Raw genomic sequence first — 57,186 nt, 5'->3', positions numbered from 1 at the left:
GTGAAGTGATGCCGTCAGTTTGGCGGCCTGGTCGCCGGCTCAATAGGGCCAAGAATGGACAAGCGGGTTGGGACAAGATCAGACTCCAGCGCTGATTCACTGTGAGCCGGATAACGATGTCGTCACTGCCCAAATACCAGGAGATTTACCGGCGCTTTCGCCAGGCCATTGATCAGGGCCAACTGCGTCCTGGCGAACGGGTGCCGTCGGTGCGCAGCTTGGCCCAGGAGTTGAAGGTGGCCCGGGGCACCGTGGAGACGGCCTACCAGTTACTGGTCAGCGAGGGGTTCTTCCTGGCGCGCGGGCAAGCGGGAACGGTGGTGGCCGAGGCGCTGCCGCAGCGGTCGATCAAGTCGCTGGCGGTCGAATCGCAGCCCTTGGCGCCGACCTCTGCGCCGCGCCTGTTGCAACTGGGCTTGCCGGCGCTCGATAGCTTTCCGCGCAAGTTATGGGCGCGCCTGGTCACCCGGCAGGTCCGGCGTGTCGACGTCAACAGCCTGGCCATGGGTGACGTGCGGGGTGCCCGGTCGCTGCGTGTGGCGATTGCTCAATACCTGGCGCTGTACCGTGGTGTGGAGTGCTCGCCGGAGCAGGTGTTCGTGTGTGCGGGTTACTCGGCGTGCCTCGCGCTGGTGTGTGATGCGTTGCAGATGGCAGGCAAGCACTGCTGGTTCGAAGACCCGGGCTATTTGCATGCGCGGCAGTTGTTGCTCCACCTGGAGGTGAAGTTGGTGCCGGTGCCGGTCGACCGTGACGGGCTCGATGTCGAGGAGGGCGTACGACGTGCCCCAAAGGCGCGGCTGGCGATTGTCACGCCGGCTCACCAAAGCCCGCTGGGTGTCGCCCTCAGTGCCACCCGGCGCCGTAGCCTGCTCGACTGGGCGCAGACCCATGGCGGCTGGTTGGTGGAGGACGACTACGACAGTGAGTTTCGTTACAAGGGGCAGCCCTTGGCGGCGCTCAAAAGCCAGGACACGGCGGACCGGGTGATTTACTCGGGCAGCTTCAGCAAGATGCTGTTCCCGGGTTTGCGGCTGGGCTATCTGGTGGTGCCGCAGGCGTTGCTCCCGGCCTTTGAGGCCAGCGCCCGCATCCTGCAAAACCGCAGTGCCGAGTTGCTGCAAGCCACCACCGCCGACTTTCTCGACCAGGGCCATTTCACCCGCCACCTGAAAAAAATGCGCCAGCTCTATACCCAGCGGCGCGGCTTTCTGGTGGATGCGCTGAACAGTCATTGCGGGGCATTTTTGCAGGTCGATGAACAGTCTGGCGGGATCAATTTGTTGGCGCGGTTGCGGGTGGAGGTCTCTGATCAGGCAGTTGCGTCTCAGGCTGCCGACGCGGGGCTGGGGATTCAGGCACTGTCTGTCTGGAGTATCGAGACGGGGCGCCAGCAAGGCCTGTTGATGGGTTTCACCAACCTGGCGACGCGCCAGCATGCCGTGGAGGCGGCGTTGCTGTTGCGGGAGGTCATCAGAGGGGCTTTATGAAGGCTGGTTGAACATCTTCATTCGCCACATCCGTTCCGAGCTTCTACCCTGAAGGCATAGCCCCAGGACGCCAAGCGCTCATGTACAAAGACCTGAAGTTCCCGGTTCTGATCGTACACCGCGACATCAAGGCCGACACCGTTGCCGGCGACCGCGTCCGGGGCATTGCCCGGGAGCTGGAACAGGAGGGCTTCAGTATCTTTTCGGCGGTGGACTACGCCGAGGGCCGCCTGGTGGCTTCGACCCATCACGGCCTGGCCTGCATGCTGATCGCCGCCGAGGGCGCCGGGGAAAATACCCACCTGATGCAAAACATGGTGGAGCTGATCCGCCTGGCGCGGGTGCGGGCGCCGAACCTGCCGATCTTTGCCCTGGGTGAGCAAGTCACCCTGGAAAACGCCCCGGCCGACGCCATGAGCGAACTCAACCAATTGCGGGGCATTCTTTACCTGTTTGAAGACACCGTGCCTTTTCTCGCGCGGCAAGTCGCACGGGCCGCGCGGGCTTACCTGGATGGCCTGTTGCCGCCATTCTTCAAGGCCCTGGTGCAGCACACGGCGGATTCCAATTACTCCTGGCACACCCCCGGCCATGGCGGTGGCGTGGCCTATCGCAAAAGCCCGGTGGGGCAGGCGTTTCATCAGTTTTTCGGGGAAAATACCCTGCGATCGGACTTGTCGGTGTCGGTGCCGGAGCTGGGTTCGCTGCTGGACCACACCGGCCCGCTGGCCGAAGCCGAGGCCCGGGCGGCGCGCAACTTCGGCGCGGATCACACCTACTTCGTGATCAATGGCACGTCCACCGCCAACAAGATCGTCTGGCATTCCATGGTTGGCCGGGATGACCTGGTGCTGGTGGACCGCAACTGCCACAAGTCGGTATTGCATTCGATCATCATGACCGGCGCCATTCCGTTGTACCTGTGCCCGGAGCGTAATGAACTGGGGATCATCGGACCGATTCCCCTGAGCGAGTTCAGCCCCGAATCGATCCGCGCGAAAATCGACGCCAGCCCGTTGACCCGAGGGCGACCGGCCAAGGTCAAGCTGGCGGTGGTCACCAATTCCACCTACGACGGCCTGTGCTACAACGCCGAGCTGATCAAGCAGCAACTGGGCAACAGTGTCGAGGTGCTGCACTTTGACGAAGCCTGGTATGCCTACGCGGCGTTTCATGAGTTCTTCGCCGGGCGCTACGGCATGGGCACGTCGCGCACGGCCGACAGCCCGCTGGTGTTCACCACACACTCCACCCACAAGCTGCTGGCGGCGTTCAGCCAGGCGTCGATGATCCATGTGCAGGATGGCGGTGTGCGCAAGCTCGACCGGGATCGCTTCAACGAAGCGTTCATGATGCATATTTCCACCTCGCCGCAGTACAGCATCATCGCCTCCCTGGATGTCGCCTCGGCAATGATGGAAGGGCCGGCGGGGCGCTCGTTGCTGCAAGAGATGTTTGACGAAGCCCTGAGCTTTCGTCGCGCCCTGGCCAACCTGCGCCAGCACATCGCCGCTGAAGACTGGTGGTTCTCCATCTGGCAGCCGCCGCTGGTGGCGGGCATTGACCGGGTGGTGACGGCGGACTGGCTGTTGCAACCCCAGGCCGACTGGCATGGCTTTGGCGATATCGCCGAAGACTACGTGTTGCTGGACCCGATCAAAGTCACTCTGGTGATGCCCGGCCTGAACGCCGGCGGGGCCTTGAGCGAGTGCGGAATCCCCGCTGCGGTGGTCAGTAAATTCCTCTGGGAACGTGGGCTGGTGGTGGAAAAGACCGGGCTGTATTCGTTCCTTGTGCTGTTTTCCATGGGCATCACCAAAGGCAAGTGGAGTACCCTGCTCACCGAATTACTGGAATTCAAGCGCAGTTATGACGCCAACGTGAGCCTTGCTGTCTGTTTGCCATCGGTGTTTCAGCAGGGCCCGGTGCGGTATCAGGGATTGGGTTTGAAGGACCTGTGCGACCAGTTGCACAGCTGCTACCGCAGCAATGCCACGGCCAAGCACTTGAAGCGGATGTACACGGTCTTGCCGGAAATCGCCATGAAACCGGCCGATGCCTACGACCTGTTGGTCAAGGGCGAAGTCGAGGCAGTGTCCATCGACGCTTTGCCAGGACGCATCGCAGCGGTCATGCTGGTGCCTTATCCGCCGGGTATTCCGTTGATCATGCCGGGTGAGCGGTTCACCGAATCGACTCGCTCGATCATTGATTACCTGGCGTTTGCCAGGACGTTTGACAGTAGTTTCCCCGGCTTTGTCGCCGATGTTCATGGACTGCAACACGAAGATGACGGCAATGGTCGCTGTTACACCGTCGATTGCATCAAGGGTTAAGAATGTTTATGCAAGCTGTAATGAACCCGAAGTACCCGGGTCTCAGTGTCCGCGTGGCTGATGAGGGATTTGACGCCTACGTGTGGGGTAATGACTTCAGCTTTGAGGTCAATGCCTATGGTGTGCCGGAAATGGGCAAGCGCGTCGATCAATGGGCGGTGGAGCGTATCGTGCCGTACCGCAAATGCTACGGCATCGACCCCGAGGAGTTCGCCAGCTTTCGTGACGCGGCCGACAGTGCGGTGTTCATGGCGTACCTCGATGACCGGCCCGTTGGGCACATCGTGGTCAGCACCAACTGGAACGGGTTTGCCCATGTGGATGAGCTGGCGGTGGTGTTGCCGGCGCGGCGCCATGGGGTGGCCAAGGCATTGCTGGACGTGGCGCAATTCTGGAGCCGCAAGAAGAACTTGCCGGGGATGATGCTGGAAACCCAGAACAACAACCTCGGTGCCTGCCGGCTGTATGAGCGCTGCGGGTATGTGATGGGCGGGATCGACCACCTGCGCTATCGCGGGATTGATCCCCAGACCCGTGAAGTGGCGATTTTCTGGTATCGGTTGTTCAAGACAGAACTGGAAGCGGTCTGAGCTTCACCAATCAACTGTAGGAGCTGTCGAGCCCTGGCGAGGCTGCGATAGCGGTGTGTCATGCGCCCTCTTTATCGACCATGCCGCCGCCATCGCAGCCTCGCTAAGGCTCGACAGCTCCCACATTTGATTTGAGTAATTCCGAGTGGTTGCGATCAAACACACAACTCCCAGACTTCCCCCGAACCCCTGTGGGAGCTGTCGAGCCCTGGCGAGGCCGCGATAGCGGTGTGTCAGGCGACCTCTTTATCGACTGTGCTGCCGTCTTCGCAGCCTCGCTGAGGCTCGACAGCTCCCACATTCGATTTGAGCAACTCGAGTGCTTGCGATCAAACACAAAACTCCCAGACTTCCCCCGAACCCCTGTGGGAGCCGTCGAGCCCAAGCGAGGCCGCGATAGCGGTGTGTCAGGCGATCTCTTTATCGACTGTGCTGCCGTCTTCGCAGCCTCGCTAAGGCTCGACAGCTCCCACATTCGGTTTGCGCAACCCGAGTGCTTGCTACCGAACACACAACTCCCAGACTTCCCCCAAACCCTGTGGGAGCTGTCGAGCCCTGGCGAGGCTGCGATAGCGGTGTGTCAGGCAACCTCTTTATCAACCATGCCGCCGTCTTCGCAGCCTCGCTAAGGCTCGACAGCTCCCACATTCGGTTTGCGCAACTCGAGTGCTTGCGATCAAACACAAAACTTCCAGACTTCCCCCGAACCCCTGTGGGAGCCGTCGAGCCCCAGCGAGGCCGCGATAGCGGTGTGTCAGGCAACCTCTTTATCGACTGTGCTGCCGTCTTCGCAGCCTCGCTAAGGCTCGACAGCTCCCACATTCGGTTTGCGCAACTCGAGTGCTTGCGATCAAACACAAAACTCCCAGACTTCCCCCGAACCCCTGTGGGAGCCGTCGAGCCCCAGCGAGGCCGCGATAGCGGTGTGTCAGGCAACCTCTTTATCGACCATGCCGCCGTTTTCTCAGCCTCGCTAAGGCTCGACAGCTCCCACATTCAGGGCAGTGTGCTTGTCAGCAGGCTTTCAGCCTTCTCGGTGACAATCTCCAGCAACGCATTCAAGGCGGGCGACGCTTCGCTGTCCTTTAGGGTCAACGCATACAAGGTCACCACCATCGGCGGTGACAATGGGCACGCATCCAGCCCGGCTTCCCGTGCGCCAGTGGCGGTGAACGGGTCGACAATCGCCAGACCTTCCCCGGCCTCTACCATGCTGCGCATCATCTGGTAGGTCTGCACCCGCGTTTGCACCACCGGCAGCGGGCGCAGGGCTTGCAGTTTGCTGTCCAGCAGGCGGCTCAGCGGGTCCTGGTCTTCGAGGCCGATCATCGACTGCCCGGCCAGCTCCTGTAGCGCAATGTACTTCTGCCGAGGCTTCAGCCAGCCATGGGGCGCGAGCAATTGCAGCTTGCCGTGTGCCAGTGGCGTGCTGTGGATCTGCGGATGTTCCGGGTCGTGCAGGCTCAGGCCAAGGTCTGCTTCGTGCAGCAGCAGGCTCTTGACGATGTCCCGGGTGGAGTGGCTGGAGAGGTTGCACGGCGTGTCTTGAAAGCGCCGGCGCAGCACGGCGATCGCCTGGGGCAGCAGTTGATTGGCCAGCGGCGGGGTGCACAGTGCGCGCAAGGGCGGGGCATGGTGGTGCTTCAGGCTGCTGGCCAGGCGTTGCACCGGCTCAAGGGCCGCATAGAAGTGGGCGATTTCGCCCTGCAGCTCGAGGGTTTCCCGGGTGGCCTGCAAGCGTCCGCGCACACTGGCGAACAGCATGAAACCCAATTGCAGCTCGGCATCCTTGAGCGTCGCGTCCACATCGGCCACGGGCAGTTGCAACCATTCGGCGGCAGTGCCGAGGTGTCCGGTCTGTAAAATCGCTTGAATGACTTCGATATGACGTAAACGCATGGCCGGAGTCTATGTTCAGCGCGACGTGGATTCAATGGCTCAGGCCCGGGTGTGGAAAAAAGACCCGCCACGGCAGCGGCCCAACTAGACTTGCACGGTCAAGTCCCTTGGCGCCTGCAACCAACAGGTCATATAAAGGGCGTATCAACCAAAGGATCCACGGGGAGCCTTATCGATGCTCGGTAAAACACACACGCGCGGATTTTCGTTGTGGGATCTGCTGGTGGCCGTGCTGGTTGTCGGTGTGCTGGTGATTGCAGTTGGGCCGCGGATCTTTGGCGACGTGACTCAAACCGAAATCGCCACGGCCAAGGTACAGCTGAAAGTGCTGGGCAAGGCGGTCGAGCAATTTCATCAGGATGTAGGGCGTTATCCTACCGACGACGAGGGTCTGGCGGTGTTGACGGTTCAGCCAGCGGGGGAAGGGAAGTGGCGGGGGCCCTATCTAAAGGATGAGGACATGCTGACAGACCCCTGGGGCGTGGCCTATCAGTACCACTATCCTCCCAGCCAGGCCAAAACCAACTTTGATCTGTTCTCGTTCGGCAAGGACCGGACACTGGGAGGCGTCGGCGATAATGTTGATATCGCCTATGGGGAATAACGTCTTATGAAGCGTGGATCGTTGCGGATTCGCGGGTGATGATAGTGCCCGACTGAATCAGCCTGAACTCATCGCCATCCAGTTTTTCTACGCGGTCGCCAATGGCCAGCTTGTAGGTGGTGGTGGGCGCCGATCCAGCCAGGCCGTCGAGGGGCGGGTTGGATTCCTGGAACTCATGCACCGAATAAACGCGACCTTCCGCGTCTCTGGCATGGAACTGTCCGACAAGTACTGCTGCCATCTGTTTAGAACCTCTGGAGATAAACACTCGATTTGCGGTTCTGTAGACCGTAGGAGAGCGGGGTAGTTTACCTATTGAAAAAAAATACTATTCGTTGACTTTTTCAGACATTACTTACAAGTCCATTTGCGGTGTAAACGTCCTTGGGATTGCAAAAACGCGCTGGTGATAGCGTCGCGCAGGCTCTATAACTACAAGCTCCTTAGTCAGAAATCGGGAAACCCCAATGAGCAAGGTCTACACGATTGCCGTACTGGTCGGCAGCTTGAGAAAAGAGTCGATCAACCGCAAGGTCGCCCTGGCATTGGCTGAGTTGGCGCCCGCCAACCTCAAATTGAACATTGTCGAAATTGGCGATTTGCCGCTCTACAGCGAGGACCTTGAAGGCGCTTCACCGCCGGCAGCCTACAGTACTTTCCGTCAACACGTGCGTTCATCCGACGCGGTGCTGTTTGTGACCCCCGAATACAACCGCTCGGTGCCGGGTGTATTGAAGAACGCAATTGACGTCGGTTCGCGGCCTTATGGCCAAAGTGTCTGGGGTGGCAAGCCAGGTGCGGTGATCAGTGTGTCCCCGGGCGCCATCGGTGGTTTTGGGGCCAATCACCATTTGCGCCAATCCCTGGTGTTCCTTGACGTGCCGTGCATGCAACAGCCGGAAGCCTACCTGGGCGGGGCGGGCAGTGTGTTCGACGAGTCGGGCAAGCTGTCGGAAAAGACCAAGCCGTTCTTGCAGGCGTTTATTGATGCCTACGGGAAGTGGGTGGAAAAACAACACGGTTGATTAGCCGCGCGAAAAAAGACCCCGCTATTTAAGCGTAATGCTGTTCACTTAAGCGGAGCAGCCTTACGGTCTACTGGAAATCGGGTTTTTGAGATCTTCACCGTCCTTGGCCTCGAAGGCCTTGGACGGTGATCCAGAAACAATCCTCCGATACCTGCCCTTAACTCTGCCAATCGTCTCCCTGTCGCTGAAATCGGGTTGGCCGCAGCCATCACAATCAATTGCACCGCGATGTACTGACAAGCCGGTTTGAAACGGATGTCCGAGGGCGCTCGGCCAAACGCCACCGCTGCCTGACTGGCTTCCCGACGAATTACGTTGTAAGCCAGCAAAAGTCCCCACACCTCCTGATAAATCAGCTCGACTTTTTTGCTGCGCAAGGTCATAGCGTTCTGTTGCATCGAACTCTTGATGTCCCTGAAGCCCAGCTCGATCTCCCAGCGTTCCTGATAAAGCTTGGCAACGGCCTTGGTGTTGTAGGTCTCGGCCGGCAAGGACGTCATGACGGTCTTCACTTTGCCTTGTATTTCATAGCTGACTTCACGTACCTCCCAGTGCGATGGAAGGACCGGATTTCGCTTTCTGGCCTGCGGTGAGACTTTCATGCGCACCAAACGGTCATGCACGCTGTAACGGGCCACTTCCTCACAGACCAGTCCTTTTTTTGCCGGGATCAACCAATGACGGTGGGTGCCCGAACGGCTCAAACTCGACAGTAGCTCGGCGCCCCAGAACCCTTTGTCGAACAGCGTCACTGAGTGGTCGGGAATCTGCTGCAAAAACTCGTCGGCCAAGCGCATTTCACTGCGTCGGTAAGGGCTCAATTGAGCATCCAGGATCACATGCGAACGCACATTCATCAGCGCCACCAGGCGCAGCATGGGAAACGGTGTCTGGCGCTCACTCGGGGTGTTTCCCGATCCAAAGTGATCTCGCAGCTCGGGCGTATCCGGAGTGCGTAAAAGTGCACCGTCCACCGCGAATACCTGCAGGTCGTGCCAGGCATCATCGTCGTAGCGCTCCGCCCCCCATTGAGTACCGGTCTTGCGAAACAGCCACTCAACAGGATCGGCACCGAGCCGCTTTCGCGCCTCGGTCACACCGCTGCGGGCCAACAAGTGGTCAGAAGCCAGGCCTTGGGCGCAGATGTTCAAACGTCTGGCCACTTCGTGAACCGGCTCATCTCGAAATAGCGCCATCCCCAGTACCAACCAAAGCACTTGATCAGCGGGCAGGCGACGCCGGCGAATGGTGGCCTGACTGGAAAGATCCAGCGCAGACGCTACCCACTCAATGGGAATATTTTGGGTAAAGGTGCTCAGGTCGCAGAAGTTGAAAAGGTCGCCGAGGTCAAGCAGGTCCTGTTGAACAGACATAAAAAATCCGATGCCAGAGGTCTGGTATCGGATTTTCTAGGAAGCCCGGCGTGGGCTCAAATGCTTAAGTGAACAGCATTACGCTATTTAAGCGGGGTCTTTTTTATCTGCGGTCAGGCCGCATGGTCGGCCACTACGGCGCTATTAACGCAGCCAGTTGGTTTTCGCCAACTCGATCACCTCATCACCGCGCCCGCTCATCACCGCCTTGAGCATGTACAGGCTGAAGCCCTTGGCCTGTTCCAGCTTGATGCTGGGCGGCATCACCAGTTCCTGGGTGGCGGTGACCACATCCACCAGCACCGGGCCGTCGTGGGCCAGGGCGCGGCGCAGGGCTGGCTCGAGGTCTTCGGACTGCTCTACCCGAATGCCGAGGATGCCCATGGCGTTGGACATGGCGGCAAAGTCCGGATTCTTCAGCTCGGTGCCGGTGTCCAGATAGCCCGCAGCTTTCATCTCCATGGCGACGAAGCCCAGGGATGAGTTGTTGAACACCACCAGTTTCACCGGCAGGTTCAACTGCGCCAGGCTGATGAAGTCCCCCATCAGCATGGTAAAGCCACCGTCGCCAGACATCGAAATCACCTGCCGCCCGGGAAACGCCGCTTGTGCGCCGATGGCCTGGGGCATGGCGTTGGCCATCGAGCCGTGGTTGAACGAGCCGATCAACCGGCGCTTGCCGTTCATCTTCAGGTAGCGCGCTGCCCACACCGTAGGCGAACCCACGTCGGCGGTGAAGATCGCATCGTCATCCGCCAGCTCACTGAGCAGGCGCGCGACGTATTGCGGATGAATCGGCCGGCCAGCCTTTGACGGTTCCGCCAGGTCATCCAGGCCTTGGCGCGCTTTCTCATAATGCTTGAGTGAGGTTTCGAGGAAGCTGCGATCCGTCTTGCGGGTCAGGCGCGGCAACAGCGCTTGAATCGTTTCGCTGACGTCGGCAGCAATCCCCAAGTCCAGGGTGGCACGTCGGCCCAATGCCTGCGGGTTGCGGTCGACCTGAATGATCTTCGCGTCAGTCGGGTAGAACTGGCGGTACGGGAAGTCGGTGCCGAGCATGATCAGCGTGTCGCAGTTGAGCATGGCGTGGTAACCGGAGCTGAAGCCGATCAGGCCGGTCATGCCGACGTCGAACGGGTTGTCCCACTCCACATGCTCCTTGCCGCGCAGGGCGTGAACCACCGGTGCGCCGAGGGCGTCGGCCAGGGCTACCACTTCATCGTGGGCGCCGGCACAGCCGCTGCCGCACAGCAGGGTGACTTTGCCGCTGTGTTCGAGGATGTCGGTAAGGCGTTGCAGGTCCTGTTCTGCCGGCAGGGTGCGCGGCGCCAGCAGGGCCGGCCATGGTTTGAATTTGTCTTCCACTTCCAGCAACGACACATCGCCAGGAATCACCACCACCGCCACGCCGCGATTGAGAATCGCCGAGCGCATGGCGCGATGCAGCACGTGGGGCATTTGTTCGGGGTTGGTCACCAGCTCGATGAAGTGACTGCACTCCTTGAACAGTTCCTGGGGATGGGTTTCCTGAAAGTAGTTCAGGCCGATCTCGGAGGAGGGGATCTGTGCGGCGATGGCCAGCACCGGCACATGGTTGCGATGGCAGTCGAACAGGCCATTGATCAAGTGCAGGTTGCCGGGGCCGCAGCTGCCGGCGCATACGGTCAATTCGCCGGTGGCGGCAGCTTCGGCACCGGCGGCGAACGCGGCCACTTCTTCGTGGCGCACGTGCATCCACTCGATGCTGTCCATGGTGCGCAGGGAGTCGGTCAGGCCGTTGAGGCTGTCGCCGGTCAGGCCCCAGATGCGCTTGATGCCCGCCTGTTCAAGGGTGGTCGCCAGTTGCTGGGCCAGGGTGATTTTCGCCATGAAGAACTCCAATCGTCAGTGAGGGTAAAAAGCTGCTGATCAGTAAAGGACAGTTCCATAGCGCTGAATGCTCCCCGCTCAATGTGAAGAATTGGTCATCGCGGCTCGATATTGGCGGGTGCGACGAGCGATAAACAGTTGGTCTTTTATCAATGCCAGCAGCGGCGCCACCCCGGGGTTCGGCTGGCGGCCACGGCTCAGGCGGCGAAGCTGATAGCGCACCACTGCCATGTTCGCCAGGCTGGCCAGAGGTTTGCGCTTCCAGCGGATCGGCGGCAGTTGCGGGTTGAGATCGCGGCCAGCGCGCCACTGCTTGATCAGGTGCGGCTCCAGGGTCAGGGCGGTGGCGATTCCGGCCATGGCGATGCCGCTGTCCAGAACTTGCTGGACGATTGGCAAACGGCGGATACCGCCGGTGACCATCACCGGCATGCTGGCGACTTTCGCCAGGTCGCTGGCCATCTCGATGAAATAGGCTTCGCGGGCCAAGGTGCGTCCGTCGCGAGCCTCGCCTTGCATGGCCGGGGCTTCGTAGCTGCCGCCGGACAACTCCAGCAGGTCGATGGCCAGGGGGTTGAGCAGCTCGACCACGGCGCGGGCGTCGGCGGCGTCAAACCCGCCACGCTGGAAGTCGGCGGAGTTGAGTTTTACTGCCACGCAGAAGTCCGGGCTCACAGAGGCGCGCACGGCCTTGACCACCTCCAGCAGCAGCCGCGCACGGTTTTCCACGCTACCGCCCCAGCGGTCCGTGCGCTGGTTGCTCAAGGGCGAGAGAAACTGGCTGAGCAGGTAGCCGTGGGCGGCATGGATCTGCGCGCCGCTGAAACCGGCTTTTTCGGCAAGACGCGCGCTGGTGGCGAAGCGCGAGATGACGTCCTGTATATCGTCCTCGGTCATCGCCTTGGGTTGGGCGAACATCTTCGAAAAGCCGCCGAGATCGAGGGCCACCGCAGAAGGTGCCAGTGCTGGCTGGCCGAGGTTGGCCATGGTCTGTCGGCCCGGGTGGTTGAGCTGTACCCAGAACTGCGCGCCCTTGGCCCGGCCAATCGTGGCCCATTGGCGAAACTTGTCCAGGTGACGTTCGTCTTCCAGCACCACGCCGCCGGGGCCGGTCATGGCGTGGCGGTCGATCATCACGTTGCCGGTCAGGATCAGGCCGGGTTCGCCTTCGGCCCAGGCTTGATACAGGCGCATCAAGGCCTCGGAAGGCGCCTGGTGTGCATCCGCCATGTTCTCTTCCATCGCCGCCTTGGCGATGCGGTTACTGATGAGCTGGCCGTTGGGCAATTGCAACGCTTCAAAGGGCGACATGCTTGACTCCTCACAATGGGAGCGCTCAGGCTAAGCTTAAAGGTCACTTTAAGGTCAAGCGGGTAAAGCATGAATATCGGCGAGTTGGCAAAACTCAGCGGCCTGTCGGCCTCAAAAATTCGCTTTTACGAGGCTGAGGGTCTTATCCAGGTTGAACGGCAAGCCAATGGCTATCGCCGTTATGCGCCCCAAACCCTGCAGGCGTTGCAGTTGATCCAAGGCGCTCAGCGCGCAGGTTTCAGTTTGCAGGAGCTGAAACAGCTGATGCCGGATGCCTCGCCCAGCGAGGCCAGGCGGGCAGAGATTGTCTTCGGGCTTGAGCGAAAGATCGAGGAAATCGAGGTGATACAGGCGCGCCTGGAGCAAAGTAAGGCTGAGTTGCGGGCGGTGATCGCGACGGTCAAGGCCCACCCGGAAGGCGAGCCTTGCTTGATCAGCGGGAGCTCGCTCCCGCGTGCAGAGGTTATTACCAGTCGACGGCATAACTCAGGCTGAACGTACGGCCTTCAGCATTCGGGTAGGGCGCGCGGGCGTTGGCCTGGGCAAACATGTTCTGGTAGTTGCGGTTGGTCAGGTTGTAGACCCCGCCCTCCAGGCGACCCACCGGCAACGCTACCGAACCTAGCAGGTCGAACAACGTGTAGCCCTTGATATCGCGACCGTTGTTATCGTCGAACGCGGCGTCATAGTTGGCCAGTCGCATGCCTTGCAGGCGCAGGTTGTAGTCGCCACGGTCGTAACCCACGAAGGCAGTTGTCTTAGCCGGTGAAATACGCGTGGCAGGCAGGTCGATCCATTTGCCGTTCTGGTTGGTCTCGCCCTTGGCGTACGCGTAAGTGCCGCCCACCGACCATTGATCCGTCACGTTATAGGTCAGCGTTGTTTCCGCGCCGCGCACGCGTTCTTTCTGGTTGATCAAGCGCAGTACGCGGTCGTTGGCGTCATAGAACTGGGTGACGTCCGAAGTGTTCTCGTACGCCGTGACGCTGGCCTGCCACTTGTCCCAGTTGCCACGCCATCCCAACTCATAGCTGTTGACCTTGAGTGCCTGGGCATTGAGTTTCTGGATGTCAAAGGTGCTGTTGACGTCACGCAGGAAACGCTGGATATCCGGCAGGGAAAAGCCTTGGCTGAAGTTGGCGAACACGTCCTGATTTTCGCTCAAGTGGTACACCGCGCCGAGGTTGTACAGGGTGTCGTTGTATTTCAGGGTGCCGCCGGGGAGGGTCGCCCGATTGCCTGTCTGGACGATTTCCCCGTAGGCGATGCTGTCGGAAATCTCGCTGTCGATCCATTCGCGGCGCACGCCGCCACGCAGTGTCCAATCGCCAATGTCGTAGGACAGTTGACCGAAGATGGCCTTGTTGGTGGTCGTGATGTCCGGCCCCATTTCAAAGGTCGTACCGGTCTTGGTGTAGCTCAGCCCATTGACCCGGTATTGGTCACCGCGCTGGGTTGAGGTTTCGTGATTGTAATCGGCGCCCCAGACCAGCGTGCCGGTGGCCGGGCCGATGTCCGGCATGGCGCTTTCGATGGCTGCCCGCAGGCCGTACACATCCTGCACGCTATTGTTGTCGGAAATCCCGGCTCTGCCCCGTGACAGGTCCGGAAAGAACAAGGCGTCGGCGCGCCGCCAATAGCTTTCGACCTGCAAGCCCTGGCCGTAGAAATCCTTGTCGGTGTAGTTGAGGTTGACGGCCTGGTTGTGAGTGAACGGTTGGTCATCCAGGTCCAGGCCTTTTACCGCGACGGCTTCGCTGGTGATGCGTGGGTTCTTGGTGTAGTGGGTATCTTGTTGGTCTTTGTAGTCCTGCAGCGACAGGCTGATTTTCTTGTCAGCGTCCAGCTCGTAGCCGAAGCGACCTTGCAGGTCGTAGGTGTCGGTGTCCATGTTGCTGCCCTGGGACGTGTCCTGGGGGATGCGGTGGCCGTTACCGTCAAATTGATCGTTGCGCTGTACGCCGTTGGCCGATACGTACCAGTCCAGCGCGTCCTTGCGCCCGGTGGCGCTCTGGAACACGTCGTAGGCAAAACCTTTCTTGTTGAGGTTGTTGCCGGAAGTCAGGCCAATCTTGCTGCTGAATGCCAACTCCTCACCGTTGTTGCGCTTGGTGATGATGTTGATGATGCCGCCGGATGCGCCCGCTCCGTACACACTGCTGGCGCCGGAAATCACTTCGATGCGCTCGATGCTTTCCGGGGCGATGCTGTTGAGCTGGCGGAAGTTGTCTCGCGTCGAGTTCTGGGAAACCCCGTCGATCAGCACGAGGGTGTTTCGCCCGCGCAGAGTCTGGCCGAAGTTACTCATGCCTCCGGTGGAGGGGGAAATACCCGGAACCAGTTGGCCGAGGATGTCAGAGACGCGTCGTCCCGCACCGGTTTGCTGGGTGATCTGCTCTTGGCTTATCACCTGCACAGAGCCGGGAATCGAGGCGATACTGGCCTCTGTACGGGTGGCGGACACCACCACTTCCTGTAACTGCATGGCATTGGGCGTGGTGGGCGCCGTTTCGGTTTGATCAGCCCACGCCGGGGTGCTCAACGAGCCGATAAAGGGCAACAGGATAGAAAGTTGGATTTTTTTCATTTTTTTCTTTTTTAGTGTTGAGAAGTGTTGGTTGTGGAAACAGTCGTTTCTGGCATTTTTGAGAAAGACCGAATGGCGCGAATACCCAGTGCAGCCAACGCGTACGTGAGGGCGACGAGCCAGAAGCTGTGTGCCAACCCAATGAGGCCCATGCCGATGCCACCGATCAGGGCTCCGCACAACGCGCCAGCTTTGGCGGCGCTGTTGCCCAGGCCCAGCGCGAAGCCTTGTTGGCTGGACGCGACCGTGTTGGCGATCAAGGTGTAAGCGACGGGCAGTAGCGCGCCTTGCCATACGCCCCAGAGCAAGCGGCTGGCAATAAAGCCCATCCATTCACTGGCGACCGCGGTAAAAGCCAGGGTCAGTGCGCAGGCCCAGGCAACCCATTCAATGACACGCAGGGTGTGCGCCGGTTGATGGCGGTCGAATAACCGACCCCAAAGCGGCGCGGACAGTGCGAGCGTGGCGGCGCTGGCGGCATAACTGGCGCCGATCAGCCAGGCGGGCGCGTGCAGGATGTCTGCCACGTATAAGGCATAGAACGGCTGCGGCATCATTTTGGCCGCTTGAATCAGCACGATGACGCCGAGCATCGCTCCCAGCCAACCCTTGGGTAGCTGGGTATGTGCCGGTTTTTGCTTGTGTGTTACGCGCTGCGTATCGCTAGGCAAAAACACACTGATCGCCGCGCACAAAAGGCAAATGACGGTGGCGCTGTAGCACAGCAACGCGAACCCCGAGACATCCATCAGCCAGCCACCCAGCACTGGGCCGGCCAGTGAGCCAACGGCCGTCGCCGATTGCAGGCGGGCAAGAATTTGCCCGCGCCCCCCGTCACCACAGCAGGCCAGAGCGTAGGCTTGGGCCGCTGCAATAAACCCGGCGAGCGCCCCTTGCGCCACCCTGATGCCCACCAATAGCCATGGATCGAAGGTGATTGCGGCCAGGGCCTGACACACTGCCAGCGCCAGCAACGCCCGAATGATCATGGGCTTGTGGCCGGTTCGATCACCCAGGCGCCCCCAGGCGGGGGTCAGCACCATCGCCGCCATCATCGGCCCGGCGTACACCAGTGAAGACAGCAGGCCGGTGTACTGGGCGTTGGCGATGCCAAGCAGTTTCTGGATCTGCAAGGGCCAGAAAGGGCCGCTCATTTCCATGGCGCCCATGGACACCAGTTGAATGCAGACCAGCAACCGCAGGGCTGCGCTGTTAGTTGCCATCGACTTGAACGCTCAGCGGGTTGCACAGGCGCCCGACGATATCGGCATGGCTCTCCAGCAAGCGCATGCGCATGAACGATTTGGCCGGCCAGTCCTGTTCCAGCAAGGCCTGGCGTTCCGTGGCCCAGCGCTGCGGTTCGACCTGGCCGCGCAGGTCGTCGAAGCATTGGCTGACCTGTGAAGCCAGTTCACCCCACAGCAGCGCCTGGGGGACGTCGAATTCGCGGGCACCGAGCAGCACCAGCTCGCCCAAGTGACACATGAAAACCGTGTGCAGGAGTTTGTCGCGCACGAAGCCTGCGTCGTCATACAGCGTCATCTTCGGGTCGTGCAGTTCGATGTCCAGGCCCTGCGCATGCAACGTCTTGCGGTCGATACGGATATCGCCGAAGTCACGCAACAGCAGGCGGCTCAGTTGTCCGTCTGCGGCCATGATCATGAAGCTGTTCTGCTGGTGGGCTTCGAAAGCCACGCCGTAGCGCAGGTACATATTCAGCAGGCCGGGCACTGCAATCGCAACGTAATCACGGAAGAACGCTTGCATGGCGCCGCTATCGTCCTTGCCCTGTGCCAGATGCACCCACTGTCGCAGCAGCGGCTGGCCGTGCTGGTCGACGGCGAACAGGCTGCCGACCGGAACCGCTATTTCCCCGGGTTGCAGTTGGTTCAGCGGGTTGTCCCTGTATAGCACCGCCAGGTGACGAGAGCGCTCGTCGTCTGCCGGTTGTGGTTTGAAGTGCACGCCGATGCGTTCGGGAACGATGCCGAGAATCTTCTGAACCTCCGGCTCGCGAGCCAGGATGGTTTGCATCAAGTGGCTGATGCGCGGGCCCATGCGCGCCGAGCGTGGCGATACGGTGCGTTGCACGCTGGTCAGGCGCAGTGAAACCGGCAGCTTGACCATCGGTGCATCACGCCGTCCCTCGGGCAACACGGTGCGGAACGACATGGTGGGATGTGCGGTAAATGCGACGATGTCGGTCAGCACCAACAACCGGTCGCCGATTTCGTTGGCAAAGGTCTGTGGCAGCTCCTGGCGGGCTTGCCACGGGTGCGCAGGCAGCGGCAGGTAGTCTGCGGCCTCAAGGCCTTGGCGCGTCAGTTCAGCCGTCAGTTGCTGGGCCGCCTGTGGAAAGTGGGCTTGCCACCACTGCCAGTAGTCGGCGGTGCCAGCCAGTGATTCGACATGGGCAAACTGGCGGTGCAGCGCGCAGAGGATCACCGGAAAGCGGGCTTCGAACTCCGGTGAAAAATCGATGACTTGGTCGGTGCTCAAGCCAAGCTTGGTCTTGTAGTTGGGGTGCCATGGGTGGCCCAGGGTGCCCCATTGCTCAAGTAACGAGGTCGGGTTGGCAACGCGTGGATCGTCTTTGAGCCATCCCAGCAGATTGTCGCTGTGTGCCGGGTCCATGGCCTCGTGCAACTGGAGCGTCCACTGCTGATGGAACGCCAGGCACAGCGTGTCGTTGGTGAAGCTGTCATCGAGTTCTTCGTTGAGGCGGTGCAGCACCTCGGGGGCGGCAGGCGCCTGGAGATCGTTGTTGAGCAGGGTCAGCAGTTCCGAAGGAAACTGGACCTTGTGAGGTGGGTATTCCCCGCTGTGTGCGGTGATATTGCCACGCAGGTCCCAGCTGCTCATGCGCCCCGGGAGCAAATGGTCGAAGCACAGGCGGGTTTGGTTGCAGAGGGTCAACCAGCATCGGTGGTGGTCGTCGTACTCAAGGGCGTTTGCGTTCAGTAACCCCTCACGGAACAGCGCCTGAATCAAACGTTGGAAGCTGCGCTCGGCGGCTGGCGCCAAGGTGTTGATCAGGGAGTCGAGTGTGATGCGATGGGCTTGGAAGAGGGGAGTGCCGAGTGCCTCGCTCCAGCGAGTCAGTAGCCATTGCGGTTTTGTGCTGTATTCGTACTTCAAGTGGGAGTCCTTTTGCGCAGCCTTGAGTAAAAGCAGGCGGAGGATACCCATTTAAAATGCGGAAACCAATGATAATCATTGTTATTCGCAGCGCTGTTTTTGTATTTTGATACAGTCGACGGGCCTTCCAGTGGTCCGAATAAACCTCTCTATCCCGCGGATTCATTGACGTTTGTGGATGGCTTAATGTTCTGACGGAATGCTCTGTATCGAAGTGTAAATATTACTGACGCGAATACAGGACCGTTCCTACGGCCCATTTGGGGCTGTCTCGGGTTGCCCGATTTTCTGCAGGCATAAAAAAACACCGCGTACCTTGCGATACGCGGCGTTCCTTTACAGCAACAAAACCTTAGGCTTGAACCACAGGAATGTTGGCGCTTGCAGCAATTTCACGGAACTCGGCGATCTGGTCAAAACTCAGGTAACGATACACGTCGCTGGCCATGGTGTTGATCTTCGCAGCGTATTCCATGTACTCCTCGACGGTCGGCAAGCGACCCAGGATGGAAGCCACCGACGCCAGCTCAGCCGAAGCCAGGTAGACGTTTGCGCCGTCACCCAGGCGGTTCGGGAAGTTACGGGTCGACGTCGACACAACGGTCGAGTTCGGCTCTACACGTGCCTGGTTACCCATGCACAGCGAGCAGCCCGGCATTTCCATGCGCGCGCCAGCCTTGCCGTAGATGCCGTAGTAGCCTTCTTCGGTCAGTTGGTGAGCGTCCATCTTGGTCGGCGGCGACAGCCACAGACGGGTTGGCAGCTGACCCTTGACCTGATCCAGCAGTTTGCCGGCAGCGCGGAAGTGACCGATGTTGGTCATGCACGAACCGATGAACACTTCGTCGATCTTCTCGCCAGCAACGCTGGACAGCAGACGGGCGTCGTCCGGATCGTTTGGCGCGCAGAGCACAGGCTCCTTGATGTCGGCCAGGTCGATCTCGATGATTTCAGCGTATTCGGCGTCAGCATCGGCAACCATCAGCTCAGGGTTGGCAACCCAGGCTTCCATCGCTTGGGCACGACGTTCCAGGGTACGCGCATCGCCGTAGCCTTCACCGATCATCCAGCGCAGCAGGGTGATGTTGGAGTTCAGGTACTCGGTGATGGATTCTTTCGACAGCTTGATGGTGCAACCGGCAGCCGAACGTTCAGCCGAGGCGTCGGACAGCTCGAAAGCCTGTTCGATGCTCAGGTTGTCCAGGCCTTCGATTTCCAGGATGCGGCCGGAGAAGGCGTTCTTCTTGCCTTTCTTCTCTACGGTCAGCAGGCCAGCCTGGATCGCGTAGTAAGGAATGGCGTGAACCAGGTCACGCAGGGTGATGCCAGGCTGCATTTCACCTTTGAAGCGCACCAGGATCGATTCCGGCATGTCCAGCGGCATAACGCCGGTGGCTGCGGCGAACGCCACCAGGCCGGAACCGGCCGGGAACGAAATGCCCATCGGGAAACGGGTGTGGGAGTCACCACCGGTACCGACGGTGTCCGGCAGCAGCATACGGTTCAGCCAGCTGTGGATGATACCGTCGCCTGGACGCAGCGATACACCGCCACGGGTCATGATGAAGTCAGGCAGGGTGTGGTGGGTGGTCACGTCGATCGGCTTTGGATAAGCCGCGGTATGGCAGAACGACTGCATTACCAGATCGGTGGAGAAGCCCAGGCACGCCAGGTCTTTCAGTTCGTCACGGGTCATAGGACCGGTGGTGTCCTGGGAGCCGACGGTGGTCATCTTCGGTTCGCAGTAGGTGCCTGGACGAACGCCAGCCACGCCGCAGGCCTTGCCGACCATTTTCTGCGCCAGGGTGTAGCCCTTGTCGCTTTCAGCCGGTGCTTCCGGCAGCTTGAACAGGGTCGAAGGTGGCAGACCCAGCTCGGCGCGAGCCTTCTCGGTCAGGCCGCGGCCGATGATCAGCGGGATACGACCGCCGGCACGGACTTCGTCCAACAGGACCGGGGTCTTCATTTCGAAGGTGGTCAGGACTTCATCGCTGTTGTGCTTGGTGACTTTGCCAGCATGCGGGTACAGGTCGATCACGTCGCCCATGTTCATGTTGGTAACGTCGAACTCGATTGGCAGTGCGCCGGCATCTTCCATGGTGTTGTAGAAGATTGGAGCGATCTTGCTGCCGAAGCAGAAGCCGCCAGCGCGCTTGTTCGGCACGTAAGGCACGTCGTCGCCGAAGAACCACAGTACCGAGTTGGTTGCCGATTTACGCGACGAACCGGTACCGACCACGTCACCGACGTAGGCGATCGGGAAGCCTTGGCTGCGCATTTCTTCGATCTGCTTCATCGGGCCGGTCTTGCCTTGCTCATCCGGCACGATACCGTCACGGGCCATTTTCAGCATGGCCAGGGCGTGCAGCGGGATGTCAGGACGGGACCAGGCGTCCGGGGCAGGGGACAGGTCGTCGGTGTTGGTTTCGCCAGACACCTTGAACACGCGCAGGCTGATCTTGTCGGCCAGGGTCGGGCGGTTCTTGAACCACTCGCCGTCGGCCCAGGACTGGATCACGTCTTTGGCGTGCTGGTTGCCGTTCTTGGCTTTTTCCGCGACGTCGTGGAAGGCGTCGAACATCAGCAGGGTGTGCTTGAGTTGGGCGGCAGCGACGGGAGCCAGGGTGGCGTCGTCCAGCAGCTCGACCAGGGTCACGATGTTGTAGCCGCCTTGCATGGTGCCGAGCAGTTCAACAGCGCGTTTCTTGTCGATCAGAGGGGAGGTGGCTTCGCCCTTGGCCAGGGCAGACAGGAAACCGGCCTTGACGTAGGCAGCTTCGTCAACGCCTGGTGGAATGCGGTTGGTGATCAGGTCAACGAGGAATTCTTCTTCGCCAGCCGGAGGATTTTTCAGCAGCTCGACCAGGCCTGCGGTTTGTTCGGCGTTAAGCGGCTGGGGAACGATACCCAGGGCTGCACGCTCTTCGATATGTTTGCGGTAGGCTTCAAGCACAGTTATTACCCTCATCAGTGGTCCCACGGGACGCTCATCCAGAAAAGCACGGCACGCATGCGCTCAGGGGCTTTTTGGGCCGTAGAGCCAGCGCTGCCGGCAATCCTCACAGAAGCTGCTTTCAAAGTTTTACGCCTGCAGAACGGAGCTGATGAGGGTTGGCGCTGGCTATTTACCGGGTAAATAACCATCGCCAACACCGTTCTTTAGGAACGACTGTGCTCGTGACGCTTTGAAAACAGCTTCCAACGGATTATTGGCGCCTTACAAGGCCGGATGATTCTACGGCAAAAAAATTCTAAACGTAAGTTGCCTCGCCAAGTTTGCGGGGTGATCAACCTTAGACAAAGGGCTAACATGTGCAACTGTTTCGCTGATTTGTGCGTTGTCGACCATGTCTAACCAAACCATCAAGACCCCTTGCGTAGGCCTGTGCTCCACGGTTTACGGCGATCTTGTGTGCCGGGGGTGTAAACGGTTTCACCATGAGGTGATTCAGTGGAACGGGTATAACGAGGAAGAAAAGCGTGCGGTCTGGCTGCGGCTGGAGCAGTTGTTGGTGCAGGTGATGGCCGGGAAGCTTGAGGTGTTTGACCCGAAAATGCTGCGGGGGCAGTTGGAGCAGCGCAAGATTCGGTTTGTGCCGCATCAGTCGGAGTACTGCTGGGCGTATCAGTTGATTGCCCGGGGGGCTCGGGTGATCAGCAATCTTGAGGCTTATGGGATGGTGTTGATGCCGGAGTTTCGGGATTGGGGGTTGCCTGAGTTGCGGGATGCGATAGATCGGGAGTTTTTTATTTTGTCTGAGGCGCATTATCAGCGGTATATCGCGCCGGGGTTTCTCAGGGATGCGTTTGGGGGGTGATTGAGTACATATCCGTTATTTGGGTAACGGCCGCTTATGGTTCCGCTCTTACAGCGGCTCACTTTGGAAAAGCCCCAAAGTAAGCAAAGGGCTCTGCCCCGCCTGTCGGCGCCTCGCTGTGGCTCGGCGTTCCCTCACTCCGGCATTGCTCCGCGGGCCGCCGCGACGGGCCATCCATGGCCCGGCGCGGCTAAACCGGCGTCCTGCCGGTTTACCCGCTCCGCACTGCCTGCGTTCGGCCTCGGGCTGAGTGGGGCAGTCAGATCAAAATCAAAAGCAAAAAGCAAAAGCACAGCGGCCTACCGGCCGGCTTGAGTGTTAAAAGCAAAGGCAAAGACCAGAGCGAAAGCCAAATCTGAAGCTGATTTAGCTCTGCTTTTCTGTGGGAGCTGGCTTGCCTGCGATGCAGACAACTCGGTTTTTCAGACACACCGAGGTGATGCAATCGCAGGCAAGCCAGCTCCCACATTTGACCGTGTCTGCTTTTGATTTGGCTGTTGCACTTGCTGTTGCTGTTGCTTCACCACACTCAAGCCGGCCGGTAGGCCGCTGTGCTCTTGATCTGCTTTTGATCTTGATCTTAGGCGCCCCGTTAAACCACGCTGGCCGAACGCAGGATTTGGAGCGTGGGTAACCCGGCAGGACGCCGGGTTAGCCGCGCTGGGCCAAGGATGGCCCATCGCGGCGGCCCACGGTCCAAAGCCGGAGGGCACACCGAGCCTAAGCGAGGTGCCGAGTGGTGGGGCAAGAGCCTTTTGGTTACTTTTGGGCTCTTTTCAAAAGTGACCCGCTGTAAGACGGAACCAATAGCCGCCATCACCCAAAAACGGATATGCCCCCAAAAAAAGCCTCACCCATTAGCCAGCTCTTCCAGATGATCCATCAACTCCTGCGGCTTAAGCACCAACACATCACTGTCCACCGCATCCAGCACCACCTCCGCCGTATTCCCAATCAACGCCCCCGAAATCCCCGTACGCGCCACCGTACCGATTATGGTCACCGCCGCCTGCCACTTATGCACGGCATGAGGAATCAACACATCCGCGGGCCCTTCCTCGATATGCAGATGCGTGTCGTCAATATCAAACTCCGCCTGAAACGCCTTGCACTGCTCACGATACCGGGCCTCGATCGTCTCCTTGAGCTGAAACACCGGATCAGCCGCCGACAACATCGGCGACGGGTGCGCACTGATCACATGCAACTGCGCCTTGGCCAGGCTCGCGATATCAAACCCATGATCAATGATCGAGTTATGCAGCGCCTGATGCTCCGCATCAGAATTCCCCACGTCGATGGCCGCCAAAATCACCCCGCCAGCCCAGGGCGTGGATGTCTTCACCAGCAGCACCGGAGTAGGGCAGTAACGCATCAGCTTCCAGTCGGCAGGCGTCAACAGCGCCTTTTTCAGCGGACTGTCCGCGAAATGCTGCTTGACCACCAACCCACATCCCTCAGCCTGCTGCACATCGATGATGGTTTCATGCAGGCTGTCATTCCACGCCTGTTCAGTCGTGACGCTATAACCATCCTCCTGCAAACCGGCCTTCAGCAGGCTCAACATCGCCGAATGCTCGTGCTTCTTGTCACACACCAACAGATGCAAATGGGCCCCGGTGACGCCGGCAATCAGCTTGGCGCGCTTGAGGGCCAGGCTTTCCGAATGCTCGGGCTCGATGACCACCAGGATGCTGCGGATGGCTTGCATGGTCGGGTTCTCCAAAAAGGGTGGGCGTGGAACAACTATAGTTGCTGCTCGGCACACGTCATGTTGATGCACATCAAGCCCGGTGGCTGGCGGTCTGCGGCGCGGTCGGTATAATCGCCGGCCTTTTGTGAATCTTTGCCCGTGAGCCCGATGAACCTGCCAGAAATCCACGAATTCCTCGGTTGCCGCACCCCCGACGGCTGGGTCCAGGCCGCGTTGGCCGACCAGGAAACCTTGCTGATCGACCACAAGAACTGCGAATTCAAGGCCGCCAGCACCGCCTTGAGCCTGATCGCCAAGTACCATTCCCACGTCGACCTGATCAACCTGATGTCACGCCTGGCCCGGGAAGAACTGGTGCACCACGAGCAAGTCATGCGCCTGATGAAGAAGCGCAAGATCGAGCTGCGCCAACTGTCCGCCGGCCGCTACGCCTCGGGTTTGCGCAAAGTGGTGCGCAGCCATGAGCCGGTCAAACTGGTGGATACGCTGGTGGTCGGCGCGTTTATCGAAGCCCGCAGTTGCGAGCGTTTCGAAGCACTGGTGCCGCATTTGGACGAAGAACTCGGCAAGTTCTACTTCGGCCTGCTGAAAAGCGAGGCCCGGCATTTCCAGGGTTACTTGAAACTGGCTTACCAGTACGGTGACGCAAAGGACATCGCCCAGGTCATTGACCGCGTACGCGCCGCCGAGCAGGACCTGATCGAATCACCGGACGTCGAGTTCCGCTTTCACAGTGGCGTGCCAGCCTGACGCAACCGCTGCACCGATCAGCGCGGTGACCCCGGCGAGTATCAGGATCACCGCCTGTGTCCCCAACGGCGCCGCCAGCAAAGCAATCAATAACCCGGCCAGTGGCTGCGAAAGGTTGTTAAGCAAGGTCAACACACCCACCGTCTTGCCAAAGTCCTGAACCGGGATTATCCGCTGGCGTGTGCTGCGGATGTACACGTTGAACATCTTGTCGAAGCCGGTCAGCAGCAGGAAACCCACGGCATAAGCCCACACATTCGGGCTGAGAGCGGTGATCAGCGCACCCACGGCAATCATCGAATATGACAGACCGCCCAGCACCTTGAGCGGCAGGGAAGCGCGCGCCAGATAGAACAGAATGGCGATAGTCACCACGGCACCCGCCGCCTGCAGCCCGGCGTAGGTGTCCTTTCCAGCGGCGTACTGACCAATGACCATCGCGGCTGATGTCGCCAGGGTTACACCGATAATCAGGTTCACACCTACCGCCAGCGCGATGATCTTCTTCAGCTCCGGCAGGTCGCGGATATGCCCGAAGGCAACGCGCAACGGCTGCAGCCAGATGTCGTTGTGCTGCTCGAAGGTTTCAAGATTGACCGTGGTGTGGCGTTGCCAGATGCGCATCGCCAGGTCCGCCAGCAGGAACAGCCCGGCAACCCCCAGCACGACCCAGTGCCAGGCCCAGACGCCCAACATCAGCGCGGCCACCAGTGGGCCCAGCACCAACCCGGTCTGGTCGGCAATCTGCGAGTAGGACAAGGTCTTGGCGTAGGTGTAATGCTTGAAGATATGCGGCATCAACACTTCCCGGGCCATGATGCCCTGGGTGGTCAACACGCCACACAGCGCTGAAAGGATCACGATCCAGTAAATGCCGTCGAACATCCCGTACAACAGCACAGCGACCACGCAGGCCAGTGCCCGATAAACCTGGCTGATATGCAGGATGCGCACGGCGGGATACTTGTCGCACAATGCCCCGCACACCGGGAACGACAGGTAGCGCGGCAAGGACTCGACAAAAAAGGCCAGCCCGGCCCACGACACACTGTTAGTGGTCTGGAATACGATCAACGGCACGATGAACAACAGAATCTGGTCGGCCAGGCGTGACAGAAACAACGAAATGAAGAAAGCCAGGTAATCCTTGCGCATGCTGTGCTCGTGTCCGTGAGTCAAATCGTCGTCAGTAGCCGGAGCCGGATTTATCCGTGAGGTTGTGGCGCTCATCGCCTTTGAGCGGCGGGTTGAATACGCTGACCAGCACCAGATCCTGCTCCTTCCCGCCTCGCAGGTAATGGCGGTCGTGCTGGTCCAGCACATAGATGTCACCGGGGCGGATAGGGTAGACGTTGCCGTCCATGTCTTCCACCTCACCTTCGCCAGCGATGCAGTAGCAAGCCTCCAGGTGATTACGGTAGTGCAGCAGCGACTCAGTGCCGGCGCGCACGACGGTGTGGCACACGGTATAACCCATCCCGTCCTTTTCCGTCAGCAGCCGATGGCTGGTGCCAGCGCCCCATTCGACAAAGTGCGCGGTGTTTTCTATGTCTGATTTATGACGAACGAACATGATCCTCTCCCGCTATGTGGGTAAAGGGCCATGATTCTCTTGTGTTTGTGGTGTTGTCATCAGCGACACTTCCGAAAAGCGTGTGGGGCGCGCCTGTCGGACCGTGCCGAGTTAAAGACTGCGGTGAAACTGTTAAAAACTCTTAAAAGCATGAAGCTTCGTCGGCCAGTAATGGCCAGCTGCTTTAGTCTGCCGGCTTGCCCCCTATAATGCGCACACTTCAATCCGCGCGTGCACTGGAAATTTATGGATAACTTGGGTCTCGGCAAGGTCTTGCTCGTGGAGGACGATCAGAAGCTGGCAGGGCTGATCGCCCATTTCCTGTCCCAGCACGGCTTCGAAGTGCTGGCCGTGCATCGGGGTGACCTGGCGCTGGCGGCCTTCCTGGAGTTCAAGCCCAAGATCGTCGTGCTCGACCTGATGCTGCCCGGCCAGAGCGGCCTGCATGTGTGTCGCGAAATTCGCAACGTGTCCGACACGCCCATCGTGATCCTCACCGCCAAGGAAGACGACCTGGACCATATCCTCGGCCTGGAGTCCGGCGCCGACGACTATGTGATCAAGCCGATCAAACCGCCCGTGCTGCTGGCCCGCCTGCGTGCCTTGCAACGCCGCCAGACGCCGGAACCCACGGTGCGGGGCTCCCTTGAGTTCGGCCGGCTGGCCATCGATCGCAGTTGCCGAGTGGTGAGCCTGGGCGGCGAGAAGATCGACCTGACCACCATGGAGTTCGAACTGCTGTGGTTGCTGGCCAGCGCCGCCGGGAAAATCCTCTCCCGCGACGATATCCTCAACCGCATGCGCGGGATTGCCTTTGACGGGCTCAATCGCAGCGTCGACGTGTACATCAGCAAGCTGCGCGGCAAGCTCAATGACAACCCTCGGGAACCGGTGTGCATCAAGACCATCTGGGGCAAGGGCTACCTGTTCAATCCGTTCGCCTGGGAGGTCTAGATGTTACGGCTGTTTCTGCGTCTGTATATCATCCTGGCTATTGGCTTGGCCGGGGCGATCTGGCTGGTGAACTACACCTTCGATGAGCTGCTGCCGGAGGCCAACGAAACCTACAACCGTGAGGCCCTGCGCGGCCCGGCTTATGGGGTGGTGGAACAATTGCGGCCGGTGACGGGTGAAGCCCGCGCTGCTCGCCTGGTTGACTTGCAGCCGCACTACGGACTGCGCCTGGCGCTGGTGCAGAAGGACGCGCTGAAACTGACCGAACGTGAGCAGCAACTGCTGGCCGGGGGCGAGTTGGTGGTGCGCGGCGATTTCATGGAGTTCATCTCCAACATCGACGGCGGCCAGCAACTGCTGCAAATCAAGCTGCCGGAAGAGCCCAAGTGGTTGTACATGTGGGCGTATGGCTTCCTCGGCCTGTGCCTGGCGATTGTCTTGTACTTCTGGGTACGGCCCCATTGGCGTGACCTGGAGCATATTCGCCTGGCCGCGCAACGTTTCGGCGACAACGACCTCGGCTCGCGCATCCTGCTGCCGCGCCGCTCCACCGTGCGCGAGCTGGCGGGGCACTTCAACCAGATGGCCGAGCGCATCGAAAGCCTGATCGCCAATCAACGCGAGTTGACCAACGCGGTCTCCCACGAACTGCGCACGCCGATTGCACGGCTTTCCTTTGAGCTAGACCAGCTCAAGCAACAGGCCGACCCACGCCAAAGCCGCGCGCTGATCGCCGACATGTACGCCGACCTCGGCGAGCTGGAAGAAATGGTCTCGGAACTGTTGACCTATGCCAGCCTGGAACGTGGGGCCACGCAGATCACCCGGGAAAGCATCGAGGCTCACAGCTGGCTCGACAGTGTGATCGGCAGCGTCGCCCTGGAGGCCGAGGCGGCAGGCGTGCAGTTGCTGCTGCGCACCTGTGAAGTCGATTACATCCGCATCGAGCCGCGCTTTATGGCCCGGGCGGTGATCAACCTGTTACGCAATGCGATTCGCTACGCCGACCGGCGTGTGGAAGTGTCGCTGGTAAAATTCGGTGCCGGCTACGAAGTGCGGGTGAATGACGATGGGCCTGGGGTGCCGATGGAAGGGCGGGCGAAGATTTTCGAACCGTTCCTGCGCCTCGATGCCAGCCGCGACCGCCGCACCGGTGGCTTCGGCCTCGGCCTGGCGCTGGTGCGGCGCGTGTGCCAGTGGCACGGCGGGCAGGTTGAAGTGCTGGATTCGGAGTGGGGCGGGGCATCGTTTCGGATGACCTGGGCGTATGCCGAATAACCATCCAGGAGCCACCGATCGTTCCCACGCTCTGCGTGGGAATGCCTGCCGTGACGCTCCGCGTCACCCATGCGCAGGACTTTAGCCTTGCATCGACGGCGGGACGCGGAGCGTCCCAATAGGCATTCCCACGCAGAGCGTGGGAACGATCGCCTTAGAACGTGTACTCGACCATCCCCATCACTGACGTCTGCAACCGGCGCTCTACAATCGGGCTCTGGCCAGCCTTGTCCGCCAGGTATTGCACATCCAGCAGCGTCGAAAACTGGGTGTGATCGCTGATCGGCAAACTCCACACCAGGTTCATCCCGTTGCTGACATTGCCGCCGCTGGCCTTGTAAGCCTTGAAGCGGCTCTGCGCGGCCTGGCCGGTGGTGACGCCGTACCAGGTCTGCAGGTAGTTGCTGTCGCCAAAATGACTGCTGAGGCTGGCGTCCAGCGAACCGTAGTCGCCGTCATACAGGTTGGTGCCCAGGCTCAGTTCCAGGTGGGTGAAGGCCTTGCCGGAGTCCTTGTGATCATCCTCTTCAAGTGCATGCTCGAGGGTGGCGCCGAGAATCACCCCGCCCAGGTTATAGCTGCCACTGATGCCTACTTGGGGGCGGGTCTTGATTTCGCCCATGCCCTTGAGTTTCTTCGAGCCCGGGCGACCGCTCCTGCTTTCATCCTTTCGATTGCCACTGGCGCCGACGTAGGCGCTGAAGCTCGCGCCGCCGCCGTCATAACCCCAGCCCAAGCCCTTGTCGGTGTCGAGGAAAATCCCCCACGGGCTGACGATGGCCGCACCCAGCACCGGCGCGGTCACCCGCTCGTCGCTGCCGCTGTAGCGGGGCAGGTTGGCCACGCCGGCCTTGAGGGTGTATTCCCAATCGTCCGCCAGCAGGGTGTCGGCGCTGGACAGCAGACACAGCGATGTCAGGGACAGGCAGAGGTTTTTTGAACGCAGGATGGTCTTCATGTGAGGTCAGAGACTCAGGGGGTTGTGGGGAGAATCAGTACGTTTGAACTGGTAGCCAGAGGCACTCAGGCCATTGATCTGGCGGCTCACGGTGTCCCCCAGGCCATAGCCGTTGCCGGCAAGCACCGCGTGGGCGTTGTCCACGGGCAGCAGGATGTAGTCGGTCAGTGGTTCGTCGTGCAGTTGGCCGCGAATCACCAGGAAGCCGTTTTCCAGGCGCACGCTGATGCCGCTCAAGGGCGCGTCGGGCTCATGGGTGTTGAGCACTTGATAGGTGCCGATGGTGTCGGCCCAGGCATTACTCAGCGGGGTCTGTTCGATGCGTTCGCCCACGGGCACGCGCTGGCCATGGCTGCGGGCGGTCAGCATCTGGCGCCCTTGCACCGTCACCACGTCCAGCTGGACGCGGCCCAGTTCACCCAGGTCCTTGAGCCAGAAGCCGAGGAATTTCTGCTGCGCCCGCAGCCAGCCATGGCCGTCCCGCAGCAGTTCGAAACGGGTGTCGGCCAACTCGCCATACAGCTGACCGTTTTCGTCCTTGATACGGAAAATGCCCCAGGCCGTGGCGTAGAAACCGGCCAGGCGCTTGCGGTCGATGGCAGCGGGCACCTGGCGGATTTTCAGACCGTGGGCCGGCTGTTGGCAGTCGTCAGAACACACCGGCTCGCCGGTCTGGGCCTGGAGCATCAGGCGCAGGGTGTCGGTGGTCAGGGACACCACCATCTCTTCGGCGTTGCTGTCGTTGGCCATGACAATCACCGCCAGTTGCTGGTCCGGCAGCATCGTCAGTTGCGCGGCGAAATCATCACCGCCACCGCTGTGCTGGTAGGTGCGTATGCCGGGGCCGACCGGTTCATCACCACAAGGGGCGAGAAACCACCCCAGGCCCATCTGGCAGTCGAAGTCCAGGGCGTTGCCGGTGTTTTGCTGGGTGAACATTTCATCAATCGACTGGCTGCTCAGCACCTGTTTGTCTTTGTAGAGGCCTCGGGCGAAGAGCATGCGCACGTAGTGGCTGAGGTCCTTGGGGCTTGCCCACAAGCCACCGGCCGCGAGGTCGCGCACCTGGGCGTCGGCGCTGACGGTGCCATCCTCATAACCCCGGGCGCGGAAGCTCAGTTGTGCGCCGGTACCGACGAAGCTCGACTGGTTCATCTCCAGCGGTTTGAGCAGGCTGCTTTGCAACCGGTTTTCAAAGTCTTGCCCGCTGCTGCGCTCGATGGCGGCACCGGCCAGGGCGTAGCCGAGGTTGGAATAGGCCACCTGAGTGCCCGGCGGCGTGCTCAGCCATACCCCGGAAATACGCATCGGCATCTGGCCCATGGCGAAGGTGCTGCGCACGTCCCGCAGGTGTTCGCTGGGCAGGCCGGACTGGTGGCTGAGCAGGCGGCGCAGAGTGATGTCGCGGTCGGCGGCGGTCTGGTCGGAATGAAAGCGCGAGCGTACGTAAAACTCTCGCAGGGTGTCCTGGATCGGGGCGTCGAGGGCCAGGCGCTGTTGCTCCACCAATTGCAGGGCCGCGGTGGCGGTGAGCAGTTTGGAGAGGGCGCCGGCGCGGAACGCGGTGTTGGGGGTCACCGGTTTGCCCAGGGCTTTGTCGGCAACGCCGAAGCCGTGGGCCCAGATCAGTTCCTGGCCATTGACCAGGGCGATGGACAGGCCGGGTATGTTTTGCCTGGCCATTTCAACGGGGATGCGTTTTTGCAGGTAGCGAATGATTGCGCTGTAGTCGCCCTTGGGGATGGGCGGCGGAGCCGGCGGTTGGCCGTGGCAGCCAAGGCTGCCCAGCAGGCAACCCAGCAGCGGAATACTGCGCAATGTGCGAAACATGATGAGCACCCGAGGGGTGGTTTGGATGCTCGAATGCTAGGGGCGGGCCGTCCATGAGTCTTTGTGAGCTTTGTCGGGAAACTGTCAAAGACTGTTAAAGGGGGGCGCCCCGAGCGGGTTTACTTCAGTGCAGGGTCTCCAGGGTTAAGCTTTTTCCACGACTGCATCACCACCTGCGCCTTGGGCTCTTTTCCGTTTTCCAGGTAGTACTGGATCAACGACAGTCGCGCATTGCGGTTATACGGTTGCACGGCGAGCAGCTTTTCAAGCTGCTCACAGGCCTGATCCACATACCCGCTGTCATGCAGCGCCACCGCCAGCACATAGTTGTATTGCGGATTCGCCGGCTCCAGCCGCGTCGCTTCACGCAGGTGCGGCATGGCTTTCGCCGTATCCCCGGCCCGAATCAACATCAACCCCTGGGTGTGTTGCAGCAGCGCCGCATCCGGGTGTTGCTTGAGGTTGTCCGCCACCAGCGTCCGTGCCTCCTGGGCACGACCGTTAGCCTCCAGCCATTGCGCCAGAGTCACCAGCGCCGGGAAGAAATCCGGGTCCCGTAGCAACGCGGTGCGCAGCTGCGCTTCAACCTTGTCGCTCCGACCGCTGGCCTGGTACAGCATCGCCAGGTTGAGATTGGCTTCGGCTCGCTCCAGCAGGCTCGACTGCACAGTTTCGTATTCCGCGATCGCCTTGTCCCAGGCCGGCCCAAGGCCTTGTCCGGAGGCGCTCAACAGGTCTCGGGCGGCAATGATCCGTACCGCCAGCACCGGGTCCCGGAGCAACGGCCCATACAACGCGACCCGTTCAGGCGGCGGCAGGAACGCACTGATCGCCCGCACCGCGCTCTCACGCACTTGCGGCGCCGGGTTGCCGAGGTCCTGGGTCGCCAGTTTCAACGCCTGTTCACTCGGGTAGTTTGGCAGTTCAGCCAGCAGCGTCGCGCGCTGGATCGCCGGCAGGTTGTTGCGTGCCAACTGGTCATACAGCGCCTGCGCGGCGCCCGGTTGGCCACCACGGATCAGTACCATGCTTTCGGCGTAACGCGGCGCATGCTCGGCCTCAGTGCTGTTCCAGAGTTTGAATTGCTCGCTGACCTTATCGCCGGGCCGTGGGATGCTGAAGCTATGGTCATGCCGGAAGTCATTGCCCATGTAAAACTTGCCGGGCATGTGGCAATCGACGCAGAACGAACCCGGCTCACCGGCAGCGTGGCGGGTATGTTCGGGGGAGTCGTAGTCCTTGGCCTGCAACCCGCGACCATCCACCGTGGCCACGGCGGTTTTGCCTGCGGTGTTGTGGCATTGCAGGCACACGCCATTGCCCGGTGCTTTCAGTTCGGCGCTGTGAGGGTTATGGCAGTCGCTGCAGCGCACGCCCTTGTCGGCCATTTTGCTTTGGGCGAACGAGCCGTGCTCGAACACTTCATCCTTGATCTTGCCGTCCAGGGCATACAGCTCGCGGGTCAGGACACTGGGCAGGTAATCGTCCATCAGGCGTTTGCCGACGGTATAGCCGTCGCCCAGCGGTGCACGACGGGCGTGGCAGCGGGCGCAGGTTTCGATCTCGACGGTGGCGTCCTTGTCTTTCAGGTCCACGGCAAAGCCGGCGTGCAGCAGGTCACCTTTTTTCGCAGCCCACGCCACATGGTTCGACGCGGGGCCATGACACGCCTGGCAGCCGACGCCCAGGCTGTTCCACTGGCTGTCGAAGCTGTTTTTGGCCGGGTCGAAATTACGTTTGTAGCCGGTGGTATGGCACTCCACGCACATGAAATTGGCGTTCTGGCTGGGCTTGCTCCAGTGCAGCGGGTTCTTGAAGTTCACACCCTGACCTGGGTAGAGGTGAAACCAGCGGTTTTTTTGCGTATCCCAGGCTACGCCCAGGGCTTGCAGGCGCCCGTCACCGACCTCGATCAGGTATTGCTGCAACGGTGCGATGCCGAAGGTATAGGCAACCTTGAAGTCAGTGGCCTTGCCGTCGGCGCCGGGTGTGTTGACCCAGAATTCATCGCCCCGGCGCGAGAAACGGGTGGTCTCACCCTCGCTGCTGAAGGATGCATTGTTGAAGTCGGCCGGCACTGTCTCGGGGGTGGCGACCTGCATCGCCAACTGGTGGTGCGAACCTTGCCAGTCCTTGACCTGGGCCTGGTGACAGCCCTGGCACTGCTGCTCATCAACCATGTTGGCAGGCGGCAAAACAGCCACCGGCTTGACCACGGGCGCAGGCGCCGCCACCGGCAGCTTGGGGGTGCTGGCCTGGAGGAAAAACCAGATCCCGGCCATGGCCAACAGCAACAGGGCGATCACTACGGGATACAGGTAACGACTGGATGAATCACGGAGAGGTACGGTTTTGTTTTCAGGCTTGGGCATTACGACTTCCGATGTCCGATGCGTTGACGCTCTAATGGCGCGCTTAAGCTCCGTGCAGCTTTGACGCTGGGTGCTTGCCTGTCAAATTCAAATAGAAAAGTCGCTGTGAAATGCCCCACAACCTGCAACGGCTACCGGGTTATTTTCCCAGAGTTGGCTATACCTACAGCTCAACGTTCCTTCGATGACAGCCAGGGAGTTTGACGATGAAGCTAGGACTAATGATCGGCACGGTGTGCATTGCCTCGATCGGGGTGATGGGGTGTTCCAGCAAGGTGACGCAGCCGGACGAGTATTCCGGGTTTCTCTCCGACTACAGCAACCTGAAGGAAGCCAAGTCCCCCTCAGGCGCTGACGTGATGCGCTGGGTGGACCCCAACCTGAACCTGAGCCGTTATACCGCCGTGTATATCGAGCCCACCCAGTTCTACCCCAAGCCACAAGCCACCACCAGGATTCCTGAAAGCACCTTGCAGGGCATCAACACCTACTACAACCAGGCGCTCAAGCGCGAGCTGGAAAAGTCCCTGCCACTGGCCAACGGGCCTGGCCCGGGCGTGATTGTAGTACGGGCGGCCATCACGGCAGTCAGCAGCAAGACCGAAAGCCTCAAGCCGTATGAGTACATTCCTGTAGCGCTGGTGGCCGCTGCAGTCAGCACCGGTACCGGGATTCGTGACCAGGAAACCACCCTGGGCACCGAGGCCCAGTTCCTCGATGGCGACAGTGGCAAGGTAATCGCCCAGGTCGTGCGTAAAGGCACCGGCAAGCCGTTGTCGAACGACTCCCAGGTGATGAAGGCCGATGACGTGAAAAGCGTGATCGACGGTTGGGCGTCGGACCTGCACCAGTCGTATCTGAAGCTGAAACGCTGAGGTGCCGGGCCCGGGGTTCGCGCCCCGGGCCGCATGAGTCCCCGACTACTGGCCGATGAACCAGCGGTAATAAGGGTTGGCGCTGTCTTGTTGCAACACCGCCTGGATATCCCGGCCCCAGGCGGTGCGATCGCCGTCATAGGCATGCAGGCTGGCGCGGTAGAACTGCATTAGGCGCTGCTGTTCGCTGGCCAGGGTACGGGTGAACGCCGGGTCCGCATTCAGCAATGGCGCGGGCACCCGCAGATCCAGGAGCGCCGGGAGCACCCGGGTGATCTCCTTGCTGCGCACCCACGGCGCATATTCGATACGCGGTTGGTCATCGGTGACTGGCAACGCATTGCCTGCAAAGCGCTCCAGGCCCTGGCGATCCGTGACCCAGGTGGCGAGCAGGGTTGCCGCCGAATCGATGCCCACTTCCCCCAGGGCGCTGCTCACGTTCGGTTGCTCAAAGCGCTGGCGAATCCGCGTGGCATCCAGCTCGATGGGTTCCATGGAACCCACCAGCAGCATTTCGTGGAACTCGCTGGTCCACAGCGTCGCGTAGGGGAACACGTCGAGGAAGCTGCGTACCAGTGACTGCGAGTCCTCGATGTTTTGCGTTGGCAGCGGCAGCCATTGGGCCAGCAGGCCGTTTTTCTCCAGGCGCCGGGCGGCCAGTTGGTAGAAGTCACGGGAATACAGGTTGACCACGCCGGCAGCGGAGGGCGGTGGCGGTTCGAGGGTGATCAGGTCGTACGCCTGCGGGTTGCGCAGCAGTTCCTGGCGACCGTCTCGCAGGCGCACGTCCACCCCTGGATCACTGGCCGCGTTGAAGTTGCCCTTGAACAGTGGCGCCGCCTGGATCACCGATGGCAGCAACTCGGCAACCACCCGGTGTTCCAGCCCGGGATAGCGCAGCAACGCCCCGGCGGTAATTCCGGTGCCAAAGCCGATCACCAACGCCGAGCGGGGCTCGCCGTTATGGATCAGCAGCGGCAACAGCGCCTGGATCCGCATATAGCGCAGGGACGGCATGGCGTCGCCAGTGTTGGACACGCCCTGGATATACAGGCGTTGAAAGCTGCGGGCGCCTTGGCCCTGGGTGACCACAGCGACGGTGGCGCCGCGTCCTTCCTGGTAAAACGCCAGGCTCGCATTACGTGCCCCGGGCAGCAGCTTGGCCAGTCGATCCACCGGGTTCAGCAACGCCACGGCCAGAGACAGTAAACCGAGGGCGACCACGGCCTGACGCCGGCCTTTCTTGACCCCGTGGCCTCGGCGCGCGGCCAGATACCCCACGACGCCGGCAATCACCGCGAGCAAGCCCAGGGTACGTACCAGCCCGAGCCAGGGAATCAGCACAAAACCACACAACATCACCCCGACAATGCCGCCCAGGGTGTTGAACGCCACTACGGCTCCGACATCCCGGCCCACGTGCTCGCTGCCCACGCTCAAGCGCAAGGCCAGGGGAAACGCCGCGCCGAGCAACAGGGTTGGCACAAACACGATGCACAGGGCGGCCACCGCAAAGCGCGCGCTCATGCCCGGCAGTTCAGCGCCGCCCAGGCTCAGCACCAGGGATTCGGCCTGGGTTTGCAGCAGTACCAGCCAGCGGCCCAGCAGGGCGATCTCCAGCAACGCCACGAGCCCGGCGCCGGCAATCAACAGGCCGAACACGCCCCATGGATCACGGATCCGCTCGACCCGCCGCGCCATCAACTGGCTGCCGATAAACAACCCCGCCAGGTAAGTGGCGAGCACCACGGCAAACGCATAGGTGCGGGTGCTCATGAACTGCACGATGGATTGCGACCACACCACCTCGTAACCCAAGGCCACGCCGCCGGCAATGGCGTACAGCACCAGGGCCAGGCGCGCCGGTTTGGCGCCGTTGGCATGGTTGATTACCGTGGTGGTGTGATGCCGCACATACAACAGCGCGCCGACGGCAGCCAGCAGGTTGAGCATCGCGGCCACCAGGGCACTGCCACGCACGCCGAACGTAGCGATCAGCACAAAGGCGGTCAGCAAGGTCCCGGCAATTGCCCCGGCGGTGTTGGCCGCATACAAGCGGCCACCGGCCTGACCGAGGGCCTTGGGGTCGATGTGCAGCGAGCGCACCAGCACCGGCAAGGTGCCGCCCATCAACAGCGCCGGGATGCCCACCAGCACAAACGGCAGTACCCAGGCCAGCAGGCCGACCTGTTGTTCCAACCAGGCAAACGGGCTGGCGGCCATGCTCAAGGCGACTGTGGCACCCATGCCGAGCACGGCGACAAGGATTTCGAGGATTGCATACAGCAGCAGCGGTCGCGACAAGCGATCCGCCCAGCGTCCGAACAGCAGGCCACCCAACGCCAACCCGGCAAAAAACGCGCTGATGCCGGTGGTGATGGCGTACACCTCCACCCCCACGACCAGCGACAATTGCTTGATCCACAACACCTGGTACACCAGGGCAGCCATGCCGGAGATGAACAGCAGCAGGGCGGGGATCAGGGTGGTTGAGGTGTGAGCCAGTGCGGCAGGTTTGCTGGCGGTGCGTGACGACATTGCAGATAGCCTTATGGAAATACCGATCAAAGTGTGGCGAGGGAGCAAGCTCCCTCGCCACGGGTTAGGCGCCGCCCATAAGCGCGGCGCCGGCGGCTATTGCGCCGGGTTAGCCTTCATTTTTTCAGCAATCTTCTTGTCCACGGCTTCGCGGATCTGGTCAATGCTGAAGCTGGCCGGTTTCTGGCTCGGCGGGTACTCGATGAACGTCTCGAGGAACTTCGCCGATTTGGTCACCGCCACTGCACCCAGGTAGACGTTTTTGGTGCTCCAGTCGTAGTACTGGTCAGACACCACGTCCGCCCGTTCATACGGGTCCATCCTCAGGTTGAAGATCTTCGGTACCCGCAGTTGCACGAACGGCTCGCTCCACACCCGGAAACCGCCCGGCTGGCGCTGTTCGGCGAACACCACTTTCCAGTTGTCGAAACGCACGGCTACCAGCACGCCATCGTCGTTGAAGTAGAAGAACTCGTTACGCGCGCCTTTGGGTTGCTGGCCAGTCAGGTAGGGCAGTTGGTTGTAACCGTCCAGGTGCACCTTGAAGCTGCTGCCGCCGGCCGTCGGGGCCCAGCCCTTGAGCAGCTTGTCTTTCACGTCCGCATCACCCGCAGCGGCCAGCAGGGTAGGGAACCAGTCCATGCCCGAGACCATTTCGGTGGAAACTTCCCCAGGCTTGATCTTGCCTGGCCAGCGGATGATCGCCGGCACCCGGTACGCGCCTTCCCAGTTGGAGTTTTTCTCGTTGCGGAACGGCGTGGTGGCCGCATCCGGCCACGAGAACTGGTTCGGCCCGTTGTCGGTGGTGTAGACCACAATGGTGTTGTCGGCGATTTTCAGGTCGTCGAGGGTTTGCAGGAGTTTGCCCACATCGGCGTCGTGCTCCAGCATGCCGTCGGCGTACTCGTTGCCGGGCATGCCGCTCTGGCCCTTCATCGAGTCACGCACATGAGTGAACACGTGCATGCGCGTGGTGTTCATCCACACGAAGAACGGCTTGTTGGCTTCGGCCTGTTTCTTGATGAACGCCTGGGCGGCGGCGGTGGTTTCGTCGTCGATGGTTTCCATGCGTTTGGCGGTCAACGCACCGGTGTCTTCGATCTTGCCATCGGCGAAGCTGTGGATCACACCGCGCGGGGTGTTGGCCTTGACGAACTCGGCATCATCCTTGGGCCAGTACGGGCGCTCCGGCTCTTCTTCGGCATTGAGGTGGTACAGGTTGCCGAAGAACTCATCGAACCCGTGGTTGGTGGGCAGGTATTCATCCTTGTCCCCCAGGTGGTTCTTGCCGAATTGCCCGGTGGAATAGCCCAGCCCTTTAAGCGCCTGGGCAATGGTGATATCACGTTTTTGCAGGCCCACCGGCGCACCCGGGATGCCCACCTTGGACAGGCCAGTGCGCAACGGCGTCTGGCCTGTGATAAAGGATGAGCGCCCGGCGGTGCAACTGTTCTCCGCGTAGTAGTCGGTGAACAGCATGCCTTCCTTGGCGATGCGGTCGATATTCGGGGTTTTGTAACCCACCACGCCCATCGAATAGGCGCTGATGTTGGTTTGCCCAATGTCATCGCCGAATATCACCAGGATATTCGGCTTGTCGGCGGCCCAGGCTGATGCCGAGACCCCCATAACCGATACCGCCACCAGGGCGAGTTTCGGCAGCCACTTGCGTAGGCGAGTCATATGACTTGCTCCTTTCTCGGCTTGAGTCGCATTGCCTGCGACCAACGTTTATTACAGTCCATCGCGACGTCTTTTCTTATTGCACCTGTTGTTGCACAGCCGGCTCGAACGGGTAGATGCGCTTCCACTCGGTTGCCATGTCCACCACGGTCCAGCCTTTTGTCCTGGCTTCATCCAGCGCCTTGTCCAGGCGCCCGATCTGAGAATTGCGGTCATATGCCCACTCGCGCTTGGCGTCGGTGTGGTGCACCAGGCCCATGAAGCGTTTGCCCTGGCCGGCGGCTGTCCACTGGAGCATTTGCAGGTCGCCGTCGGAGTTGCCGAAGGCCAGGATCGGTCGGCGGCCAATGATCGAGTCGATACTTTCCGGCTTGCCCGGGCCGTCATCGTTGTGGGCGAGCTTGGCGGTGCGCAGGACCTGCGGGGCGCCATCCTTGATCTGGAACGCGGTGACGAAGTTGGAGCCGATCACCTGTTCCGGTGGCACGCCGTAGACCACCTCGGCAAAGGCGCGCATGAAGGCAGTTTCCCCGCCGGAAACGATGTAGGTCTTGAATTGCTGGCTGCGCAGGTAGTCGAGCATCTCCAGCATCGGCTGGTAGATCATTTCGGTGTAGGGCTTGCCGGTTTTCGGATGACGGGCCTGGGTGAGCCAGGTTTTGGCGTTGTCGATAAAGGCGTCGGTGGTGATGCCGGTATGGGTCGCGCCGATGATTTTCAGCAAGCCTTCCATGCCGCTTTGGGCCAGGGCCTGGTGATCGTTCTCGAGCACGGCCTTGAACGGCTGGGTGGTTTTCCAATCGGGATGCTGGAGGGCGAGGCGCTTGATTTCGTCGAAGGCAAACAGTACCTCGAAGTAAGCCGGCTGTTCGGTCCAGAGGGTACCGTCGTTATCGAATACGGCGATGCGTTCGGCGGGTTTTACATAGTCCCTGGAGCCCTCGGCGGTCACGGCCTGGACGAATTCGATGATGTGTTTCTTGCTCGGTCCTTCGTTCCATGAGGGCAGCGGGTCCGCCGCCAGCGCAGGCAGGCTTATCAGCAGCAGAAGGGGCAAGACAGAACGGAGGGACGTCATGGGAAATCCTTTTCGCGACGGGGGTTCAGTGGTAGCAAGCGTAGCCGACGAAACCGCCAGCGCAACGCACCGCAGCCGCGTCGCCACAGAGGCGGAACTCGTGGCCATAGGCCGTGCGCGAGGTACGCGGCCAGTACCCACAACACCAAGGCAGCGCCCCAGGCCACGCCCTGCCGTGATAGTTGCCAGCGGCTGTGCTGGCCGAGTTGCTTGAGGTCCTCGGCGATGGAAAATGTCGGGCTGTAGGCGCTTGCTGCCTGCGCCTCGACGGTGACTTCCGGCACGCGCGTCACTTGCAGCCGATGGTTGCGGCTGTCCCACCATTTCACGCTGATGGCGGGCAGCGGGTAGCGACCGGCTTGCTCGACGCGGTACACCTGCCGGTCGATGCGTTGGCCGCCGCTGATGTTGCCGCGGCCATCATCCAGGTTGCCGATGACCGGCGACTGCGGGTAGCGACGCAGGCCTTTTACCTGGGCCTGGTCAGGTGGCGGCAGTGACAGGCCGGGGGTGTTGTCGGCTTGCAGGATGACCGTGCGGGTGAGGGTGTCGCCGACCTTGAGCGGTGTGGTGGTGACCGTTTGGGTCAGGCGTAGCCCGTCAGCCACCAACACGGTTTCCCCGGGTTCGAAACCCGGCGGCTGGGCGGCCTGGAAGGACAACGGTGCAGTTTGCGCACTCAACGGCGCGCTCGCCTGGCCGGGCTGGGCCTGCACCGTCAGGGCCGGAATGTTGAACGTCTGAGCCAAGGAAGGGGTGATGCGATAGCGGTAACGCATGCCATAGAAGGTCTTGCCCTCGATCACCTGGTTCACATGCTCGGACTCACTGCCCGGCGCCTGCACCCGCGCGCCGGGCAGTTGCAGCGGCGGCAGGCCGGCGGCCGCGGTGAACCAGGTGTCGGTCAACACATCGACCTGCAATTGCACTTGCTCGCCCACCACCACGTTACTACCGGGCACCAGTTGCGCCTGCACTCGCAGTTGCGGTTCGGCCGCCCACAACGGGCCGGCGATCAGCAGCAACAGCCAGCAGAGCCGGTTCATGGCTGGGCTCCCTGGTCTTGAAGGCTGAACTTGCGGCGCAAGAAGTTCGCGGGGGACGTCGTCAGGTTCTGCAACCACAACGCATCGTTGCTTGCCTGTTCTGTCTGGATTGCCTTGCTCTTGCCCTTGCCGGCCGCCTTGTCGAACTTGACCGCGTCGGGCTTCACCTCGGGGGCATTGTCCGAGGCGTTTTCAGTGTCTTTCTTCAGCGCCAGAGCCAGGGCCAGGTTGGCGCTGGCTTCGGGAAACTGCGGCTGTTGTTGCAACGCCTGCTGGTAGGCGGCAATGGCATCGTCGAACTTGAAGCGACGCACGTGGATATTGCCGCGGTAGAACGCGGTCTGTGCGGTGTCGAGTTGGGCAAAGGTCGCCAGGGCCAGGTCGTAGTCGGCAGCGTTGTACGCGGCAATGCCTTTCCAATAGGGGTCGACAAACAGCCCTGCAGCGGCGGGGTAGTGATGGTGTTCGAAGGCCCAGCGGCCTTGTTGGTCGCGGGTGAAGAACGCGTCGGTCAGCGCGTTGGCTTCGACAGGCGCGGGTTGCAGGAATACCCCCAGCACCAGCACCGCCACCCAGTTCAGGCTCCAGCCCCGGCGTACACTGAAAAACGCCAACAGCAGCAGCGGCCAGCACAGCCAGTAACCGGCATCTTTCCATTGCAGGTTGCGCTGTTGTTCGTCGGCGTTCTGGAAGTGCTGTTGGGCATGGAGTTCAACCCAGTCCAGGTCATCATCGTTGAGGGTCAGGCTGCCCAGCGGCGCGTCGGTGGCCGAAGCGAGTTGCTTCAAGGCGCCGGCATCGAAGTTCACGCCGACCGCCAGTACCAGCACCTGTAGCGGGCTGTCCGCCAAGTGTTGCTTGAGCTGCGGCAACTGCGCGAGATCGACGCCGTCAGTGATCAGCAACAGGCTACCAGAGGCGTTTTCCGCCGTAAGCAAACGCTTGGACTGGTCGATCACCCCGGCGACATCCCGCCCGGGCTTGCTGATCAGGTCGGTGGCCAGGGCCTGGATAAAACTGTCGAGCAATGCCGGGTCGTCCGTCGGCGGCAATACCAGATGCGCGCTGCCGGCATACACCATCAACGCGGTGCGCGCGCCTTGGCGACGCTGCACCAGGTCTTGCAACTTGTGCTTGGCGGCTTGCAGGCGGGTTGGCGGCACGTCAGCGGTGTCCATTGATGGTGACAGGTCGAGGGCGATGATCAGCGGCGCGCGGTTCTCCAGGAAGTCGGGGCGATCCTGTTCCCAGGTGGGCCCGGCACTGGCCAGTGCGCCGAGAACCAGCAAGGCGCTGACCAGATGCACCGGCCGCAGGCGATGGGGGTCCGTCGGAGTCAGCAGCAGATGCGGCAACAGATGCGGGGCAATATTGCCCCGCATCCGTCGTTGCAGGTCCTTGCTGCGGCGCCACAACAGCGGCAGCAATAGGCCAAGCAAACCCGGCAGCAGCCAGGCCGGGCGCAGGAAATGGAAGTCACTGAGGTTGAACTCCATCGCGGACCTCCCGATGGCGCAGCCCCGGATGCGGCCACAACGCGGCGATCAGGTGATACAGCGCGAGCAGGCCGATGGCGGCCGCCAGTGGTATCCAGAACAGATCACGCTTGGGCTGGTGGCTCAGGGTTTTCACCTGGTGGGGGGTGATCTGGTCGAGGGTGGCGTAGACCTGGTCCAGGGTGTCGCGGTTCTCCGCCCGGAAATACCGTCCGCCGGTGGTTTCAGCAATCTGTTGCAGCGCGCTCAGGTTGACCTTTGACTCACCTGAAGCGCCCGGATCGCCAATGCCGATGGTATGAATCACCACGCCCTTGGCCGCTGCCATGGACGCCGCATGGTCGGGCGGAATCGCGCTGCTGGTGTCGTTGCCGTCGGTGAGCAGTATCAGCACCTTCTCTTGTTCATGAGCCTGGTCCAGCAGCTTCAGGCTCAGGCCAATGGCATCGCCAATTGCGGTGTTGGGCCCGGCCATGCCGATGCCGCTGTCATCCAGCAGCAGCGACAGGCTGGTGTGGTCCAGGGTCAATGGCGCCTGGGGATAGGCGCCGCTGCCAAACAGGATCAGGCCGATACGGTCGTCCTTGCGGCGCTGGATAAAGCCATGCACCACCTGTTTGACGGCGGCCAGGCGGTTGATCTTCTGGCCGTTGGCGTCGGTAAAGTCCTGGGTTTCCATGGACTGCGAGATGTCGATGGCCAGCATCAGGTCTCGCACCGGCTGTTGGCGTTCGATGGGTTTTTCGATCCACACCGGGCGGGCAATGGCCAGCACCAGCAGCGCCCACACCAGCAGGTTGAGCAGCAGTTGCAGGCGGTTGCTGCGAATACCGCTGGCGGCCGGCGTCTGGCCCACGGCCCGGCTGAGGCTGGCGAAAAACGGCACGCGTACGGCGCTGCGGGCTTCACGGTATTCCGGCAGGTAACGGTAGGCGAGCCACGGCAACGGCAGGAGAAGCAGCAGCCAGGGATAATCAAGTTGCCACATGGTGATGCTCCACCCAGGTTTTGCACTGGGCCAACAGCTGTTCGCGTTGCGCGCTGGAAATATCGGCTGATCCATACGCCAGGCTCGCCAGTTGACGGCTGAAATCCTCCTGCACCGCCATGCCGCCATGACGCAGCAGGAACGCCTGCCAGTCGGCCCCGCTCAGGGTCGGCACGCGTTGGTGTTCCTCCGGCGCGAGGGGCATCGACAGGGCCACGCGCTTGAGCAGTTCCGGCAGCTCCCGCAAGTCTTCGATCACGTTGAGGCGCGCCAATGCTTCGCGGCGATAGGCATTGCGGCGCCAGCGCAACCAGGCGCGGACGCCCAGCACCAGCAGGGCAATCGCCAGCAAACCGAGCATCACCCACCAGCCCCAGGTCTGCGGCCAGTAGCTGACCGGCGCCGGCAGGCCTAGCTCCTTGAGTTGTTCGATGCTCGGCACATTGGCGTTCATCGCCGCGCTCCATTGCGCCGGCCCAGCTCATCGCGCAGTTGGTCAACTGCAGGCAGCGCCGTGCTGATCATCAACAGCGGCACCTGGCTGCGGCGCAGCAGGCTGGCTACGTCCTTTAGGCGCCCGCCAAGAAAGTCCCCCAGGGGTTGGCGTACCTGGCGTTTCTGTACAGCCAGTTCGACCTGCAATTGGCCCTGGGTGACCATCAGGTGCCCGGTATCCGGCACGTTCAACGCCAGCGGGTCGTAGACTTGCAGGGCAACCACATCGTTGTGCGCCGACAGCTGCCGCATCAATTGCAGAGTGCGGTCACCGGCCCCGGCGAAGTCGCTGATGATGCAGATCAGGTGGTCATGCCCGGTCAGCGCGAGGCAACGTTGCAGCACCTTGTCGAGCTGGCCGTCGGCTTCATGGTCCGGGTTGCCGGCGCTCAACGCGGCGTTCTGTCGGACGATGCGGCTGCACAAGGTTTCGACGCGTTTGCGGCTGCGCAACGGCGCCACACTGTCGATGTGCTCATCGTTGAACACCAGCCCGCCCACCCGGTCACCCGCGTTGAACACCATCCACGCGGCCAACGCGCCCAACTCGGCGGCAACAGCGGATTTAAAGCTGCGCACCGAGCCGAAGAACATCGACATGCGTTGGTCGACCACAATCAGCGCGGGGCGGTCGCGCTCCTCGGTAAAGGTACGGATCACCGGTTTCCCGGTGCGCAGAGAGGCGCGCCAGTCCAGGTGGCGTAGATCATCGCCGGGCTGATAGCGGCGCAGTTCATCAAAGTTCAGGCCGCGTCCGCGCAGCCGCGAGGCATGGTTGCCGGCGAGGATGCTGCCTTGGGGCTGGCGCGCGACAAAGCTCAGGCCACGGGTCTGAAACTCCAGGGCCATCAACTGCCCCAGGGACACGTAGACCAAGCCGTCGGCGTTCATGCCGGAATCGCCACTTTGTCCAGCAGGCGGTCCAGCACCTGGTCGGCGCTGACGCTATCGGCCACCGCGTCGTAGCTCAATTGCAGGCGGTGACGCAGCACCGGATGCACCACCGTGCGCACGTTATCCGGCGTCACAAAGGCCTGGCCCCGCAGCCAGGCATCGGCGCGGGCCGCGCGGTCCATGCCGATGCCGCCACGGGGACTGGCGCCAAGGCTGATCCAGCGCGCCAGGTCGGCATCGTAGTCGGCGGGATGGCGGGTGGCGTTGATCAGGTCGATCAGGTAACGGTCGATAGCGGGTGACACCTGGATCGCGCTGACTTCCTTGCGGGCGGCGAAGATCACCTCGGGGGCGAGGGTGAAGCCTTGGGTGGTTGCTGCGGCGGCGTGCTGTTCTTCTTCGCGCAACAGGCGCAGCACCTGGCTTTCATTTTCGGCGCTGGGGTAATCCAGCAGGACTTTCATCAGGAACCGGTCCATCTGTGCTTCCGGCAGTGGATAAGTGCCTTCCTGTTCGATGGGGTTCTGGGTGGCGACCACGATAAACAACTCGGGCAGCGGATGGCTGGCGCCGGCCACGGTGATCTGGCGTTCTTCCATGGCTTCCAGCAAAGCCGCCTGGACCTTGGCCGGGGCGCGGTTGATTTCATCGGCGAGGATCAGGTTGCCGAACAAGGGGCCTGGCTGGAAGCGGATCTGATTCTGGCCGTCCACCTGGTGCAGCACCTCGGCGCCGGTGATGTCCGAGGGCAGCAGGTCGGGAGTGAACTGGATACGGCTCATCTTCGCGTCCAGGTGTCGGGCCAGGGCCTTGACCGTGCGTGTCTTGGCCAGGCCCGGCAAGCTCTCCAGCAGCAAGTGACCGTTGGCCAAAAGGCCGATGAGGATCTGGCGGATGACCTGATCCTGGCCCAGCACACTTTCGGCGATGCTGGCTTGCAGGGCGGTTAAATCGTTGAGCGCTGTCATCACAATCCTCCTTGAAACAGTGGGTCACCAGGGCGCGGCGACCACGATGTACTGCACGGAGCTGCCGACGTATTGCGGCTGGTACCAGGTGGGGCCGCAATGCTGATAGGCCACGCCATTGGCGACCACCGAGACACAGTCCACCGGCACCGTGGTGACGCGGGTACCGATGGCGAGGACGGTCGCCGTGGTCGCGCCGATCACGGCGGCGGTGGCCCATGGGTGGTACCAGTCATCCCCGTGGGGCGGCGGAGGGGGTGGCGGCGGTGGAGGAGGCGGCATCGGGTATGGATGCGGCCCCGGTTGTGGCCCGGGGCGCGGTCCTGGATATGGATGCGGACCAGGCTCGGGGTGTGGCCCAGGTTGAGGATGGGGCTGCGGGTGCGGCTCCGGGTGTGGAGGCATCGGCCGGGGGGCCGGCATCGGGTGGGGCGCGGGCATGGGAGGACGGTAACCGCCACCGCCGCCATGGGGCACCACAAACGTCCGTGCGCCACCACCGCCACGCAGTTGCCAGGCCTGGGCAGCCAGCGGATCGAACAGCGTCAGCAGCAAACTCGCGGTCAATACCGCTGCTGTGCTTTTCATGGCTGTTCTCCCTGAGGCTCCAACTGTTGCAGGGGCACTGCACGGGCGCCGGCCGGAGGAGTGAACTCAAAGTCGGCAGGTTTGGGCGGGCTGTTGAGTTGCCACAGGTAATTGACGCTGTGCCTTGGGTGTTCGGCGGTGTCCCGGCGGCTGATCACCAGCCGGCAGGGCAGTGGCTGCGAGCCTTGGCGAACCCACAGTTGCCAGTCGATATCCGGCTGGCGGTAGGCGTAATGGGTGCAGGTCTGGCCGTCGATGGTTTCACTGCCGATCAGCACGGCATTGCTGATGCCCACCTCCTTGGCGGTGCCGGGGTTCCAGCGGAACAGGTCGGCCAGGGGCAGTTCGATGCCGTAGCGTTCGCTCAACTGATCGAGCAAGCCACCGATATTCGCTGGCGCCGCCTGGTTGGCGAAGTAGCCGCTGCGGCTGTCGTACAGGGTGAAACTTTTACCGTTGTAGAACAGGCTGCGGCGCGAGCCGTCGCTTTCCACCGAGACTTGCAGCTTGTCCGGCTGCATGGCCGCAAGGCGCGTTTGATGGCTGAATTCGATGGTCTGGCCGTTATCCAACACCTGGTCGGTATGGCTGTGGGCATCGATGCGAAACTGCTGCAGGCTGCGCAAGTAGCCCCCCATCTGCTCCAGGGCAGTGAGGGCCTTGGGTTCCAGCTCGTCGGCCAAAACGGTGTGAGAGGTGAGCAGCACACCGGTGAGCACTAAACGCGCAAGAAGAATACGGGACATGGCGCACTCCGTTCATTCCGTGAAGGCGGTTCTCACCAGACGTACTGCAGGCGGAAGGTCCAGGTGTTCACATCGGGTGAACCGGTGCGTTCGGAGACCGTGTCGTTATAGGCGATCAGGCCGCCAAACTGGGGTGACAACATAAAACCCAGGCTGGCGCCCAGCAGGCCGTTTTCCTGTTTGTTGTCTTGCCAATCGCCATCAATCTTGCTTTCGCCGCCGCGGTTGTAGGTGGCGTCCAGCGAGACCCAGAGTGCGCGGTTGATGGTGTAGCTGTAGTGACCCTCGATGGCATACAGCGGCTTTTGTTCCAGCTTGCTATCGCCGTGGTAATCCTTGTTGTCGCCGAACAGCGACACGTAGGTGTTGATTTCCAGCCAGGTCGGGCCAATCGGGGTGCCGAAGCCCAGTTCGGGCTTGAACACCCAGCGGTTGGAGCCGATGTTGATGATGCGGTCTTTATCGTAGTCACCGGTGGGCATGGTCACCCACAGCGCGCCGGTGAGGAACGTCTCGGGTTTCCAGCTGGCGAACTCCTCGGCGGTCAGTGCCGGGCCACCGAAGATGTTATGGGCGAACACAATCTGCGTGTCGCCCATACCACCGTTGCGCTTGGTACCGCTGAAAAACTGGGCGTTGTCGAATGACGCCGAAACGTCGGCGTAAGGCTGGATAAACTGGATGGCGCTGTTGCGCCCGTCGATGCCGAATGAACGGGCGTAGCGGAACAGGTAGAGGTCGGCATCCAACGACAGACCGTTGATTGGCAATGTCGTGTCGATCGGGGTGTTGGTGTCGACCCGGTTGTAGTAGCCGAACACCATATTCATATCCGTCGGGGTGTTTTGCCAATCCCTGGCATTGTCGGCAAACCCTATCCCTGGCATCAGTGCCAGTGTGGCAGCGGTAAACGCACTCAGTTGACTACGTGAAACCATGGCTCTACTCCTTGTAAATGCCTGATGTCAGGGTGCAGCGGTGCTACTTGATCAGGCGCTATTTGATCGGTGTGAGCGGTGGCAGCTTCCATTGGCCGTTACCCACTTCAGGCTTGGGCAGGTAAATGCGCAATACGGCGTAGAACGGGCCGGGCGGTGCGGGCAGCCAGTTGCTTTGTTCGGCTTTCGGTGGCTCGTGGTGCGCAACCAACAGCGTCAGGCCGCCATCGGCGTCGAGTTTGAAGTTGGGCAACATCCGCGAGTTGAGCAGGTAGCGCTTCTTCAGGTTCGGCACCAGCAGTTTGGTCTTGGCGTCGTACATGGTCAGCGACCAGAACGCATCCGCCGGTGGCAATTGGTCTTTGGCGAAATGCAGGGTATAGCTGTGTCGTGCGCCGTTGGCGGGCTTGCCGTCGCTGTCGATGAAGTAGCTCATATAGGCCGCTTCATCGGTGGAGTTGCCGAAGATGCCCATGTTGGCGCCGGCGTAGCGGTACAGGTAATTGTTCTGCAGGTGATCGCGGCTGCCGAACAGGTCACCGCTGGATACCTGGTGCGTATCGACCTTGTCCTTCTTGAACGCTGCAAACTCAGCCTTGCCGTCGGCGATCCCGTCTTCCAGAGCCTTGCGTTGTTCAACCGTCAGGGCCTTGAGGTCAAACGGTTTGCCGGCCTCGACGCCGATCTTGGCAAAACGTGCGAGCAGCTCTTTTTCACTGTCCTGAGGCGCTGCATAGCCCAGCATGAAGTTCAGGTAGCGGAACAGGTGCACGCTGTCGCTCATGTTGGGGGTGGGCTTGGGCCAGGCGATTTTCGGCGGCTTGATCGGTTTCGGCTGGTTCACGTAGTTGCTGAGGGTCTGGACCTTGTAGCCGCTCTGGATCTGCTTGACCTTGGCGAGGTCCTTGTCATCGAACAGTTGCGTGCGGTACAGCGCGTAGGCGATGTTGCTTTCGCTGTACACCACGCGGTCGATATTGGTCGGCTGCTGACCTTTCCAGTCAGGGCCGGCGATCATGTAATGGCCGCCGTTGTTGCCAGTGCTGCGGGTGCCCAGGTAGCCGAAGTTCTGGGTGTAGAGGTCGATCAACTGCACCGAGTAATAGCGGTTGTCTTCGATCTTTGGCAGGGTCAGCACCACCGGCTCGGCGCGCAGGTCCAGCCAGACGAAGGAGTAGGGTGTGTCCGAATTCGGTGTAACGAACGCAGTGTCCTTGGGCGTGAACACTTGCGCAGTGTTGCCGATATGGTTGAACGGCGCCTTGAAGTTAGGCCCGGTCTTGTCGACGGCCTGGGTGTAGAGGGTCTTATACATTTCCACCACCGGGAAGCCATAGAGGTAGGCTTCCTTGGCGATGGCCCGGGCTTCACTCGGCGTGGCGGTGAAATCGGCCCAGGCGCCGGTACTCATGAAAATCGAGAGGCTCGCCAACAGCAGGCGCGTCGGAGTTCGAATCATGTTGTTGCGTCCTTACTGAATCAGTCGGATGTCGTCGAGTTTCCAGCTTTTATCGAAGTAGGCCTCGGTGGGCGCATACAGTCGGAAATAGCTGAACCAGTGTTTGCCGGGCAGAGTTTGCACCCAGTTGCTCTCGAAGTCTTTTGGCGCGTGCGGTCCGAAGTAAAGATCTATCGAACCGTCGGCATTTTTCTTCAAATCCTGGCGTGACGACAGGTCGGCCTTGCGCTGTGGGTTGTCGATCAGGCAGCGGCTGTCGATGTCATACACGGTCATCGACCAGAACTGTTTGGCCGGCGGGTTGGCGCCGACGTGCAAGGTGTAGGACTTGCTGCCGTCGAGCCATTGGCCCTTGTTGTCGGTGTAGGCACCGAGGTAGGTCTGGCCCAGGCCGGGGGTCTTGGAAACCATGCCTTTGGTGTTGGTGACCGCTTCATAGAACCAGGCGCTGCGTTCCCAGAGCTGGTCATAGTAGGTAACGCGCTGGGACGGCTCGGCGATGTTGAGCACGGTGTCCCACTGCCGGTCTTTCCAGTACTGGGCCTGGGGGAAGCGTTTGGCGAAGGCATTGGCCTTGGCGATCAATTCACCCATTTGCGCGCCTTGTTCAAGGGCCTGGCGCTGACGTTCGTTGGGGTTGAACGGTTTGTCCTTTTCGATGCCCAGGCTGGACAGCATGGCCATGTAGAAACGGTCACGTTCGTTAACCGGTTCTTTCTGGATAATCCCGTGGAGGCGCTGCCAGTAAGCCATGCCCCGTGGCTGGGTGCCGGACCAGGGCTTGCCGCCGGGTGACAGCAAGCGGGTTTTCGTGGGGTTGGCACGTTGGGCGTAGGGGTACATCTTGAATTGCTCGACCAGCGCCTTGCCCTTGGCGGGGTCGGGGTCGAGTACGCGAAAACCCACCAGCACGTTCATGGTTTCCGACTTGGCCACGTAGTACTGGCCCGCATCGGCGGGTGGCTCCTGGCCGGGTGGCAGCACCAGGTACTTGCCGCCCTTGCCCTGATCAGGGCCGGTCTGGCCCATGTCGATGATTGCCCGTTGCCAGAAGTCACCAATCCCGCCTGCGGTGGGGCCGGGCGGCAGTTCGATCACCAGCGGCCCGGTTTCGTTGAGGTCGACGAAACCGAGAATGTACGGCGTGGTGGCGTTGGCGGTGATCACGCCGAGCTTGTCTTCGTAGGTGGTCAGCACCATCAGGTCGCCACTGCGGGCGCCGAGCTTGGTGCTGAATTCGTCCTGCCATTGTGCATAGGACACCAGTGGCAAGGCCCACAGGAAACTCTGGGTGGCCTGCTGGAAATCCAGCTCGCCATACAGTTTGGCGATTTCGCTGTGGGCCGGCAGCTCGCCTTCCATGGTGATCGGACCGATGCGCGTATCCAGGGTTTGCGCCTGTGCGCTGGCGGCGAGGGCCAGCAGGCTGAAACCGGCGCTACGAAGCAGTGCCTGCATAAAATATCCTTATTTCCCGAACGTGACGTTGATCCCGGCAAACAAAGTGAACTGCGGCAGGCCATCGCCTTTGCGGGCGACCGTCCACTGCGGTTCGATATAGGCGTTGAGGATATTGCTGCCGGATTTCCAGGCCTTGCCGGCACCGAAACCGATAGGGATGTAACGGGTGTCGTTTTTCAGGTCAAACGTCCAGGTGCCGGTGGAGCGCAGGTACCAGCCCTTGGGCAGGTTATGAATGATGAACGGTTGGAAAGTGGCACTTTCCACATGGGCGCGGTCGCTGTCGCCGGCGAAGGAGCTTTGGTATTGCACCAAAGCACCGAGCAGGCCACGGGGCGAGGCATCGATGGCCACCGCCGCCAGGCCGGCCTGCCACTTGCCGGTGCCCAGTTCATCGTGCTCGGCGGTAGGCGCGGTGATCTGCGGGCCGATGCCCAACTGCACGCCTTCGGTCTTGAGCAGGAAAATATCGAACAGGTTCAAGTCGCCGATCCCGGTGGTGTAGCCACTGTGGGGGTCGGGACGTGTGCTGATGGGCAACGTCGCGCGCAACAGCTGTGGCACCCCAATGAAGTCCGAGGGCGCAACGGGCAGCGTGCCGCGCAAGAGCATGTCGTTGGTATGGGCGTTAGTGTCGAATAACTTCGGGGTGTAATAGTCCTGCAGGTTTGCACCCGGTGCGAGGTTCAACGGGTTGTTACTCTTGTTGGCGGTATCGGCGTTGTCGGCCTGGGCCGAAATTGCAGGCAACACTGAAGCCGCCAGCACAACGGCCGGAATATACGATGACTTAAGCATGACCACTCCCCAATTCCCTGGTGATGTTCCCGATAGCGCGTTTGTGAAGGCTAGGGGGCTGTCCTTATTCACTATTACGTGTAGGACATGTCGTTTGAAGCTAGCAGTAAATTTAGGACTCGCTAGTCAATCGAAAGAATTAGTTGTTTGTTGAGGGGGCATCACGAACGCCATGAATGATGGCGAATTGCCTCAAATACCTGTTGTCGGTGATTCAGTGGGTCGAGCACACCGACCGGGTGATCAACAATCTCAACGAAACCTCGAAACTGACGGTGGACCTGGAAACCGGCATGCGCGGCTTCCTGATCACGGGGGACGAGCATTTCCTCGACCCGTATGAAGTGGCCAAGCCGCGGATCATTTCGGACTTGCGCAATTTGCAGGCACTGGTGGCGGACAATCCAGAGCAGGTGGACCGGCTCAAGCGTCTGGAGTCGTTGCAACAGGCATGGAACACCTATGCCCAGTCGATGATTGATATGCAGCGCCAAAGCGGTGATTTTCGCACCGCCGTGAAAGCCGGGCGTGGCAAAAGCCTGACGGACGAAATTCGCAAGGAGTACGACCGGGCGGTGGCGATGGAGCAACAATTCCGCATCACCCGGAATGAAGACGTTACCCGCACCACGATCATCAGCGTCACCCTGTACCTGGTGTTTGTACTCGGCCTGAGCGGCTTTCTCGCGTATGTCGGTCGAAAGAATTTGCTTGAGCTTTCAAATAGTTACAGCGAAAACCTCATGTCGCAGCAGAGGATTGCCAAGCGCCTGGAGCAGCAAGCCTGGCTGCGCAACGGCCAGACCGAACTGGCCGAGCAGGTCCTTGGCCAACTGACGTTGAGCCTGCTGGGTCGTAACATTTTGCAGTTCTTCGCCCAGTACATGGGGTCGGCGGTGGCGGCGCTGTACGTGCGTGAAGAGCACGGCGGCCTTACACGCGTGGCCACTTATGGCTTCTCCCGCGAGCAAGAGCAGCAGGAACAGTCGATCTATAACGATGAAGGCATCGTCGGCCAGTCTGCCCGTCAGGATCGCCTGATTCGCCTGGACGATGTGCCGGTGGACTACTTCAAGGTCAGTTCCGGCCTCGGCGAAGGCTCGACCCGCAGTGTGATGGTGGTACCGACCAGCGACGATGGCCGGGTCAACGGGGTGATCGAGCTGGGGTTCCTGCGTGTACTGGAAGACCGTGATGTCGAACTGCTGGAGTTGATTGCCGGCAATATCGGCACCTCCATCGAAGCTGCCCGTTATCGTCAGCGCCTGCAGGAAGTGCTGGCCGAAACCCAACAGCTTAATGAAGAACTGCAAGTGCAGCAGGAAGAGCTCAAGACCGCCAACGAAGAGCTGGAAGAACAGTCGCGCATCCTCAAGGAGTCCCAGGCCCACCTGGAAACCCAACAGGCGGAGCTGGAACAGACCAACGAACAGTTGGCCGAACAGACCCAGACCCTGGCCGAGCAGCGCGATGCCATGGATCAGAAAAACGTTGAACTCAATCGCGTACAGATCGAGCTGGAAGAGCGCGCTGATGAGTTGCAGCGCTCCAGCAAGTACAAGTCCGAGTTCCTTGCCAACATGTCCCACGAGCTGCGCACACCGCTGAACAGCTCGTTGATCCTTGCCAAGTTGCTGGCGGAGAACCCCCAGGAAAACCTCAGCGCCGAACAGGTCAAGTTCGCCGAGTCGATCTACTCGGCCGGCAACGATTTGCTCAACCTGATCAATGACATCCTCGATATCTCCAAGGTCGAAGCCGGTAAGCTGGAAATGCGCCCGGAGAATACCAGCGTTGCGCGCCTGGTGGATGGGCTGCGCGGCATGTTCGAGCCGCTGGCAGCCGACCGCAAGCTCGGGTTCCAGGTGGAGGTGCAGGAAGGCTCGCCGCACATGCTGTTCACCGACCGCCAGCGCCTGGAGCAGATTCTGAAGAACCTGCTGTCCAACGCCATCAAGTTCACCGAGAAAGGTGAGGTCAGCCTGTCGGTATCCCGGGCGCCGGGGGAAGGCATCGCCTTTACCGTGCGCGACTCGGGGATTGGCATCGCCCCGGACCAGCAGGAAAGCATCTTCGAGGCCTTCCGCCAGGCCGATGGCACCACCAACCGTCGTTACGGCGGCACCGGCCTGGGCCTGTCGATTTCCCGGGACCTGGCGAACCTGCTGGGCGGCTATATCAGCGTCACCAGCGAACCTGGTCAGGGCAGTATCTTTACCCTGGTGGTGCCCGAGCACTATGTAGAGCGTGACGAAGACACCCCGGCGCTGGAACAGCCGCGCGCGGTAGTCCCTGTGCCTGCACCGGCGCCGATCAAGGTGTCGCCGATGCCGATCGCCCACGAAGCGCAGATCCCGCGCTTTATCGATGACCGCGACAAGGCTCCGTTCGCCACGCGTTGCATCCTGGTGGTGGAAGATGAGCCCAACTTCGCCCGCATCCTCTTCGATCTCGCCCATGAACTGGGTTACCACTGCCTGGTGGCCCATGGCGCAGACGAAGGCTACGCCCTGGCTGAGCAGTACATTCCCGACGCGATCCTGCTGGACATGCGCCTGCCGGACCATTCCGGCCTGACCGTGCTGCAACGCCTCAAGGAACATGCCGGGACCCGCCATATCCCGGTGCACGTGATTTCCGTGGAAGACCGCGTCGAAGCCGCCATGCACATGGGCGCCGTGGGCTATGCGGTCAAGCCGACCACCCGTGAAGAGCTCAAGGATGTGTTCGCCCGCCTGGAAGCCAAGCTGACGCAGAAGGTCAAGCGTGTGCTGCTGGTGGAAGACGATGACCTTCAGCGAGACAGCATTGCCCGCCTGATCGGCGACGATGACATCGAGATCACCGCCGTAGGCTTCGCCCAAGAGGCACTGGACCTGCTGCGCACCCACATCTATGACTGCATGATCATCGACCTCAAGCTGCCGGACATGCTCGGTAATGAGTTGCTCAAGCGCATGTCCACCGAGGATATCTGCTCGTTCCCGCCGGTGATCGTCTACACCGGGCGCAACCTGACCCGGGACGAAGAGGCCGAACTGCGCAAGTATTCGCGCTCGATCATCATCAAGGGTGCGCGTTCCCCCGAGCGCCTGCTGGACGAAGTCACACTCTTTCTGCACAAAGTCGAATCCCAGCTGTCCCATGAACGCCAGACAATGCTCAGGACCGCTCGCAGCCGCGACAAGGTCTTCGAAGGGCGCAAGATCCTGCTGGTGGATGACGATGTGCGCAATATCTTCGCCCTGACCAGTGCCCTGGAGCACAAGGGCGCGATTGTCGTGATCGGCCGTAACGGCCGCGAGGCGATCGAGAAACTCAATGAAGTCGATGACATCGACCTGGTGCTGATGGATGTGATGATGCCGGAGATGGACGGTTACGAGGCCACGGCCTTGATCCGCCAGGACCCGCGCTGGCGCAAGCTGCCGATCATCGCAGTGACGGCCAAGGCCATGAAGGACGATCAGGAGCGTTGCCTGGCGGCAGGCTCCAACGATTACCTGGCCAAGCCTATCGACCTGGACCGGTTGTTTTCATTGATTCGCGTGTGGCTACCCAAGATGGAACGGATTTAATTGGAAAGAAGCACTGACATCGAACTGCGCTTGTTGATTGAGGCGATTTACCTCAAGTACAGCTATGACTTTCGTGATTACTCCGGGGCCTCGGTCAAGCGCCGCGTGGCCCATGCGCTGCGTCAGTTCGACTGCGCCACCATCTCGGCCTTGCAGGAGCGGGTGCTGCATGACCCGACGGCGTTCATGCAGTTGCTGCAGTTCCTGACGATTCCCGTCAGTGAGATGTTTCGCGATCCCTCGCACTTTCTGGCGATTCGCCAGGAAGTGGTGCCGCTGCTCAAGACCTACCCGTCGATCAAGATCTGGATCGCCGGCTGCAGCACCGGGGAAGAGGTGTATTCCATGGCCATCCTGTTGCGTGAGGAAGGCTTGCTGGAGCGCACCATCATCTACGCTACCGACATCAATCCCCGGTCCCTGGAAAAAGCCAAGCAGGGGATTTTTTCCCTTGAGAACATCCGCGCTTATACCCACAACTACCAGCAGGCCGGTGGCCAGCGTTCGTTTGCCGATTACTACACCGCGGCTTACGATCATGCGATCTTCGACAAGACCCTGCGAGAGAACGTGACGTTTGCCGATCACAGCCTGGCGACGGATAGCGTATTCTCAGAAACTCAATTAATTTCGTGTCGTAATGTACTGATTTACTTCAATAAAAAGTTGCAGGATAGGGCGTTTGGATTGTTTCATGAGTCGCTGTGTCATCGCGGCTTCCTGGTGCTGGGCAGCAAGGAAACCCTGGATTTCTCCGGCTACAGCAAACAGTTCGAACCCTTGGTCAAGCAAGAACGGATCTACCGAAAATTATGAATGAAGCTGCTGCCAGCCCGGTATCCGGGATCGAAGCTATTGTGATCGGCGCTTCCGCAGGCGGCGTCGAGGCGTTGCTGGGCATTTTTGGTGAATTGCCGGCGAGCTTCGGCCTGCCGATCATCACGGTGCTGCACCTGCCCGACGAGCGCCGCAGCCAGTTGGCGGAAGTGTTTGACCGTCGCGTATCGATGAAGGTGGTGGAAGCGCGGGACAAGGAAGTGATCCAGCCCGGTACCCTGTATTTTGCCGGCCCCGGTTATCACCTGTCGGTAGAGCACGACCGTAGCCTGTCACTGAGCCAGGAGGACCGCGTGCACCATTCCAGGCCAGCCATTGACTACCTGTTCGCGTCGGCGGCCGATGCTTACGGCGCCGGCCTGATGGCGATCCTGCTGACGGGCGCCAACCAAGACGGCGCCCGTGGCCTGGCCCATGTCAAACAGTGCGGTGGTATGACGGTGGTCCAGGATCCCGACGAGGCGCGGGTAGCCATCATGCCCCGCGCCGCCCTGGCGCTGCATACACCTGACCATATTCTTCCCTTGAGCCGCATCGGCACCTTGCTGGCTTCCCTGGAATCCTCCCCATGTTAAGTACTGTCCAGGCCAAACTGCTGATCGTCGACGATCTGCCGGAAAACCTGCTGGCCCTTGAAGCGCTGATCAAGCGCGAGGACCGCCAGGTCTACAAGGCATTGAGCGCCGACGAGGCGTTGTCGCTGCTGTTGGAGCACGAGTTCGCGATGGCCATTCTCGACGTGCAGATGCCCGGCATGAACGGCTTTGAGCTGGCCGAGCTGATGCGCGGCACCGAAAAGACCAAGAACATCCCGATCGTGTTTGTCAGCGCCGCCGGTCGTGAGCTCAACTACGCGTTCAAGGGCTACGAAAGCGGCGCCGTGGACTTCCTGCACAAGCCGCTGGATATCCATGCGGTCAAGAGCAAGGTCAATGTCTTCGTCGACCTGTATCGCCAGAGCAAGGCGATGAAACAGCAGGTTGAAGCCCTGGAGCAAAGCCGCCGCGAGCAGGAAGCCTTGCTCACGCGCTTGCAGGCCACCCAGGCCGAACTGGAGCAAGCCGTGCGCATGCGTGATGACTTCATGTCGATCGTTGCTCATGAGGTGCGTACGCCCCTCAACGGGCTGATCCTGGAAACCCAGTTGCGCAAGATGCACCTGGCCCGGGATAACGCCGCCGCCTTTACCATGGACAAGATGCACGCCATGGTCGACCGCGACGAGCGGCAGATCCAGAGCCTGATCCG

45 protein-coding genes (1 of these 45 cut by a window edge) are annotated in these 57,186 nt (G+C 61.0%); 15 read left to right on the top strand and 30 right to left on the bottom strand.

The genetic code is table 11. From position 1 onward, the window contains the following. Positions 1–116 precede the first annotated feature (116 nt). The 3 genes from pdxR to BLU46_RS00500 all read left to right on the top strand — a co-directional run bounded on the left by pdxR (position 117) and on the right by BLU46_RS00500 (position 4,416). On the top strand, positions 117–1,490 hold the full coding sequence (gene pdxR / locus BLU46_RS00510; RefSeq protein ID WP_063030001.1) for a MocR-like pyridoxine biosynthesis transcription factor PdxR: 1,374 nt from the start codon (positions 117–119) through the stop codon (positions 1,488–1,490). An 80-nt stretch (positions 1,491–1,570) separates the two neighbouring features. Continuing rightward, positions 1,571–3,826 (top strand): Orn/Lys/Arg family decarboxylase, encoded by a 2,256-nt coding sequence (locus BLU46_RS00505; RefSeq protein WP_093197142.1) that lies wholly within the window; start codon positions 1,571–1,573, stop codon positions 3,824–3,826. 20 nt (positions 3,827–3,846) lie between these two features. After that, positions 3,847–4,416, top strand: coding sequence for a GNAT family N-acetyltransferase (locus BLU46_RS00500; protein WP_017480421.1), 570 nt, complete (start codon positions 3,847–3,849; stop codon positions 4,414–4,416). A gap of 996 nt (positions 4,417–5,412) precedes the next feature. Here BLU46_RS00500 and BLU46_RS00495 read toward each other — a convergent pair. Next, positions 5,413–6,315, bottom strand: a complete 903-nt coding sequence (locus BLU46_RS00495; RefSeq protein ID WP_093197138.1) for a LysR substrate-binding domain-containing protein — start codon at positions 6,313–6,315, stop codon at positions 5,413–5,415. A gap of 175 nt (positions 6,316–6,490) precedes the next feature. On the opposite strand from BLU46_RS00495, the gene gspG reads away from it, so the two are divergent. Further along, positions 6,491–6,919 (top strand): type II secretion system major pseudopilin GspG, encoded by a 429-nt coding sequence (gene gspG / locus BLU46_RS00490; protein ID WP_093197134.1) that lies wholly within the window; start codon positions 6,491–6,493, stop codon positions 6,917–6,919. A gap of 4 nt (positions 6,920–6,923) precedes the next feature. Here gspG and BLU46_RS00485 read toward each other — a convergent pair whose 3' ends face one another. Beyond that, the gene (locus tag BLU46_RS00485; protein WP_003209248.1) at positions 6,924–7,160 is read right to left on the bottom strand and encodes a hypothetical protein; all 237 of its coding nucleotides are present in this window, start codon (positions 7,158–7,160) and stop codon (positions 6,924–6,926) included. Positions 7,161–7,386: 226 nt separating this feature from the next. On the opposite strand from BLU46_RS00485, the gene BLU46_RS00480 reads away from it, so the two are divergent. Next, positions 7,387–7,944: an NADPH-dependent FMN reductase gene (locus BLU46_RS00480; protein WP_063030009.1), complete on the top strand. Its 558-nt coding sequence runs from the start codon at positions 7,387–7,389 to the stop codon at positions 7,942–7,944. 44 nt (positions 7,945–7,988) lie between these two features. Here the strand turns inward: BLU46_RS00480 and BLU46_RS00475 are convergent, their stop codons facing one another. The 3 genes from BLU46_RS00475 to BLU46_RS00465 all read right to left on the bottom strand — a co-directional run bounded on the left by BLU46_RS00475 (position 7,989) and on the right by BLU46_RS00465 (position 12,500). Then, positions 7,989–9,320 (bottom strand): IS4 family transposase, encoded by a 1,332-nt coding sequence (locus BLU46_RS00475; RefSeq protein WP_093197129.1) that lies wholly within the window; start codon positions 9,318–9,320, stop codon positions 7,989–7,991. Between the two features lie 144 nt (positions 9,321–9,464). Beyond that, positions 9,465–11,189 carry a ubiquinone-dependent pyruvate dehydrogenase gene (gene poxB / locus BLU46_RS00470; protein ID WP_008431335.1) on the bottom strand — a complete coding sequence of 575 codons (1,725 nt, stop codon included), beginning with the start codon at positions 11,187–11,189 and terminating at the stop codon, positions 9,465–9,467. 78 nt (positions 11,190–11,267) lie between these two features. Next, positions 11,268–12,500 (bottom strand): NADH:flavin oxidoreductase/NADH oxidase family protein, encoded by a 1,233-nt coding sequence (locus tag BLU46_RS00465; RefSeq protein WP_093197122.1) that lies wholly within the window; start codon positions 12,498–12,500, stop codon positions 11,268–11,270. A 69-nt stretch (positions 12,501–12,569) separates the two neighbouring features. Here BLU46_RS00465 and BLU46_RS00460 point away from each other — a divergent pair, with 69 nt between their 5' ends. Then, positions 12,570–12,995 carry a MerR family transcriptional regulator gene (locus BLU46_RS00460; protein ID WP_063030015.1) on the top strand — a complete coding sequence of 142 codons (426 nt, stop codon included), beginning with the start codon at positions 12,570–12,572 and terminating at the stop codon, positions 12,993–12,995. Here the strand turns inward: BLU46_RS00460 and BLU46_RS00455 are convergent. The 4 genes from BLU46_RS00455 to acnB form a co-directional block, all read right to left on the bottom strand. Next, the gene (locus BLU46_RS00455; RefSeq protein WP_063030017.1) at positions 12,967–15,087 is read right to left on the bottom strand and encodes a TonB-dependent receptor; all 2,121 of its coding nucleotides are present in this window, start codon (positions 15,085–15,087) and stop codon (positions 12,967–12,969) included. The two genes, BLU46_RS00460 and BLU46_RS00455, sit on opposite strands and share 29 nt — an antisense overlap. A gap of 11 nt (positions 15,088–15,098) precedes the next feature. Continuing rightward, positions 15,099–16,310, bottom strand: a complete 1,212-nt coding sequence (locus BLU46_RS00450; protein WP_093197117.1) for an MFS transporter — start codon at positions 16,308–16,310, stop codon at positions 15,099–15,101. After that, positions 16,300–18,276: an IucA/IucC family protein gene (locus BLU46_RS00445; RefSeq protein ID WP_231988853.1), complete on the bottom strand. Its 1,977-nt coding sequence runs from the start codon at positions 18,274–18,276 to the stop codon at positions 16,300–16,302. The genes BLU46_RS00450 and BLU46_RS00445 overlap by 11 nt, the downstream gene beginning before the upstream one ends. Positions 18,277–18,577: 301 nt before the next feature. After that, a complete protein-coding gene (gene acnB / locus BLU46_RS00440) occupies positions 18,578–21,178 on the bottom strand; it encodes a bifunctional aconitate hydratase 2/2-methylisocitrate dehydratase (protein ID WP_063030021.1) in 2,601 nt (866 codons plus the stop codon). 394 nt (positions 21,179–21,572) lie between these two features. On the opposite strand from acnB, the gene BLU46_RS00435 reads away from it, so the two are divergent. After that, positions 21,573–22,043 (top strand): DUF1289 domain-containing protein, encoded by a 471-nt coding sequence (locus tag BLU46_RS00435; RefSeq protein ID WP_093197112.1) that lies wholly within the window; start codon positions 21,573–21,575, stop codon positions 22,041–22,043. Between the two features lie 850 nt (positions 22,044–22,893). Here BLU46_RS00435 and BLU46_RS00420 read toward each other — a convergent pair. Continuing rightward, positions 22,894–23,754 carry a universal stress protein gene (locus BLU46_RS00420; protein WP_017480433.1) on the bottom strand — a complete coding sequence of 287 codons (861 nt, stop codon included), beginning with the start codon at positions 23,752–23,754 and terminating at the stop codon, positions 22,894–22,896. Between the two features lie 150 nt (positions 23,755–23,904). Between BLU46_RS00420 and miaE the strand changes: the two genes are divergently transcribed. Continuing rightward, positions 23,905–24,507 carry a tRNA-(ms[2]io[6]A)-hydroxylase gene (gene miaE / locus BLU46_RS00415; RefSeq protein WP_063030025.1) on the top strand — a complete coding sequence of 201 codons (603 nt, stop codon included), beginning with the start codon at positions 23,905–23,907 and terminating at the stop codon, positions 24,505–24,507. Here the strand turns inward: miaE and BLU46_RS00410 are convergent. After that, positions 24,463–25,662: an MFS transporter gene (locus BLU46_RS00410; protein WP_093197108.1), complete on the bottom strand. Its 1,200-nt coding sequence runs from the start codon at positions 25,660–25,662 to the stop codon at positions 24,463–24,465. The two genes, miaE and BLU46_RS00410, sit on opposite strands and share 45 nt — an antisense overlap. Before the next feature lie 31 nt (positions 25,663–25,693). After that, a complete protein-coding gene (locus BLU46_RS00405) occupies positions 25,694–26,080 on the bottom strand; it encodes an ectoine synthase (protein ID WP_063030030.1) in 387 nt (128 codons plus the stop codon). Positions 26,081–26,326: 246 nt separating this feature from the next. On the opposite strand from BLU46_RS00405, the gene BLU46_RS00400 reads away from it, so the two are divergent. Together BLU46_RS00400 and BLU46_RS00395 are read left to right on the top strand one after the other, a co-directional pair. Further along, a complete protein-coding gene (locus BLU46_RS00400) occupies positions 26,327–27,034 on the top strand; it encodes a winged helix-turn-helix domain-containing protein (RefSeq protein WP_017480435.1) in 708 nt (235 codons plus the stop codon). Then, positions 27,035–28,312: an ATP-binding protein gene (locus BLU46_RS00395; RefSeq protein ID WP_063030032.1), complete on the top strand. Its 1,278-nt coding sequence runs from the start codon at positions 27,035–27,037 to the stop codon at positions 28,310–28,312. Positions 28,313–28,466: 154 nt separating this feature from the next. On the opposite strand, the gene BLU46_RS00390 is transcribed toward BLU46_RS00395, so the two are convergent. The 3 genes from BLU46_RS00390 to BLU46_RS00380 all read right to left on the bottom strand — a co-directional run bounded on the left by BLU46_RS00390 (position 28,467) and on the right by BLU46_RS00380 (position 33,472). Beyond that, positions 28,467–29,270, bottom strand: a complete 804-nt coding sequence (locus tag BLU46_RS00390) for a MipA/OmpV family protein (protein ID WP_093197103.1) — start codon at positions 29,268–29,270, stop codon at positions 28,467–28,469. A 6-nt stretch (positions 29,271–29,276) separates the two neighbouring features. Continuing rightward, positions 29,277–31,100 (bottom strand): serine hydrolase domain-containing protein, encoded by a 1,824-nt coding sequence (locus BLU46_RS00385; RefSeq protein ID WP_093197099.1) that lies wholly within the window; start codon positions 31,098–31,100, stop codon positions 29,277–29,279. A gap of 119 nt (positions 31,101–31,219) precedes the next feature. Then, complete coding sequence (locus BLU46_RS00380; RefSeq protein ID WP_093197094.1) at positions 31,220–33,472, bottom strand: tetratricopeptide repeat protein; 2,253 nt, start codon at positions 33,470–33,472, stop codon at positions 31,220–31,222. Between the two features lie 206 nt (positions 33,473–33,678). On the opposite strand from BLU46_RS00380, the gene BLU46_RS00375 reads away from it, so the two are divergent. After that, positions 33,679–34,347, top strand: a complete 669-nt coding sequence (locus tag BLU46_RS00375; RefSeq protein ID WP_093197089.1) for a DUF3313 domain-containing protein — start codon at positions 33,679–33,681, stop codon at positions 34,345–34,347. Positions 34,348–34,392: 45 nt separating this feature from the next. On the opposite strand, the gene BLU46_RS00370 is transcribed toward BLU46_RS00375, so the two are convergent. The 15 genes from BLU46_RS00370 to BLU46_RS00300 all read right to left on the bottom strand — a co-directional run bounded on the left by BLU46_RS00370 (position 34,393) and on the right by BLU46_RS00300 (position 51,523). Further along, positions 34,393–36,885, bottom strand: a complete 2,493-nt coding sequence (locus BLU46_RS00370) for a fused MFS/spermidine synthase (RefSeq protein WP_093197084.1) — start codon at positions 36,883–36,885, stop codon at positions 34,393–34,395. A gap of 96 nt (positions 36,886–36,981) precedes the next feature. Continuing rightward, entirely contained in the window at positions 36,982–38,568 is a 1,587-nt protein-coding gene (locus BLU46_RS00365) for an arylsulfatase (RefSeq protein WP_063030044.1), read from the bottom strand. Between the two features lie 76 nt (positions 38,569–38,644). Next, complete coding sequence (locus tag BLU46_RS00360) at positions 38,645–39,646, bottom strand: HAD family hydrolase (RefSeq protein ID WP_093197079.1); 1,002 nt, start codon at positions 39,644–39,646, stop codon at positions 38,645–38,647. Continuing rightward, positions 39,643–40,692 (bottom strand): BatD family protein, encoded by a 1,050-nt coding sequence (locus BLU46_RS00355; protein ID WP_093197075.1) that lies wholly within the window; start codon positions 40,690–40,692, stop codon positions 39,643–39,645. The genes BLU46_RS00360 and BLU46_RS00355 overlap by 4 nt, the downstream gene beginning before the upstream one ends. Then, the gene (locus BLU46_RS00350) at positions 40,689–42,188 is read right to left on the bottom strand and encodes a vWA domain-containing protein (RefSeq protein ID WP_093197070.1); all 1,500 of its coding nucleotides are present in this window, start codon (positions 42,186–42,188) and stop codon (positions 40,689–40,691) included. The genes BLU46_RS00355 and BLU46_RS00350 overlap by 4 nt, the downstream gene beginning before the upstream one ends. After that, complete coding sequence (locus tag BLU46_RS00345) at positions 42,169–43,176, bottom strand: vWA domain-containing protein (RefSeq protein ID WP_093197065.1); 1,008 nt, start codon at positions 43,174–43,176, stop codon at positions 42,169–42,171. Before BLU46_RS00345 ends, BLU46_RS00350 begins: the two co-directional genes overlap by 20 nt. Then, complete coding sequence (locus tag BLU46_RS00340; RefSeq protein ID WP_093197062.1) at positions 43,163–43,630, bottom strand: DUF4381 domain-containing protein; 468 nt, start codon at positions 43,628–43,630, stop codon at positions 43,163–43,165. The genes BLU46_RS00345 and BLU46_RS00340 overlap by 14 nt, the downstream gene beginning before the upstream one ends. Continuing rightward, positions 43,627–44,562 (bottom strand): DUF58 domain-containing protein, encoded by a 936-nt coding sequence (locus BLU46_RS00335; RefSeq protein ID WP_063030056.1) that lies wholly within the window; start codon positions 44,560–44,562, stop codon positions 43,627–43,629. Before BLU46_RS00335 ends, BLU46_RS00340 begins: the two co-directional genes overlap by 4 nt. Beyond that, the gene (locus tag BLU46_RS00330; RefSeq protein WP_093197059.1) at positions 44,559–45,533 is read right to left on the bottom strand and encodes an AAA family ATPase; all 975 of its coding nucleotides are present in this window, start codon (positions 45,531–45,533) and stop codon (positions 44,559–44,561) included. The genes BLU46_RS00335 and BLU46_RS00330 overlap by 4 nt, the downstream gene beginning before the upstream one ends. 24 nt (positions 45,534–45,557) lie before the next feature. Then, complete coding sequence (locus tag BLU46_RS00325) at positions 45,558–46,121, bottom strand: hypothetical protein (RefSeq protein WP_063030060.1); 564 nt, start codon at positions 46,119–46,121, stop codon at positions 45,558–45,560. Further along, positions 46,118–46,867: a DUF2092 domain-containing protein gene (locus tag BLU46_RS00320; RefSeq protein ID WP_093197056.1), complete on the bottom strand. Its 750-nt coding sequence runs from the start codon at positions 46,865–46,867 to the stop codon at positions 46,118–46,120. The genes BLU46_RS00325 and BLU46_RS00320 overlap by 4 nt, the downstream gene beginning before the upstream one ends. Positions 46,868–46,899: 32 nt before the next feature. Next, the gene (locus tag BLU46_RS00315) at positions 46,900–47,805 is read right to left on the bottom strand and encodes a transporter (protein ID WP_063030064.1); all 906 of its coding nucleotides are present in this window, start codon (positions 47,803–47,805) and stop codon (positions 46,900–46,902) included. 58 nt (positions 47,806–47,863) lie between these two features. Then, a complete protein-coding gene (locus BLU46_RS00310) occupies positions 47,864–49,264 on the bottom strand; it encodes a DUF1254 domain-containing protein (RefSeq protein ID WP_063030066.1) in 1,401 nt (466 codons plus the stop codon). A 12-nt stretch (positions 49,265–49,276) separates the two neighbouring features. Then, positions 49,277–50,722: a DUF1254 domain-containing protein gene (locus tag BLU46_RS00305; RefSeq protein WP_063030068.1), complete on the bottom strand. Its 1,446-nt coding sequence runs from the start codon at positions 50,720–50,722 to the stop codon at positions 49,277–49,279. Positions 50,723–50,731: 9 nt separating this feature from the next. Continuing rightward, positions 50,732–51,523 (bottom strand): hypothetical protein, encoded by a 792-nt coding sequence (locus tag BLU46_RS00300; protein ID WP_093197051.1) that lies wholly within the window; start codon positions 51,521–51,523, stop codon positions 50,732–50,734. A gap of 176 nt (positions 51,524–51,699) precedes the next feature. Between BLU46_RS00300 and BLU46_RS00295 the strand changes: the two genes are divergently transcribed. The 4 genes in view from BLU46_RS00295 to BLU46_RS00280 are tightly spaced (each overlapping or abutting the next) and all read left to right on the top strand, a layout consistent with a single transcriptional unit that may run on beyond the window. Continuing rightward, positions 51,700–55,101 carry a response regulator gene (locus BLU46_RS00295; RefSeq protein WP_093197048.1) on the top strand — a complete coding sequence of 1,134 codons (3,402 nt, stop codon included), beginning with the start codon at positions 51,700–51,702 and terminating at the stop codon, positions 55,099–55,101. After that, complete coding sequence (locus tag BLU46_RS00290) at positions 55,102–55,917, top strand: CheR family methyltransferase (protein WP_063030076.1); 816 nt, start codon at positions 55,102–55,104, stop codon at positions 55,915–55,917. Then, positions 55,914–56,513: a chemotaxis protein CheB gene (locus BLU46_RS00285; protein ID WP_093197045.1), complete on the top strand. Its 600-nt coding sequence runs from the start codon at positions 55,914–55,916 to the stop codon at positions 56,511–56,513. Before BLU46_RS00290 ends, BLU46_RS00285 begins: the two co-directional genes overlap by 4 nt. Further along, positions 56,507–57,186: the 5' portion of a hybrid sensor histidine kinase/response regulator gene (locus BLU46_RS00280; protein WP_063030080.1), read on the top strand. 526 nt of this gene lie beyond the right edge of the window; 680 of the gene's 1,206 nt are visible here — the first part of the coding sequence; it begins with the start codon at positions 56,507–56,509; its stop codon lies beyond the right edge, outside the window. Before BLU46_RS00285 ends, BLU46_RS00280 begins: the two co-directional genes overlap by 7 nt.

Origin of the sequence: Pseudomonas yamanorum (genome assembly GCF_900105735.1) — a bacterium.
GTDB classification, from domain to species: Bacteria; Pseudomonadota; Gammaproteobacteria; order Pseudomonadales; family Pseudomonadaceae; genus Aquipseudomonas; species Aquipseudomonas yamanorum.
Note: the sequence above shows the minus strand (reverse complement) of the source record. Positions and strands in the feature narration are given on the sequence as shown.

What these genes read in the sequence shown, in the direction of transcription:
- pdxR (WP_063030001.1), top strand. Translation starts at nt 117, where the DNA reads ATGTCGTCACTGCCCAAATACCAGGAGATTTACCGGCGCTTTCGCCAG.
- BLU46_RS00505 (WP_093197142.1), top strand. Translation starts at nt 1,571, where the DNA reads ATGTACAAAGACCTGAAGTTCCCGGTTCTGATCGTACACCGCGACATC.
- BLU46_RS00500 (WP_017480421.1), top strand. Translation starts at nt 3,847, where the DNA reads ATGAACCCGAAGTACCCGGGTCTCAGTGTCCGCGTGGCTGATGAGGGA.
- BLU46_RS00495 (WP_093197138.1), bottom strand. Translation starts at nt 6,315, where the DNA reads ATGCGTTTACGTCATATCGAAGTCATTCAAGCGATTTTACAGACCGGA.
- gspG (WP_093197134.1), top strand. Translation starts at nt 6,491, where the DNA reads ATGCTCGGTAAAACACACACGCGCGGATTTTCGTTGTGGGATCTGCTG.
- BLU46_RS00485 (WP_003209248.1), bottom strand. Translation starts at nt 7,160, where the DNA reads ATGGCAGCAGTACTTGTCGGACAGTTCCATGCCAGAGACGCGGAAGGT.
- BLU46_RS00480 (WP_063030009.1), top strand. Translation starts at nt 7,387, where the DNA reads ATGAGCAAGGTCTACACGATTGCCGTACTGGTCGGCAGCTTGAGAAAA.
- BLU46_RS00475 (WP_093197129.1), bottom strand. Translation starts at nt 9,320, where the DNA reads ATGTCTGTTCAACAGGACCTGCTTGACCTCGGCGACCTTTTCAACTTC.
- poxB (WP_008431335.1), bottom strand. Translation starts at nt 11,189, where the DNA reads ATGGCGAAAATCACCCTGGCCCAGCAACTGGCGACCACCCTTGAACAG.
- BLU46_RS00465 (WP_093197122.1), bottom strand. Translation starts at nt 12,500, where the DNA reads ATGTCGCCCTTTGAAGCGTTGCAATTGCCCAACGGCCAGCTCATCAGT.
- BLU46_RS00460 (WP_063030015.1), top strand. Translation starts at nt 12,570, where the DNA reads ATGAATATCGGCGAGTTGGCAAAACTCAGCGGCCTGTCGGCCTCAAAA.
- BLU46_RS00455 (WP_063030017.1), bottom strand. Translation starts at nt 15,087, where the DNA reads ATGAAAAAAATCCAACTTTCTATCCTGTTGCCCTTTATCGGCTCGTTG.
- BLU46_RS00450 (WP_093197117.1), bottom strand. Translation starts at nt 16,310, where the DNA reads ATGGCAACTAACAGCGCAGCCCTGCGGTTGCTGGTCTGCATTCAACTG.
- BLU46_RS00445 (WP_231988853.1), bottom strand. Translation starts at nt 18,276, where the DNA reads ATGGGTATCCTCCGCCTGCTTTTACTCAAGGCTGCGCAAAAGGACTCC.
- BLU46_RS00435 (WP_093197112.1), top strand. Translation starts at nt 21,573, where the DNA reads ATGTCTAACCAAACCATCAAGACCCCTTGCGTAGGCCTGTGCTCCACG.
- BLU46_RS00420 (WP_017480433.1), bottom strand. Translation starts at nt 23,754, where the DNA reads ATGCAAGCCATCCGCAGCATCCTGGTGGTCATCGAGCCCGAGCATTCG.
- miaE (WP_063030025.1), top strand. Translation starts at nt 23,905, where the DNA reads ATGAACCTGCCAGAAATCCACGAATTCCTCGGTTGCCGCACCCCCGAC.
- BLU46_RS00410 (WP_093197108.1), bottom strand. Translation starts at nt 25,662, where the DNA reads ATGCGCAAGGATTACCTGGCTTTCTTCATTTCGTTGTTTCTGTCACGC.
- BLU46_RS00405 (WP_063030030.1), bottom strand. Translation starts at nt 26,080, where the DNA reads ATGTTCGTTCGTCATAAATCAGACATAGAAAACACCGCGCACTTTGTC.
- BLU46_RS00400 (WP_017480435.1), top strand. Translation starts at nt 26,327, where the DNA reads ATGGATAACTTGGGTCTCGGCAAGGTCTTGCTCGTGGAGGACGATCAG.
- BLU46_RS00395 (WP_063030032.1), top strand. Translation starts at nt 27,035, where the DNA reads ATGTTACGGCTGTTTCTGCGTCTGTATATCATCCTGGCTATTGGCTTG.
- BLU46_RS00390 (WP_093197103.1), bottom strand. Translation starts at nt 29,270, where the DNA reads ATGAAGACCATCCTGCGTTCAAAAAACCTCTGCCTGTCCCTGACATCG.
- BLU46_RS00385 (WP_093197099.1), bottom strand. Translation starts at nt 31,100, where the DNA reads ATGTTTCGCACATTGCGCAGTATTCCGCTGCTGGGTTGCCTGCTGGGC.
- BLU46_RS00380 (WP_093197094.1), bottom strand. Translation starts at nt 33,472, where the DNA reads ATGCCCAAGCCTGAAAACAAAACCGTACCTCTCCGTGATTCATCCAGT.
- BLU46_RS00375 (WP_093197089.1), top strand. Translation starts at nt 33,679, where the DNA reads ATGAAGCTAGGACTAATGATCGGCACGGTGTGCATTGCCTCGATCGGG.
- BLU46_RS00370 (WP_093197084.1), bottom strand. Translation starts at nt 36,885, where the DNA reads ATGTCGTCACGCACCGCCAGCAAACCTGCCGCACTGGCTCACACCTCA.
- BLU46_RS00365 (WP_063030044.1), bottom strand. Translation starts at nt 38,568, where the DNA reads ATGACTCGCCTACGCAAGTGGCTGCCGAAACTCGCCCTGGTGGCGGTA.
- BLU46_RS00360 (WP_093197079.1), bottom strand. Translation starts at nt 39,646, where the DNA reads ATGACGTCCCTCCGTTCTGTCTTGCCCCTTCTGCTGCTGATAAGCCTG.
- BLU46_RS00355 (WP_093197075.1), bottom strand. Translation starts at nt 40,692, where the DNA reads ATGAACCGGCTCTGCTGGCTGTTGCTGCTGATCGCCGGCCCGTTGTGG.
- BLU46_RS00350 (WP_093197070.1), bottom strand. Translation starts at nt 42,188, where the DNA reads ATGGAGTTCAACCTCAGTGACTTCCATTTCCTGCGCCCGGCCTGGCTG.
- BLU46_RS00345 (WP_093197065.1), bottom strand. Translation starts at nt 43,176, where the DNA reads ATGTGGCAACTTGATTATCCCTGGCTGCTGCTTCTCCTGCCGTTGCCG.
- BLU46_RS00340 (WP_093197062.1), bottom strand. Translation starts at nt 43,630, where the DNA reads ATGAACGCCAATGTGCCGAGCATCGAACAACTCAAGGAGCTAGGCCTG.
- BLU46_RS00335 (WP_063030056.1), bottom strand. Translation starts at nt 44,562, where the DNA reads ATGAACGCCGACGGCTTGGTCTACGTGTCCCTGGGGCAGTTGATGGCC.
- BLU46_RS00330 (WP_093197059.1), bottom strand. Translation starts at nt 45,533, where the DNA reads ATGACAGCGCTCAACGATTTAACCGCCCTGCAAGCCAGCATCGCCGAA.
- BLU46_RS00325 (WP_063030060.1), bottom strand. Translation starts at nt 46,121, where the DNA reads ATGAAAAGCACAGCAGCGGTATTGACCGCGAGTTTGCTGCTGACGCTG.
- BLU46_RS00320 (WP_093197056.1), bottom strand. Translation starts at nt 46,867, where the DNA reads ATGTCCCGTATTCTTCTTGCGCGTTTAGTGCTCACCGGTGTGCTGCTC.
- BLU46_RS00315 (WP_063030064.1), bottom strand. Translation starts at nt 47,805, where the DNA reads ATGGTTTCACGTAGTCAACTGAGTGCGTTTACCGCTGCCACACTGGCA.
- BLU46_RS00310 (WP_063030066.1), bottom strand. Translation starts at nt 49,264, where the DNA reads ATGATTCGAACTCCGACGCGCCTGCTGTTGGCGAGCCTCTCGATTTTC.
- BLU46_RS00305 (WP_063030068.1), bottom strand. Translation starts at nt 50,722, where the DNA reads ATGCAGGCACTGCTTCGTAGCGCCGGTTTCAGCCTGCTGGCCCTCGCC.
- BLU46_RS00300 (WP_093197051.1), bottom strand. Translation starts at nt 51,523, where the DNA reads ATGCTTAAGTCATCGTATATTCCGGCCGTTGTGCTGGCGGCTTCAGTG.
- BLU46_RS00295 (WP_093197048.1), top strand. Translation starts at nt 51,700, where the DNA reads ATGATGGCGAATTGCCTCAAATACCTGTTGTCGGTGATTCAGTGGGTC.
- BLU46_RS00285 (WP_093197045.1), top strand. Translation starts at nt 55,914, where the DNA reads ATGAATGAAGCTGCTGCCAGCCCGGTATCCGGGATCGAAGCTATTGTG.